General features: G+C 65.5%; 43 protein-coding genes and 1 tRNA gene (1 of these 44 cut by a window edge). 24 read left to right on the plus strand and 20 right to left on the minus strand.

Translation table 11 applies throughout. The features are described from left to right. Positions 1-286: the 5' end (the start) of a hypothetical protein gene (locus C449_RS12370; protein WP_006078361.1), read on the minus strand. It extends 716 nt beyond the left edge of the window; 286 of the gene's 1,002 nt are visible here — the first part of the coding sequence; the start codon lies at positions 284-286; its stop codon lies beyond the left edge, outside the window. After that, positions 279-476, minus strand: coding sequence for a DUF4177 domain-containing protein (locus C449_RS12375; protein WP_006078362.1), 198 nt, complete (start codon positions 474-476; stop codon positions 279-281). Before C449_RS12375 ends, C449_RS12370 begins: the two co-directional genes overlap by 8 nt. Positions 477-604: 128 nt before the next feature. Between C449_RS12375 and C449_RS12380 the strand changes: the two genes are divergently transcribed. Further along, positions 605-1,000, plus strand: coding sequence for a hypothetical protein (locus tag C449_RS12380; RefSeq protein WP_006078363.1), 396 nt, complete (start codon positions 605-607; stop codon positions 998-1,000). Positions 1,001-1,023: 23 nt separating this feature from the next. On the opposite strand, the gene C449_RS12385 is transcribed toward C449_RS12380, so the two are convergent. Then, positions 1,024-2,028: a hypothetical protein gene (locus C449_RS12385; RefSeq protein ID WP_394295353.1), complete on the minus strand. Its 1,005-nt coding sequence runs from the start codon at positions 2,026-2,028 to the stop codon at positions 1,024-1,026. Positions 2,029-2,063: 35 nt separating this feature from the next. After that, positions 2,064-2,303 carry a DUF4177 domain-containing protein gene (locus tag C449_RS12390; protein WP_049914157.1) on the minus strand — a complete coding sequence of 80 codons (240 nt, stop codon included), beginning with the start codon at positions 2,301-2,303 and terminating at the stop codon, positions 2,064-2,066. 122 nt (positions 2,304-2,425) lie between these two features. On the opposite strand from C449_RS12390, the gene C449_RS12395 reads away from it, so the two are divergent. The 3 genes from C449_RS12395 (at position 2,426) to C449_RS12405 (ending at position 4,461) form a co-directional block, all read left to right on the plus strand. Then, the gene (locus C449_RS12395) at positions 2,426-3,055 is read left to right on the plus strand and encodes a uracil-DNA glycosylase (RefSeq protein WP_006078366.1); all 630 of its coding nucleotides are present in this window, start codon (positions 2,426-2,428) and stop codon (positions 3,053-3,055) included. A 58-nt stretch (positions 3,056-3,113) separates the two neighbouring features. Continuing rightward, entirely contained in the window at positions 3,114-3,539 is a 426-nt protein-coding gene (locus tag C449_RS12400; RefSeq protein WP_049914163.1) for an HIT family protein, read from the plus strand. 70 nt (positions 3,540-3,609) lie between these two features. Further along, on the plus strand, positions 3,610-4,461 hold the full coding sequence (locus C449_RS12405) for a transcription initiation factor IIB (protein ID WP_006078368.1): 852 nt from the start codon (positions 3,610-3,612) through the stop codon (positions 4,459-4,461). Between the two features lie 27 nt (positions 4,462-4,488). On the opposite strand, the gene C449_RS12410 is transcribed toward C449_RS12405, so the two are convergent. Further along, complete coding sequence (locus C449_RS12410) at positions 4,489-6,585, minus strand: minichromosome maintenance protein MCM (protein WP_006078369.1); 2,097 nt, start codon at positions 6,583-6,585, stop codon at positions 4,489-4,491. Between the two features lie 82 nt (positions 6,586-6,667). Beyond that, positions 6,668-6,740: transfer RNA gene (locus tag C449_RS12415), tRNA-Pro, on the minus strand. Positions 6,741-6,821: 81 nt separating this feature from the next. Here C449_RS12415 and C449_RS12420 point away from each other — a divergent pair. Then, positions 6,822-7,100: a pro-sigmaK processing inhibitor BofA family protein gene (locus C449_RS12420; RefSeq protein WP_006078370.1), complete on the plus strand. Its 279-nt coding sequence runs from the start codon at positions 6,822-6,824 to the stop codon at positions 7,098-7,100. Positions 7,101-7,108: 8 nt separating this feature from the next. Here the strand turns inward: C449_RS12420 and C449_RS12425 are convergent, their stop codons facing one another. Beyond that, complete coding sequence (locus C449_RS12425; protein ID WP_006078371.1) at positions 7,109-9,169, minus strand: DEAD/DEAH box helicase; 2,061 nt, start codon at positions 9,167-9,169, stop codon at positions 7,109-7,111. A gap of 72 nt (positions 9,170-9,241) precedes the next feature. After that, the gene (locus tag C449_RS12430) at positions 9,242-9,739 is read right to left on the minus strand and encodes a cupin domain-containing protein (RefSeq protein ID WP_006078372.1); all 498 of its coding nucleotides are present in this window, start codon (positions 9,737-9,739) and stop codon (positions 9,242-9,244) included. 78 nt (positions 9,740-9,817) lie between these two features. Between C449_RS12430 and C449_RS12435 the strand changes: the two genes are divergently transcribed. Beyond that, complete coding sequence (locus C449_RS12435; RefSeq protein WP_006078373.1) at positions 9,818-10,996, plus strand: CBS domain-containing protein; 1,179 nt, start codon at positions 9,818-9,820, stop codon at positions 10,994-10,996. A 13-nt stretch (positions 10,997-11,009) separates the two neighbouring features. Here the strand turns inward: C449_RS12435 and C449_RS12440 are convergent, their stop codons facing one another. Together C449_RS12440 and C449_RS12445 are read right to left on the minus strand one after the other, a co-directional pair. After that, positions 11,010-11,732, minus strand: coding sequence for a competence/damage-inducible protein A (locus C449_RS12440; RefSeq protein ID WP_006078374.1), 723 nt, complete (start codon positions 11,730-11,732; stop codon positions 11,010-11,012). A gap of 88 nt (positions 11,733-11,820) precedes the next feature. After that, the gene (locus C449_RS12445; protein WP_006078375.1) at positions 11,821-12,483 is read right to left on the minus strand and encodes a hypothetical protein; all 663 of its coding nucleotides are present in this window, start codon (positions 12,481-12,483) and stop codon (positions 11,821-11,823) included. Positions 12,484-12,629: 146 nt separating this feature from the next. Here C449_RS12445 and C449_RS12450 point away from each other — a divergent pair, with 146 nt between their 5' ends. The 5 genes from C449_RS12450 to C449_RS12470 all read left to right on the plus strand — a co-directional run bounded on the left by C449_RS12450 (position 12,630) and on the right by C449_RS12470 (position 18,297). Next, entirely contained in the window at positions 12,630-13,214 is a 585-nt protein-coding gene (locus C449_RS12450) for a biotin transporter BioY (RefSeq protein WP_006078376.1), read from the plus strand. After that, complete coding sequence (locus C449_RS12455) at positions 13,211-13,981, plus strand: energy-coupling factor ABC transporter ATP-binding protein (RefSeq protein ID WP_006078377.1); 771 nt, start codon at positions 13,211-13,213, stop codon at positions 13,979-13,981. Before C449_RS12450 ends, C449_RS12455 begins: the two co-directional genes overlap by 4 nt. Beyond that, the gene (locus tag C449_RS12460; RefSeq protein ID WP_006078378.1) at positions 13,975-14,679 is read left to right on the plus strand and encodes an energy-coupling factor transporter transmembrane component T family protein; all 705 of its coding nucleotides are present in this window, start codon (positions 13,975-13,977) and stop codon (positions 14,677-14,679) included. Before C449_RS12455 ends, C449_RS12460 begins: the two co-directional genes overlap by 7 nt. A 179-nt stretch (positions 14,680-14,858) precedes the next feature. Further along, a complete protein-coding gene (locus tag C449_RS12465; RefSeq protein WP_006078379.1) occupies positions 14,859-17,030 on the plus strand; it encodes a heterodisulfide reductase-related iron-sulfur binding cluster in 2,172 nt (723 codons plus the stop codon). A 64-nt stretch (positions 17,031-17,094) separates the two neighbouring features. Then, on the plus strand, positions 17,095-18,297 hold the full coding sequence (locus C449_RS12470; protein WP_006078380.1) for a GNAT family N-acetyltransferase: 1,203 nt from the start codon (positions 17,095-17,097) through the stop codon (positions 18,295-18,297). Positions 18,298-18,651: 354 nt separating this feature from the next. Here the strand turns inward: C449_RS12470 and C449_RS12475 are convergent, their stop codons facing one another. Together C449_RS12475 and C449_RS12480 are read right to left on the minus strand one after the other, a co-directional pair. Beyond that, positions 18,652-19,200 carry a hypothetical protein gene (locus C449_RS12475; protein WP_006078381.1) on the minus strand — a complete coding sequence of 183 codons (549 nt, stop codon included), beginning with the start codon at positions 19,198-19,200 and terminating at the stop codon, positions 18,652-18,654. A 196-nt stretch (positions 19,201-19,396) separates the two neighbouring features. Further along, positions 19,397-20,185, minus strand: coding sequence for a hypothetical protein (locus tag C449_RS12480; protein WP_006078382.1), 789 nt, complete (start codon positions 20,183-20,185; stop codon positions 19,397-19,399). Between the two features lie 98 nt (positions 20,186-20,283). Between C449_RS12480 and C449_RS12485 the strand changes: the two genes are divergently transcribed. Both C449_RS12485 and C449_RS12490 read left to right on the plus strand, forming a co-directional pair. Then, positions 20,284-20,553 (plus strand): hypothetical protein, encoded by a 270-nt coding sequence (locus C449_RS12485; protein ID WP_006078383.1) that lies wholly within the window; start codon positions 20,284-20,286, stop codon positions 20,551-20,553. A gap of 260 nt (positions 20,554-20,813) precedes the next feature. Further along, positions 20,814-21,455, plus strand: coding sequence for a hypothetical protein (locus tag C449_RS12490; protein ID WP_006078384.1), 642 nt, complete (start codon positions 20,814-20,816; stop codon positions 21,453-21,455). A 99-nt stretch (positions 21,456-21,554) separates the two neighbouring features. Here C449_RS12490 and C449_RS12495 read toward each other — a convergent pair whose 3' ends face one another. Next, complete coding sequence (locus C449_RS12495; protein ID WP_006078385.1) at positions 21,555-22,082, minus strand: DedA family protein; 528 nt, start codon at positions 22,080-22,082, stop codon at positions 21,555-21,557. Between the two features lie 90 nt (positions 22,083-22,172). Between C449_RS12495 and hemB the strand changes: the two genes are divergently transcribed. The 3 genes from hemB (at position 22,173) to C449_RS12510 (ending at position 27,084) form a co-directional block, all read left to right on the plus strand. Then, positions 22,173-23,213: a porphobilinogen synthase gene (hemB, locus tag C449_RS12500; protein WP_006078386.1), complete on the plus strand. Its 1,041-nt coding sequence runs from the start codon at positions 22,173-22,175 to the stop codon at positions 23,211-23,213. A gap of 62 nt (positions 23,214-23,275) precedes the next feature. Further along, positions 23,276-25,057, plus strand: a complete 1,782-nt coding sequence (locus tag C449_RS12505) for an acyl-CoA dehydrogenase family protein (RefSeq protein WP_006078387.1) — start codon at positions 23,276-23,278, stop codon at positions 25,055-25,057. A 308-nt stretch (positions 25,058-25,365) separates the two neighbouring features. Next, positions 25,366-27,084, plus strand: coding sequence for an ammonium transporter (locus C449_RS12510; protein WP_006078388.1), 1,719 nt, complete (start codon positions 25,366-25,368; stop codon positions 27,082-27,084). A 253-nt stretch (positions 27,085-27,337) separates the two neighbouring features. Here C449_RS12510 and hemL read toward each other — a convergent pair whose 3' ends face one another. Further along, positions 27,338-28,678, minus strand: a complete 1,341-nt coding sequence (hemL, locus tag C449_RS12515) for a glutamate-1-semialdehyde 2,1-aminomutase (RefSeq protein ID WP_006078389.1) — start codon at positions 28,676-28,678, stop codon at positions 27,338-27,340. 309 nt (positions 28,679-28,987) lie between these two features. After that, a complete protein-coding gene (locus tag C449_RS12520; RefSeq protein WP_006078390.1) occupies positions 28,988-29,947 on the minus strand; it encodes a transcriptional regulator in 960 nt (319 codons plus the stop codon). Positions 29,948-30,092: 145 nt separating this feature from the next. Between C449_RS12520 and C449_RS12525 the strand changes: the two genes are divergently transcribed. Then, a complete protein-coding gene (locus C449_RS12525; protein ID WP_006078391.1) occupies positions 30,093-31,355 on the plus strand; it encodes a tRNA(Ile)(2)-agmatinylcytidine synthase in 1,263 nt (420 codons plus the stop codon). Positions 31,356-31,416: 61 nt separating this feature from the next. Further along, positions 31,417-32,196 (plus strand): sugar phosphate isomerase/epimerase family protein, encoded by a 780-nt coding sequence (locus tag C449_RS12530; RefSeq protein WP_006078392.1) that lies wholly within the window; start codon positions 31,417-31,419, stop codon positions 32,194-32,196. Between the two features lie 21 nt (positions 32,197-32,217). On the opposite strand, the gene C449_RS12535 is transcribed toward C449_RS12530, so the two are convergent. Continuing rightward, positions 32,218-33,363 carry a threonine synthase gene (locus C449_RS12535; protein WP_006078393.1) on the minus strand — a complete coding sequence of 382 codons (1,146 nt, stop codon included), beginning with the start codon at positions 33,361-33,363 and terminating at the stop codon, positions 32,218-32,220. 264 nt (positions 33,364-33,627) lie between these two features. After that, the gene (locus tag C449_RS12540; RefSeq protein WP_006078394.1) at positions 33,628-34,584 is read right to left on the minus strand and encodes a succinylglutamate desuccinylase/aspartoacylase family protein; all 957 of its coding nucleotides are present in this window, start codon (positions 34,582-34,584) and stop codon (positions 33,628-33,630) included. Positions 34,585-34,673: 89 nt separating this feature from the next. On the opposite strand from C449_RS12540, the gene C449_RS12545 reads away from it, so the two are divergent. Next, entirely contained in the window at positions 34,674-34,949 is a 276-nt protein-coding gene (locus C449_RS12545; RefSeq protein ID WP_049914161.1) for a DUF7536 family protein, read from the plus strand. Positions 34,950-35,071: 122 nt separating this feature from the next. Then, positions 35,072-35,266 (plus strand): hypothetical protein, encoded by a 195-nt coding sequence (locus tag C449_RS12550; RefSeq protein ID WP_241430115.1) that lies wholly within the window; start codon positions 35,072-35,074, stop codon positions 35,264-35,266. Here the strand turns inward: C449_RS12550 and C449_RS12555 are convergent, their stop codons facing one another. Both C449_RS12555 and C449_RS12560 read right to left on the minus strand, forming a co-directional pair. Then, positions 35,267-36,511, minus strand: coding sequence for a potassium channel family protein (locus C449_RS12555; protein WP_006078397.1), 1,245 nt, complete (start codon positions 36,509-36,511; stop codon positions 35,267-35,269). It lies immediately after the preceding gene. Positions 36,512-37,112: 601 nt separating this feature from the next. After that, complete coding sequence (locus C449_RS12560; protein ID WP_006078398.1) at positions 37,113-37,796, minus strand: TOBE domain-containing protein; 684 nt, start codon at positions 37,794-37,796, stop codon at positions 37,113-37,115. A gap of 124 nt (positions 37,797-37,920) precedes the next feature. Here C449_RS12560 and C449_RS12565 point away from each other — a divergent pair, with 124 nt between their 5' ends. From C449_RS12565 to C449_RS12575, 3 genes are read left to right on the plus strand one after another with little or no spacing between them, the layout of a single operon-like run. After that, positions 37,921-38,940 (plus strand): extracellular solute-binding protein, encoded by a 1,020-nt coding sequence (locus C449_RS12565; protein WP_006078399.1) that lies wholly within the window; start codon positions 37,921-37,923, stop codon positions 38,938-38,940. A gap of 1 nt (position 38,941) precedes the next feature. Further along, entirely contained in the window at positions 38,942-39,751 is an 810-nt protein-coding gene (locus C449_RS12570) for a molybdate ABC transporter permease subunit (protein WP_006078400.1), read from the plus strand. A gap of 1 nt (position 39,752) precedes the next feature. Next, complete coding sequence (locus C449_RS12575) at positions 39,753-40,811, plus strand: ABC transporter ATP-binding protein (RefSeq protein WP_006078401.1); 1,059 nt, start codon at positions 39,753-39,755, stop codon at positions 40,809-40,811. 90 nt (positions 40,812-40,901) lie between these two features. Here C449_RS12575 and C449_RS12580 read toward each other — a convergent pair whose 3' ends face one another. Beyond that, the gene (locus tag C449_RS12580) at positions 40,902-42,164 is read right to left on the minus strand and encodes a glycoside hydrolase family 26 protein (RefSeq protein WP_006078402.1); all 1,263 of its coding nucleotides are present in this window, start codon (positions 42,162-42,164) and stop codon (positions 40,902-40,904) included. Between the two features lie 48 nt (positions 42,165-42,212). Here C449_RS12580 and C449_RS18530 point away from each other — a divergent pair. Next, positions 42,213-42,498, plus strand: a 286-nt coding sequence (locus C449_RS18530; protein ID WP_006078403.1) for a hypothetical protein, incomplete at its 3' end; no start/stop codon positions are given.

The raw sequence follows: 42,498 nt of genomic DNA on the forward strand, positions 1-42,498 counted from the left end.
CTTGTGAGAGCACGAGCTGGTTGATCGAGACCACGAGTGTCGTACTCGTGATGATCGCACCGAGTAGTGCCGAAAACACCGTCTCGACCATATCGCTCGATTCCATCATCGATGCCAGCAAGAGTGGTTTGAATAGGCCGAACAGCATGAACGCGACGAAGACGACGAGCGCGAATCCCCCGACGACTGCCCACCGGTTCGCCTCGAGGAGCACCCAGAAGAGGGCCTTGTTCACGTCGGTCCGCTCGCGGAGGGTGTTGGCCGACGAGAGATCGTTCTCACTCATCGTACACAGGCCGTTTGAGCAGTAGCAGCTTCGTGCCACCTTTGTCGTAGTCGATCGTCGCCGTGAGCTCCCAGCCCTCCTCGCCGAGTTCGTTGAGCTGGTCGCTCGGGTCGATCGTCTCGCGCTTGGTCAACCCCTTCGGTGGTTCGAGCGTCTTGTACTCCCACTTCACCGGCCGATTGCCGACCATACGGTACGGACTGGTGGCGCTCAGTTAAGTGGGGGCCTTGCGCCCTGTCCGCAGGTTCTCGCCGACCATGTCGTCGTGAGCACTGCCGCAGGCAGAACCGTTTTTCTCACTCCCCGTGTCGGGTAGCTATGCCGAAAACATCGTGGCGACACGTTCTCGTGGCGGCGATGGTCGTCCTCGTATTCGCATTCGGCGGCTGTCTCACGCTCGAGCCATCGATCACGACCGAAACAAGCGATTCGAGCGTGTTCGACGGCCTCTCAGCGACGGAGCCGTGGACTGGTTCTGGTGTTCGGGTGAATGCGACGCTTCGTTCCACTGGGGATGCTGGCAACGTGACCCAAATCACCGTCATCAAGGCGAACGGACGATCGTTCCAAACGATACCTGTCGATCCCGGCCAAACGACGGTCATCTTCACGGTCCCCGCGAATCAGAACTCGTCGATCGTCGCGAGCAACACCGCCAACTCGACCACGATCGAGACGGTGAACGTAACCGCCGACGGGAACGAAGTCCTATGAACTCGCCGAGGCGGAGGATCGGACTATCGCTGTGAGTCCCGGAGGATCAACGGTTCGATCGCAAGCGTCCGCTTCGCGACGGTCACGATCCGCGAGACGTACGACGCGAACAAGAGGAACGGGGTCAACGTGACAGTAAACGCCGCGCCGATCAGGAACGTGATGTTTTCGATACCGAACGTCGCTCCCGAGGCTGTTCCGGGTTCGGCGACAGTAAGCATGATCCCCGCGACGGCGAGCGCTGGGATCGCGGCGTAGAGAATCAACTGTGAGAGTGTGACCAGTGCCCACTCGAAATAGAGGGTTTTGACGTGTTCGCGCGCCGGCCCGAACATCGACAGCGATGACTTCAACTCGTTGAGAAGGTCGTTTTCGGGCTGGCCGAGATCCTCTTCGTGGTCGTGGAGGAGGCGCTCGACCTGGTAGATCTTCCAGCCGTAGTTGTAGTTCAGGGCGGCGAACAGCACGTCGAACGTGCCGAACTTTGCGCCATCGAGCTGGTCGCGCACGGTTTCTGAGTTGCCGATCAGGCTTTCAGTAAACTCTTCAGTTTCCCACTGGAGCTGGTCGCTATCGATGTCGCTGAGGCCATCGCGCACCGCCTCGGCGCGGTCCTGTGACAGATCGACGAGGCCACGCAGGAACGCCGACGGGTCTGCGGGGCTTGGGGTACCGATCAACTCCTCAGTGTAATCCCGGAAGTCCATGGAGTTCTCCATCCGCTCGCGCTGTTCGCCGAGCGGGCCGTTTTCCTGGGAGAGCACGAGCTGACCGATGGTGACAACAAGCGTGGTGCCGGTGATGACTGCGCCAATCATCGTCGAGAACATCGTCTCGATCGTGTCGCCGGACTCCAGTTGGGGGACCAACGGCGGCGGGAGCACCGTCACTGCGACGACGAACACGACGAACATCGTAACCGCGAGAACACCGGTCACGACGAGGCGATTCGCGCTCAACAGGATCCAGAGTTTGAGCCGGCTCTCGCCAGCCCGCTCACGCATCGTGTTCGCCGTACTGACATCCATGTCAGTGTCGACGTTCGACTCGTCGATGTCGGTACTCACGACGAATCCTCGTCCGTAGCATCGTCTTCGTCCGACCGAGCAGGCCGCTCGAAGACGAGATACTTGGTTCCACCGCCAGTGTAGTCGATGGTTTCGACGAGTCGCCAACCTTCGGCAGCGAGTTCATTCATTTCTGCCTTCGGGTCCTCTGACTCCTTTCTGGTCTCGCCCCTCGGCGGTCGAAGGGTTTCGTACTCCCACAGCGTATCGGTCGACGCGGATCGATGAGAGCTCACAACACAAGTGCGGCTATCAGAGCCAAAAACCCTCGCTGGATCCATGCGTTCGCTCAGCACCGAGAGTTAGGGACCACGAGAGAGGGAGCAGACTCAAGCCCACGTCGACCAGTAGTCCGACCGTGTCCGAGTTCCCGAACCCGGAATCGAGGAACGCTCTCGTCGCCGACTGCCGGCGGTGTCCCGCACTCGTCGAGTCTCGTGCGTGCATTTCGTGGGGCAACGGCGCACTCGACGCCGATCTCGTCGTGGTCGGCGAAGCGCCCGGTGCCGGTACGCCGGAGGCCGACCGCTGGCAGGGCGGCAACTGGACCGGGATGGCCTACACCACGCGTCACTCCGGCCGGAAGATCAGGGAGCTGTTCGCCGACCTCGGCTACGACTCCGACGAGTGCTACTTCACGAACGGCGTCAAGTGTTTCCCCGAAGGTGAGGACGGCTCGAACCGCGAACCCACGGCCGAGGAACGCGCGAACTGCCGACCGTACCTCGAACGAGAGATCGAAGACGTCGAGCCACGGGCCGTGGTCGCGACCGGCAAACACGCGACAGAGAGCCTGCTGGCGACCGAAGACCGCGATCTCGACGGGTTCATCGACGCGGTGCTCGAACCCGTTTCACTCGCCAGTCTCGACACTACGCTGGTGCGGATACTTCATCCATCGTACCAGGAAGTCTGGGTGTCACGACTCGACTATACCCGCGAATCGTATCTCGACGCCATCGGGGAGACGCTCGCTGAGATCGACTGAGGCGCGAAAGACGATCACGGCAGAACGTTCTTGCCTCACCCGCGCGATGGATCAGACCATGTCCACCGACTGTCCGTTCTGCGGGATCATCGCCGGCGAGATCCCTGGCCGCATCGTCCACGAAACCGACACCGTGACCGCGTTCCTCGACGCGAACCCGCTCGCACCTGGCCACACGCTCGTGGTGCCGAACGACCACCACGAGCGCCTCGACGAGCTCCCCGAAGAGCTTGCAAGCGACGTCTTCGCCGCACTCCACCGGCTGACGCCAGCGATCGAGGCGGCGGTCGACGCCGATGCCACCACGGTGGCGTTCAACAACGGCTCGGCCGCCGGTCAGGAGGTGCCCCACGTCCACGGCCACGTAATCCCACGGTTCGAGGACGACGGCGGCGCGCCGATCCACGTCGTTGCCGGCGATCGACCCGACCTCGCCGACGACGATCTCGATCGGATCGCTGACGACGTTCGCGACGCTCAGTGACTGGCCACAGAACGCCTCGGAGAAACAAAACACAAATTCTTAAGTGTATAGAATGTAGTCAACTCTAGCTATGAAATCAAGCGGTAGCTGTCCGGAATGCAACGGGCAGCTAGTCGCTGTCGACGAGGAGACGGCCTGCGACGAGTGTGGTCTCGTCGTCGCGGCCGACGAGATCGACCGTGGCCCCGAGTGGCGGTCGTTCGAGCGCGAGACGCGCAAGCGAACCGGCGCACCGCTGACGCGCTCGCGTCACGACCGTGGCCTCTCGACCGAAATCGGTCGCTCGACCAGACTGACCGGACGGAAGCGCCGACTGTTCGCGCGGCTCCGCCGCCAGCACTCCCGTTCGCGGATCGCCTCGAAAGCCGAGCGCAACAAAGTGTATGCGTTCACCGAGATCAGACGTCAAGTGTGCGCGCTCGGGCTGTCGGACAGCGTCCGAGATCGGGCCTGCGTGCTGTTCGAGTCGGCCCAAGACGCCGACCTTCTCCGAGGGCGCTCGTTGGAGGGGTTCGCCGCCGCCACGATCTACGCGGTCTGTCGAACCGACGGCGTCTCACGCACGCTCGCGGAGATCGTTACGGTCGCGAAGGCGTCGCGAGACGAACTCACTGCAGCCTACGATGCCTTGAATCGCGACCTCGGTCTCCCAACGGGGCCAATCGATCCCACGGAGTATCTCGCGCGGTTCGCCAGCCAGCTCGGCCTCCCACACGGAGTCGAGGCGCGAGCGCGAGAACTCGTCGCCGAGGGTCGCGACCGCGGCCTCGTCAGCGGCCGGAATCCGAGCGGGGTGGCTGCGGCCTGTCTCTACACCGCGGCAACCGAAACCGGCCATGGCCTCACCCAGCAGGCGGCCGCCGAGGTCGCGGACGTGACGCCGGTGACGCTCCGGGCGACCTACCAAGAGCTACGCGCGTGATTCGGTCCGCGACTCACGCCGCCGGTCTCAGGTCGTCCGGAGATGATCGGTCTGCGGTTCGTACACCTCGCCCTGCCGTCGCAGTTTTTCGAGTTCGTGTTCGGCCTTCGAGCGCTCGGTTCCAGTCTCCTCGGCGCGGTCGAGCACCTCCTCGATCGGTGCGCCCGCGTCGTACTCCTCCTCGATCTCCGCGATCAGCGCCTTCACGTTCTTGATTCGGTCGCGCTGGGTCTTCGAGGTCCCGGTCTCGACGATGTCGGCGTCGAACTCGCCGGTTTCGGGATCGACGCCGATATCCTGGAGCTGGGTGCGGACGACCTCGATGACGCGTTCGGCGTCCTCCAGTTCGACCGTATCCGCGAGCCTGACCCGCGCCGACGCCTCCGCGAGCCGGACGAGCGCCTCCAGTTTCCGTGCCGTGACGGGGATCGGCGCGTCCTCGTCGGCCCCCTTCGATCGGAGGTCGACGTAGAAATCGCTGATCGCCTCTTTGGCCTCCTCGGTCATCGTCGGGAAGCAGTTGCGCTGGGCGTAGGCGACGTACTTCCGGAGGAGATCGGGCTCGATCGCGGGTGCGACCGTATCAGTAACCGCATCGACCTCCGATTGGGTGACGTTCGCCGCGGTCTGTTCGGTTCGCTGGGTGTTGAGCTCGCCCGCGTAGTTCGTCCGGAGGATGTGTTCGGCGAGCTCCCTGTCCCGGTCGGGGTCGGGATCGTCGGTGACGGTGAATATCAGGTCGAACCGCGAAATGAGGGCGGGTTCGAGGTCGATCTGCTCGCCGATCGACTCGTACTGGTCGAACCGTCCGTACTTGGGGTTCGCCGCACCCAGCAGCGAACACCGCGACTTGAGGGTGGCGTTGATCCCCGCTTTGCTGATGCTGATGGTCTGCTGTTCGAGCGCCTCGTGCATCGCCGACCGGTCGCCCGCCTCCATCTTGTCGAGTTCGTCAACCGCCGCGATGCCCTGATCGGCGAGCACCAATGCCCCTGCTTCGAGGGTCCACTGCTGGCCCTCGCCGAAGTCGTCCTGGACCGCGCTCGCCGTCAGCCCCGCCGAGCTGCTCCCCTTCCCCGAGGTGTACACCGATCGAGGCGCTATCTGTCGGATATATTGGAGGAGCTGGGACTTCCCAGTACCGGGATCACCGATCAAGAGCATATGCAGGTCACCACGGATCCGCGATCCGTCGGGGAGGTGTTTGGCGACGCCCGAAAAGAGCTGGAGCGTCATGGCGAGTTTGGCCTGCTCGTAGCCGTAGATCGAGGGCGCGATCGAGGCGATCATCTGGTCGTAGATGTCGTCGGCGGTCGAGAGGTCGACGATCGCGCGCTTGTCGGCCTCGTCGATGTCCATGTCCTCGAACTGCTCGTCCTCGATCTCGACCGACACGCCGTCCATGTACACGTCGAACATCGCCGTGGCCTCCCGGCCCGACTCCTGTTGGTCGAGGTGGAGCACGCCGGTCACGCGAACGTGGTCGCCAGCAGTCACCGCCCCGGTGATGTCGTCCTCGATGTGGACGTCGATGTCCTGAGGCGTCTCGCCGCCGCGCAGTCCCTCGGGACTCTCCTGGACCCGGATCTTCTGGGCATCGACGAACTCCGACTGGTCGAAGTTGATGTCGAAGGGGCCCTGGCGCTCACACCCCTGGCACTCGTGGGGTTCCTGGAAATCGCCACCCGTCTGTGGAATTCGAGAGAGCGTCCCGCAACGCTGGCACTCGAAGGCGGCCTCGGTGATCTTTGGACGGACATCGGTCGCCTTCTGGACTGTACCCTGTACTGAAAGGAGCTGTCCGCGGTGGCGCGCCCGGATCTCCCGGATCTCGGTGGTCTCCTGAAGTCCCCTGATCCGGACGTGTGCGCGCCCGAGGCCCACGTCCACAGGGAGGTCATACAGTCGAAGCGCCTCCTCGGCGTACTCCTGGAGCTGACCCGGTTGCGAGCGGTAGTCGTCCGCGAGATCCGAATCGAACCGATAGAGATCGTCCCAGTCGATGAACAGCGACCGCTGCTCGTTGGGGTACTGTCGGGCGAGTTCGCCGATCTCGTTCCGGTAGTAGTTGCGGTAGAACTCCTCGAAGTCGTCGATCAGTTCGGTGTTCTCCGCACGAGCCATCCTTGTTTCTGGATTGTTCGCTTCCGGGTAAGAACCTTCGCAACGTGGAGAGTGAAAGTGAACGTCGAACGTTCTCGAAGAGTGGGACCGCCCGGATTTGAACCGGGGTCACGGGCACCCAAGGCCCGAAGTATACCAGGCTAACCCACGGTCCCGCGTCTCCTCTACCGCCCGGTCGCGAATAAACCCTTCCGTTCGATCGCAGAAGGGATACGTCACGGCCGCGGAGTCGCGGTATGGTTACGGGAATCGAGATCGCGGCGCTCGCGCTCGCGGTCGTCTTCCTCCTCGGTGCGGCGCGGATCGTTCAGGCCGCCCGACCACTGTTGATCAACGCGGTGGTTGGTCTGCTGGTCTTCCTCGTCGCGGAGTGGCTCGGCGTCGGGGTTCAGATCGACTGGCTCACGCTCGTGATCGTCGCGATCGGCGGGCTACCGGGCGCGGTCCTCGTGGTCCTCCTTTCGGTGCTCGGGGTCGCGTTCGTCCCGGCGATCCTCGCAAGTCCGTTCGTCTGAATCCCGAACTACTCCTCCTCGTCGCGGAGCTCGACATCCGCCACCACATCGTAGGGATCAACCCCTTTCCGGATCCCGTCGAGCATCGTGAACGCCACACCGGGTTCGAGGAAGTGGCGCGTCACCGCGCGGCCGAGGGGTGTGGGTTCGAGACCGTCGATGAACCCGTAATCGAGCAGTTTGCCGACTGCGTGTTTCAACGGCACCTCGCCAACCATCCGGCCGGTGAGCCCCTTCGCGCCCCCGCCCGCCACGGTGATGTTCGCGAGGACCTCCTCCACCGCGCTGGTTTCGTCGTAGCGCATCGCAACCGGTTCCATCTCGCCTTTGAGAAGCTTGAAAGCGATCTCGTCCTCGGAGCCAGGCATGCTCGAATGGTAGCTCCCGTCGGGTTCGACGAGGACGTAGACCACGCCGCGGTCGTGATAGTCCGGCCGGCCCGCACGCCCGAGCATCTGGTGGAACTCCTGTACTGTCAGCCATTCGATCCCCATCGCCAGCGAGTCGAAGATCACCTGGGAGGCCGGGAAGTCGACGCCGGCCGCGAGCGCCGCCGTCGTCACGACCGCCGCGAGGTCCTGGTCGGCGAACTGGCGTTCGACCGCCTTCCGGCGCGAGTAATCGAGCCCGGCGTGATAGGGCGCGGCGTCGTACTCCAGCTTTCGGCTGAGTTCGTGACACCGCCGCCGGGAGTTGGTGAACACGATCGTCTGGCCGCGATACCCCTTCGAGGACTCGCGGTCGAACTCCCGGCGGACGAGCTTGTTCGCCACGCGGGCTTTCTCCTGGCTGTCGGCGAAGGTGACGTGGCGCTCGATCGGCACCGGTCGTTCCTCGAACTCCACGAGGTTCGCGTCGAGCCGCCCCGCCAGCCAGCGCGGGTTGCCGACCGTCGCCGAGAGGTAGAGCCACTGCGTTCCGGCTGTTCCGTCGCTGCGGTGACTGCTGCTGGCGCGACTCTCGCAGTAGCCTTTGAGCCTGGCGATCAGTCCGTCGAGACGGTGGCCCCGATCGTCGTCCTCCAAGGTATGGACCTCGTCGATCACCACCGTCCCGATGTCGCCGAGATCCTGGCCGACCCGGAGCGCGTGGTCGATCCCCTCGTAGGTGCCGACCACGATGTCGGCGTCGGGATCGAACCGCTCGCCGTCGCCCCGTACCCGGCTCGCTCCCACCCGGATGGTGACGTCGGCGAGGTGGCCGTACTCGTCGCTGAAGTCCTCGTATTTCTGGTTCGCGAGCGCCACGAGCGGCACGAGAAACAGCATTTTCCCCTCCCCACGGAGGAGTCGGTCGAGCCCGGCCATCTCGCCGATCAGCGTCTTTCCGGTAGCTGTGGCGCTCACCACCAGTTGATCGTCGCCGTCGAGCGCGCCGCCGTGGACCGCGAGGCTCTGCACCGGAAGGAGGGTCTCGAAGCGGTCGTCGAGCAGTTCCTGCATGCCGGGATGGAGATCGAGATCGCCCACCGGAACCGGGTCCACAGCTTCAGTAGTGGCGCTCATCTCGTCGAACTTCGTGAGGTCGGGATCGAGATGGCCCGAGAGCAGGTTCGTGACCCGGTCGAGATCCTGGACCTCGAGGAGCAGCTCTTCCAGCCGATCGCCCGCAGTCGCGCTCACGTCGTGGTGAGCGAGTTCGCGTTCGAGTTCGGTCCGCGCGCAGTCGGGACAGATGGTCTCGCCGTCGGCTTCGATCGCGGTTTCGCTCGTGATCGGCGAGTACCGCCCGGCCGACGCGCAGTACCGACAGGTTCTGACCGTTTTCGCGTCGAGCTGGTAGCCCGACAGCATCTCGGAGATCGCGTCGCGGTCGTGGCGACTCGTCTGTTCGGAAATCCGGATGCGACCGGCGCGGCGCGCGATCTCGACGAACTGGTCGGGACTGCGCGGCTCCTCGCCCGATCCCTCCTTGATCCGGAAGGCCGCGGGCCGCGGTCCGGCGTCGGTCGATCCGAGTTCGAGGCGCGCGCGAAAGAGTCGCGTCCCGTCGCGGATCGCGCTGACGAGATACTCGTCGCCGACGCCGTGGACGAACAGCGTCTCGACCCGCCCGACCTGCTGTGACACGCATGGAGGTATGAGAGAGAGGTATTTCAGTCGCTCGAACGATCGGCGTGACTCCGGTGGTCGGAGTCCACGCTACTCGACGAGTTCGATCGCGTCGTCACCGTTCGGCACCGCGCAGATGAACGCCCCTTCCTCGTCTCCCTCGTTGCGATACCAGTGGACCGTTCCTGCCGGGATCAACAGCGAGTCGCCGGCGCTCACGGTGTGTTCCTCGTCGTCGTCGACGGCTTCTGCTCGCGGGCCTTGCCCGCTCGCACGGCCCGAGGCACAGTGTGCCTCGCTGTCGCCGTCTTCCCGAGGCGTCTTCGACGCCTCGCTGATACCGACCACGTACTCCCCCTCCAGAACGTACTGCTCGTGTTCGACTTCGTTGGTGTGTTTCGGGACCTCGGCCCCGGGAGCGAGCGTGAACCGCCGGATGGCGAAGTTTGGCGCACCGCGAGCTTCGTCGACAAGCACGCCCTTTTCGAGGCCGTCGGCTGCATCGACGGGCTCGTACGCGACATCGTCGGCTCGTCGCACGACCGGCGACGGCTCGGATGACTGGGACGGTTCGGGTGACTCGCTCATGCGACCGCCACGATCGGCGCGGTCAAAAACGTTCGCGGGCGGGGGCGGGCTTAAGATGCCGCCAGCCCTACTCGGGGTATGCCCAGCTTTCGGATCGGCCGCATCGCCGGGATCCCCATCAAGGTCGGTCTGTCGTTCTTGCTCGTGCTCCCCCTGTTCGCGTGGCTCATCGCCGCCGACGTGAATCGGTGGACCGGCATCATGAACGACGTCGTGGGGGCAAACCTCCCAGTGGCGTCGCTGTCGGCGGGCTCGACGCCGCTCGTGCTCGGCAGCGTCGCCGCGATCGGGCTGTTCGTCGGGGTCGTGCTCCACGAGCTCGGCCACTCGCTCGTGGCGATGCGCTATGGCTACCCGATCGACTCGATCACGCTCTGGTTTCTTGGCGGGATCGCCCAGTTGACGGAGATGCCCGAGGACTGGCGACAGGAGTTCGCCGTCGCGGTCGCCGGGCCGATCGTGAGCATCGCGGTCGGTGCGGTGTCGTATCTCGGCTTCCTCGCACTCCCCGAGTCGTTCGGGGCCGCCCGATTCGTGCTCGCGTATCTCGCGCTGGCGAACGTCGTGCTCGCGGGGTTCAATCTCCTCCCCGGCTTCCCGATGGACGGCGGTCGCGTCCTGCGTGCGCTGCTCGCGCGCAATCGCACCCACGCTCGGGCGACGCAGCTCGCCGCCGAGGTCGGCAAGGGGTTCGCGTTCCTGCTCGGCCTCGCGGGGCTGCTCTCTGGCGGAATCGTGCTGATCGCGATCGCCTTTTTCATCTACATGAGTGCCGCCGGTGAGGCCCAGCAGGCCACCACGAAGGCCGCTCTGGAGGGGGTTGCAATCGAGCGGGTCATGACGCCTGCCAACGAGATCCACGCCGTCGCACCGGAGACCTCGGTCGCCGAACTGATCGATCGGATGCTGACCGAGCGCCACACCGGCTATCCCGTCCTCGACGATGGCAAGCTCGTCGGGCTGGTCACGCTGTCGGACGCCCGCGAAGTTCGGGAGGTCGAACGCGACGCCTATCGGGTCGAGGAGGTGATGACCCGCGAACTCACGACGATCCCAGCGGATGCCGACGCGATGACCGCGCTCTCGACGATGCAATCCGAAGGCGTCGGCCGACTCCCGGTCGTCGATCTCCGCGGGGAGTTCACCGGTCTCGTCTCCCGAACCGATCTGATGACCGCGCTGACGATCCTCCAGTCGAGCGAGAGCGCGGCGTCCACACCGGACACACCACGATCGGCCGACGAGACGGTCCGGTGAGCGCGATGGCCCCTCACTCCGTCGGCGTCGTCACCTCGACGCGGGCTTCGAGCCACTCCGCTGCTCTGTCGAGTTCGGTAGGGTCCTCGCCGGTGAGTTTGATCCGGTTGTGGCGGACTGCGGGATCGGGATAGCACCCGACGGCGACGTCGAACTGTTCGCCGGCGGCTTCGAGGTCGGCGACGAGATCGGCCTCCGGGGTCGCGGTGTGGAACGTCCGTGACTCGACATCGCCCCCGAACGAGTCCGCAACCGACTCGAACATCGCCTTCATCTCACCGGGAACGCCGGGGAGCACGTAGGTATTCTCGATCACGCAGCCCGGTGCGAGACCCGGCTCGTTCAGCAGCGGTCGACTTCCGTCAGGGATCGAGGCCTCGGCCTCGTGGTCGAGATCGATGTCGGGGAACTCCTCGCGAACCGCCTTGACCGTGGCCTCGACGTCGGCGAGCGCACGGTCGTCGGGCGCGAGCGGGCGGTCGAACGCCGCTGCAACCGCAGCCATCGTGACGTCGTCGGGCGTGCCACCGAGCCCACCCGTCACGATCACGGCGTCGAAACGCTCGGCGAACTCGCACACCTTCCGGGCGATCAGGTCGCGGTCGTCGGGCACCACGAGAACTCTCGCGACCGTCGCGCCACGATCAGTGAGCTGCCCCGCGAGCCACGTCGCGTTGGTGTTCTGGGTGTCGCCCGCGAGAAGCTCGTCGCCGACGGTGAGAAGCGCGACCTGCATTCGCCCGAACCGACGAGCCACGGACGGATAACCCGTTCGCGTGCGGCGCTCGGCTCACGATCCGGCACAGCCGGCAGCGGGGACAGGATCAAAAGGAGAGGTCGTTTTCCATCCCGTCGGTGGCGTCGTCGAGACCGTCGCGGGTGACGTCCTCGGTGAGCGAGGCGAGATCGGCGTCCGAAAGGATCTCGTCGAACTCCTCGCGGAAGCGGTCGCCGACGCGACGACGTTCGGCCTGGGTTTCGAGCACTCGGTGATAGCGCCGGACGGTCGATTCGGCGACGTCGAGAGCGTCGGCGATCTCGGCGATCGGCTCGTCGTTCGTGAGGCGGTCCCGGAGGTCGCCGAGGGCGAACGGAGCGTCGGTGTCGGCCTCGCGGACGAGATGAAGGTCCATCCGCACGCGGAAGACGTCGCGACGGGAGAGATCGAAGGTTTCGGGATCTGACGCATCGGAACTCGTCCCCTCGTCAGCGTCATCCTCGTCTACTGAATCCGCCGCACGTTCCGCGAGGGCGGCATCGCCCAACCCGTCGTAGAACCCCTCGACCAGATCGGCGAGCGCCGCATCCGGGAGATCGGTGTCGAAGTCGTAGCGCTCGCGCATCGAGGCCACGACCGCTTCGACGCGCTCGGCCGCCGACTCGTCGCGCGCGAGCGACCCGGGGGTGTCCTCCTGGCGCTCGGTGACCGTCGACTCGTCGGTAACGTCGACGAAGATATCACGGAGTTCTTCAGTTTTTTCGTCCATCGTCGCGCGAACGAAGCGTCTGACACCGATCCGTAAAAATCTGCCGGCGGTGTAAACGGCCCGTCGACCGACGAGGCTAAGAGAGTTGACGGCTGGAAGGACGTATCGATGACCGAACCACGCGACGATCGACGAGGGAGGGGACGATGAGCGCCGAAACCGGCGACGTGGAGCTCGTTGGCGACGCAGCCGCGAGCAACCTCGCGCGCGCAGCACTGTTCGCCGCCCTGATCGGCGCGTTCGCCTACGTCAGCTTCCCGAACCCCGTCTCACCCGCCCCGGTCACGCTCCAGGTGCTCGGCGTCTTTCTCGCGGGAATCCTGCTCGGCCCGGTGTGGGGTGGAGCGGCCTGCGGGCTCTACCTGCTCGCTGGCGCGCTCGGCGCACCGGTGTTCGCCGGCGGATCGGCGGGGCTCGGTGTCCTCGTCGGCCCGACCGCGGGCTACCTCTGGTCGTACCCGTTCGCGGCCGCCGCGATCGGCGTCGTCGTCCACGGCGGCACCTCGCTCGTCGATCCGAAATCGGTCGGCCTCGCCCGACTCGTCGGTGCGATGGTTCTCGGCGTAATCGTAATCTACACGTTCGGGGTGGTGGGGCTAATGGTGGTCCAAAATCTCGGTCCCGTCGAGGCGTTCGTTGGCGGTGCGGCCGCGTTCATCCCGGCCGAGGCGCTGAAGATCGCGGCCGGGGTGGGGATCGTCCGGAGCGACGCGATCGCCGCCACGGCATGATCGAGGTCCGCAATCTCGTCCATCGCTACAACGGCACCGGCGGATCGTCGAAATCGGGTCAGGAGTCCACCGCCGACCGGGACGACGCGACCGAAACGAAGCCACGACCGGCGGTCGACGGTGTCTCGCTCACCATCGACGATGGCTCGTTCGTCGTGCTCGCGGGGCCGAACGGTTCGGGAAAGACGACCCTTGTCCGGCAGTTCAACGGCCTGCTCGACCCCGATGCGGGTACCGTATCGGTGAACGGCCAGCCGGTCACGACGGACGTCGTGGCCGCACGAACCGCGGTCGCGATGACGTTCCAGGACCCGCGCGACGGGTTCGTGGCCGCGACCATCGGCGCAGATGTGGCGTTCGGGCCCGAAAACCTCGGTCTCGATAGGAATGAAATCGACCGTCGGGTGGCCGACGCGCTCGCAGCGGTGCGGCTGGACGACCGCGAGAACGAGCGCATCGACCGGCTGTCGGGCGGCGAGCGGGCGCGGGTCGCGATCGCTGGCGCGCTCGCGATGGCACCCGATCACCTCGTGCTCGACGAGCCGTTCGCGGGCCTCGACGAGCCAGCACGCCAGTCGGTGCTGGACAGAATCCGGGCGCTCCACGCCGACGGCACCGGGATCGTGGTCGTGACCCACGATCTCCGTGATCTCGTCGATCCCGCCGATCGCGTGCTCGTGATGAACGAGGGTCGGGTCGCGCTCGACGCACCGCCCGCTGCAGCGATCGGTCGCCTTCCGGACCTCGGCGTGCGCGCGCCGTGCTGAGCTACGAGCCGGGCGACTCGTTCGTCCACCGACTCGATCCGCGGGCGAAGCTCGCAGTGCAGGTCGGGTTCGCGCTCGCGGCGTTCGCTCACACCACGCCGCGCGGTCTCGTGATCCTGACCGCGCTCGCGGGGTGCGTCCTCGCGGCGGCGAGACTGTCGCCGATCGCCGCTCTTGCCGAGGCGCGCTACGCGCTCCCCTTCCTGCTCGCCGGGCCGGCGATCGCCGCCTTCACCCTGGGTCCGCCGTGGATCGCTCTCTCACAGGCGGTCGCGCCGGCGCTCGCGAGCTATCGCGTCCTGCTCGTGCTCGCCGTGAGCGTCGTCTACGTTCGGACGACGCGCGTGCGTGACTCGCGGGCGGCGATTCAGCGGCTCGTCCCCGGCCGTCCGGGTCGTTTCCTCGGCGTCGGCGTGGCGCTCGTCTTCCGCTTTCTCCCCGTACTGCTGGCCGATCTCTCGCGGACGCGCGCGGCGATGCGCGCGCGGCTCGGGAGCGAGCGTGGACTCATCGAACGAATGGGGATCGTTACGAGCGCAGGGATCCAGCGGGCGTTCGGGCGGGCCGATCGGCTGGGCGTGGCGCTCCGCGCCCGGTGTTTCGCGTGGAACCCGACCCTGCCGGCGCTCCGGTTCACGCGTCACGACCTGCCGGCGCTCGGTCTGGCTGCGGCGCTCGTCGGCTGGGCGTTCGTCTGAGCCGAGATCGACCACCCCACGTCCACGCTCGCGCCGCAAGGATTGAAACGGGGTCCCGTGGGGTGCCGGAGCGCACCGGTAGAAACGGGAAACTTGTTGTTGATTTCCAACCAACGTCGGCCCGATCGTCGACGGTGGACAAGACTTAACGCTGCCCGCCGGCTCTACGACGATAATCGATGACACTCGTGCTCCAGGCAGGTGAGACCGTCACCCGAGAGACGTTCTGGCTGATCGGTCCCGTCGGGAAGGCCCTGTTCTATTTCCTCACGGCGCTTGCAGTCACGGTCTTCCTGTATGGGGTCTACGAACGGTTCGCGCGGTACACCCGAGGAACCGAGGACGCTTTCTCGCGGCTCGACGACCTCCCGAATCGGATCGTGAGCGCCGCGAAGACCGTCATCACCAACGAGAACCAGTTCAATCGCGACCTCTACGGTGGGCTGATGCACGCCTTCATCATGTGGGGTTTCCTCACGCTTCTGATCGGCACCACCATTCTCGCGATCGACATGGACGGCTACCAGCTCGTCACAGGGCTGCTGGGCGAGACGCAGTCGTTCTTCGTCGGCGATTTCTACCTGTCCTACTCGCTCGTGATGGACGCGATGGGCTTTCTGTTCGTCATCGGGCTCGGAATGGCGATCTACCGGCGGTACGTCGTCCGGAACGAGCGGCTGTGGGGCAAACACACCAGCGTCGAAGACGGGCTGTTCGTCTGGACGCTCTTCCTCCTCGCTGCCGGCGGCTATCTCGTCGAAGGAGTGCGGATCCTCGCGACCGGCTTTCCCGAGTTCGAGACCGTGAGCTTCGTGGGCTGGTTCGTCGCGCTCGTCCTCCAGGGAATCGGCGTCTCCGAAGGGTTCGCGACCACGCTCTACCCGGCGGCGTGGTGGTCGCACTCGCTGCTCGCGCTCGGCTTCGTGGCGTGGGTGCCCTACGCCAAGCCGTTCCACATGCTGTCGAGTTTCGCCAACGTCGTCACGCGCGACGAGAAGGCCGGCACCCGGCTGCCCGGCGTCCCCGCCGACGCCGATCCCGACGAGATCGGCTTTACTGGGATCGAGGACATGTCGTGGCGACAGATGCTCGATCAGGACGCCTGCACCAAATGTGGCCGGTGTTCGTCGGTGTGTCCCGCGAAGGCGTCGGGCCGGCCGCTCGACCCGCGCGACGTGATCCTCGATCTCAAGAGCTACCGCGAGTCGGTGAACGCTGGCGGCGAAACCAAGGAAATCGTCGCCGACGGTGGCACGAGCGTGATCAATCCGCGCACGATGGAGTCGTGTATGTCCTGCATGGCCTGCATGGACGCCTGTCCCGTCGACATCGAGCACGTCCCGCAGTTCACCGAGATGAATCGCCGGCTCACCGAATCCGGCGAGATGGACGAGAACGTCCAGGAGACCATGATGGACATCTTCGGCCAGGGGAACTCGTTCGGGGACCCCGAGCGCAAACGTCCCGAGTGGACCGAAGAGCTCGACTTCGAGGTGCCCGACGCGCGCGATGAACCCGTCGAATACCTCTGGTACGTCGGTGACTACCCCTCCTACGACGAGCGAAACCGGCGAGTCGCCCGGTCGCTCGCCACCATCTTCGAGCACGCGGGCGTCGACTACGGCATCCTCTACGAGGACGAACAGAACGACGGCAACGACGTCCGGCGAGTGGGCGAGGAGGGGCTCTACGAGATGCTCGCCGAGGACAACGTCGACGCCTTCGAGAGCTGCGAGTTCGACACCATCGTCTGCACCGACCCGCACAGCTACAACACCTTCTCGAACGAGTACCCCGAACTCGACGGCGTGGAGTGGAATCAGGATGGGGAAATCGACGTCCACCACTACACGCAGGTCGTTCAGGAGCTCGCGGACAGCGGCGCGCTCGATCTCAGAGGCACCGAACTCGATCACACCGTCACCTACCACGATCCCTGCCACCTCGGTCGGATGAACGACGAGTACGAGGCCCCCCGAAATCTCGTCCGGCGCACGGGCTGTGACCTGAACGAGATGCCCAGGAATCGTGCGAACTCCTTCTGCTGTGGTGGCGGTGGCGGCGGGCTCTGGATGGACTTCGACGAGGAGCCAAAACCCAGCGAGGAACGCCTCCGCGAAGCCTTGGAGGACACCGACGCGGGGGCTGCGGTCGAGAAGTTCGTCGTCGCCTGCCCGATGTGCATGACGATGTACGAGGACGGCCGCAAGACGGGAAGCTTCGAGGACGAGATCGAGATCGTCGGGCTCTCGGAACTCCTTGCGGAGGCGATCGATGCGGGCGGGGCGGCAGGAGCAACGGCGGACGCAGACGCGGATGCAGAGACGGGCGCGGCTCCGGCGGACGATTGAGGCTGGTGACGGCGATCCACCGGACGGCCTGAAAGTATTTGCCGCGCGATGCCCCCGGATCGGTATGATCGAGTATCGTCCCATCCCCGAAGCGGCCGAAGAGCGCCATCGGGCGATCACGGGCTACGCGTTCGACGCCGGGTCGGGACCGTACGACCCGGATGAACCGATCGACGAACGACGTCAACGACGGTGGGCGTTCGGCGAGGATCGAGGGGTCTTCGACGGCGACGACCTCGTTGCTTGCGGGACCCACATCGAGTTCACCGTCCGACTGCGCGGCGAGTGGCTCCCGATGGCCGGTCTCTCGGGAGTGGCCTCGCCGCCGGACCGTCGACGTCAGGGGTTCGTCGGGGAACTCCTCGAAGCCTCGCTCCGGGAGTATCGCGATCGAGATTGGCCGATTGCCGCTCTCTGGCCGTTCAAACACGACTTCTACGCGCGCTACGGCTGGGCGACCGGTTGTCGGTATCGGACCGCGACCGTCGATCCCGCGGCGCTGTCGACGGTGCGATCCGCCGCGGCCGGCGAGTTCCGGCGGATCGAACCCGAGGAGTACGCCACCTTGGAACCGGTCTTCGAGGCGTGGCTCGACGGCGTGAACCTCGCGACCCGCCGGAGCGACGACTGGTGGCGCGATCGAGTGTTTCAGAGCGACGATACGGAGCGATACTGCTACGTGTGGCTCCGCGAGGACGAGCCACGGGGCTACCTGCTGTACCGGATCCGGAATGACGACGACGGCCGACGCCTAGTCGTCGACGAAATGGCGTCCGCCGACCACGAGGCGTATCTGAATCTCCTGCGCTTCTGCCACGATCACGACTCCCAGGTGAACACGGTCGAGCTGTACGGCCACGATCACGACCGTCTTCTGGACGTCGTCACCGACCGGGACGCGATCGAGGTCGAGATGGCTGCCGGCCAGATGGTTCGGATCGTCGACGTCCCGACAGCGCTCGAAGCCGTCCCGTACCCCGGTGTCGAGGACGCCACCGTCACCGTCGACGTCGACGATCCACACGCGCCGTGGAACGATGCGACGTTCGCGATTCGGGTCGAAGACAACGTGGCGTCCGTCGAACGCGTCGACGCCGAACCGGATGCGACGACCGACATCGGGACGCTCTCACAGCTCCTCGTCGGCTACTGCTCGGCCGAACATGCCAGAGTGGTCGGCGATCTCGACGTGGATACCTCAGGGACCGCCGACGTGCTGGATCGGCTGTTTCCCGAGCACGAGGTGTTCCTCCCGGAACAGTTCTGAGAGGTGCGCCAATCACGACCGTCTCACTCCACGCGCACTGATCGGACGTGGTCGACACCACCGATTCCGACGATGGGTGCTCACGTGAGATCGATCGACACCCAATATCGTGGCAACTGGTAACAAGAGCTAAGCAAGTCGGCCGACATAGTGGCTCGTGCAGGCGTGTTGCCTGTGCTACGCTCGGCCAACACGGGACCACCGAGCGTGGGAGCATACGCGAACCATGGGCCGGGGGAGGGCGACCGGCCCATTTTCATCGTTGAGTCCGGAGTCATTGATCCCATATTGAGATTCAGTACGGAGATGTCGAGAGCATCTACAGGCTGCACGTCTGAGTCTCCACAGAACGGATTAACTATCTGAAGAAGGGACTATCGTATGGGTACAATGCGGGTGTTCAGGGATCTTTACCTTTCCATGGTAATCTGCTTGCCCGTACGTTCGTTCGAGTCTATCGAGCATGACTTCCACCTCAGCCTCGTCTCCTGCTAACCTGATCGTGCAGGATGAGTCCTTATCCTCTTCGTCGGAATGAGGAATGAAGCAGCTCTCTTGCCCGTCTTCTTCCAATGCATGGAGAACAGCTTGATTGTAAAATCGACTAGCCTGCGTGCGCACCAGCCTTTCGTCCCACCCCTTCGCGAACACCCGATTGTCATGAGCGTGAGGGGATTTCCCCTGTGGAAGCTCCGTGGAAACAGCTTTGAACGACTCTTCTAGGCCGATCTGTCCCTCAAAGAACTCACTAAGGATATCTCGTAGAGACTCTGTTCGACCATTGCCTTCGAGGGCCTTCCCATGGATAGAGTCGGTGTCGACTAAGTCCAGAACTCTCCCTCTAAGATCTGGATTTTCGTCTACGGCATCTTGGATCTCATAGAAATTTTGTGCCCATCTCATACTACTGTTCTATCTGTCAATATGAAACTCAGTAATTTATATCTTGTGCTGAAATTTCATTCGATAGAGGCAGTGGCAGAGCCATCGCATCGAAATGGCTGTTGGCTATTAGTAGATCTCCGCTTTAGATCGCCAGGAGCGATCTCAGGAAACCACGCGCATCATCAGGTCGTTCGGCTTGATCAGAGCCAGGTCGTCAGTCCTCGTCGTTAGTCGAGTCGTCGGGACCGGGTTGCTCGGGTTCGGCCCAGCGGTCGTCGGGATCGACCGGCGCAAGCGCGTGCGATCGCTCGGCGTCGCTGTACGACCGATCGGCGAGCGCCAAGCTCCGGCGTCGCCACCGCTTGCTCAGCTCCGGCTCGCCCGTCGGGCCGACGCGCGCGCCGTGGACGGTGAAGTACCGGCCGTCGCGGCCCATCTTCTTGCCGTCGTAGGTGTGCTGGTCGAAGATCACGTCGAACGTGTCGCCGGGTTCGAGGTCATCGACCGGAAAGTCGTGGGCCGGCTCGCGGCCCGCTTCGCGCGCTGCGGCCCGTTCCTCGGCGACCCGCTCGAAGTACTCGTTGGCGTAGGTGGCCTCACGGGTCGAGGTGGCCCGGGCGGCGGCGAGCGCCGCGTGGATCCCGCAGAGTCGCCCCTCCCAGCCGTCGTCGTCCCAGCGTTCGGTCGCGAGTCGCTCGTAGCGATCGATAGTGAGGACGACGTCCGCGCCCGCTCGCAGGTCTTCGACGACGTAGAGCGCGAGCCGGTCCCAGAGGTTCCACGCGTATCCCGAGCGGACGAGTTCCCACGCCGCCCACGCCGCACACTCCTCGTCCGAGCGCCGCACAGCCTTCTGGAGCAGGCTCGTGACGTCGTATCGGTTGTACCCACCTTTGGTTTCGTGCTCGCCGAGTTCGTCACCGAAATCGTTGGTCGCGTGCTCGTCCGGATCGCGCGTGTCGGCCTCGCTGCCGCCGAGCGTGGCCTGTTTCCCGTCGCCCATGACCGTAGCGGAGGCACGGCGCACACATGTGCGTACCCATCCGAAGCTGTCACGTGCAGTAGATTGAAGGTACTCCCCGTTCGAACACAACTATTCAGATGGCGGACGACGTGCTCATCGCGGCCGATCATCCGTGTCCGGACTGCGGCTCGACCACGGCGACCGACCGCGAAACCGAGGAGTACGTGCTCGAAGACGGCACCCAGCGTCGCATGACGTTCTGTACGGCGTGTGCCACCGAGGACAGCGACGGCACGCTTCGGTACGAAGTCATCGCCGAGGAGTTCGTTCGCACTGAGATCGGCCGAGCGATGTGCGACGACTCACGGACCGGACAGTCCGCTGCCGACCGCACTGACGGACGGTAGCGCTGGCCGTCGGCGAACGATCGCGGTCGAAAGGCGTCCGGTCGATCGTTTGGACCCCACACGCACAGACAGCAACGGCTACGCCGAGACTGTTACCGAGGTTCAAGTGAGGGGTTCGTCCACGACAGACGGAGAGCGAACAGCACGTCGAGAGTAAGTCATATGATAACGCCCGACATATCTTGCAAAGGGCGTTCTTTCAACAAGAATCTAGATGACTAGCCCTGAGAGATACAACCTCAGAAGAGTTGTTGAGATGTATGACGGAAAGCGACGATAGCGGCAATCGAATCGATCGGCGTGGACTGCTCCGACGGATCGGGGCGCTCGGCGTCACCGGTGTGGTCGGGGTCGGTGGGTTCCAGTTCTTCGCAACGGAGCCGGTCTTTGCGCTCGAAAAGGAGACGTTCACGGCAGCCGACGTGAGCATCGACTCGGCGGACGGGACGATCGACGACATCTGGTTCCAGCCCGAACTCACCTACTCGTGGGGCGACCTCGACTCGTCGCCACACACGCTGAAGTTTACCCTCTCGACGGAGGGCCCCGATGGCGGGTACTTCGAGAAGGTCGGCAGCGAGTCCAAGTACAACGAGGCGCTGGAGGACGGGAAATCGGCATCGGGTAGCTATGATTTCCAGAACGAACTCAGCCTGATCGAGAACACGTCGTGGTACAAATCCGCCTTCAGTGCCGATGGAGACGGTGAGAGCAAGGTGGTCGATCTGACGGTCCAAGTGAAAGCCGAGCTCGCCACGAACGACGGAACCACCCACACGGACACCAAGGAAGCCCCGTTCAGCATCAACGTCACCAATAGACAGGTGAAGTTCGGCAACCAAGGGGGAAGTGGCTCCGGCAGCGGCGGCGTCGGCGGGATCGCCGGCACTGGCGGTAACTGATCGCGTTCGGCGAGGTCGTTGTCACCGCCGTGAATCGTTTCGATCGACTGGATCATCGCGAGGTTTCCGGGCTCTGAAACGATCTGCGCCCGAACTGCCTCAGAACGCGATTTCGATCACGCCGAGCGCGATCGCCGCGAGCGCCGTCTCGAACACCACCGTACCGGCAGCCGAGAGGACGACGAACGTCCGGGTCCGCATCTCGGCGAACCCAGCGGGGACGGTGAGCATCCCCCGGGTAAAGAGAAGGGCGTTGCTCACCGGAACGACGATCGGGCCCCAGCGGTCGAACCAGCCGTCGAAGGTGGCGAGGCGCTCGTCGCTCACCCGGAACCACCGCTTTTCGAGGAGCCACTCCCGGCCGCCGCGCTTCGCGAGCACGAACAGCGCGACCTGGCCGATCGTCGCGCCGATCACCGCGACACCGATGATGGCGGCGACGTCCGTCACTGTGCTCCCCATGAGGCCGATCGAGACCGGGACGATCGCCTCGCTCGGCATGAAGTACATCAGCATGGCTCCTTCGAGCACGAACACACAGAGGAGGGCGAGTAGCGCGTACTCCGAGTCGAGCAGGTCCCGGAGGGTAGCGGGCATCTCCGCGATCTGGAGGACCGGAGCGGACATCGGCAGGGAGTTTGCCGGTAGCTCCTAAATCGTTTGCGTCACGCGTCGCTCACGAGAAGAGGTTTTGACGCTCGCGACCCCAGTCGGGGTATGGATCTCACCCGCCGCCCGCGACGGCTCCGCCGCGACGGGCTCCGCGATCTCGTCAGCGAGACCACCCTGGCGGCGAGCGACCTGATCGCGCCGGTGTTCGTCGACGCCACCACGGAGGAGCGCATTCCGATCGAGTCGATGCCGGGCCACGAGCGCGTTCCCGTAAACGAGGCGGCTACGCGCGTCGAGGAGATCGCCGCAACGGGCGTCGAGAGCGTCATCGTCTTCGGCATCCCCGAGTCGAAGGACGCCCGCGGCACGCGCGCGTGGGCCGACGACGGCGTGGTCCAGCGCGCGCTCCGACGGATCACCGACGAAACCGATGTCTTCTGCATCACCGACGTCTGCCTCTGCGAGTACACCGATCACGGCCACTGCGGAGTACTCGCGGATGAGGCACGAGATCGGTGGGAGGACGGCCGTGCGGAGGCCGACGGCGGTGCGGCGGGGCTGCACGCACATCGCGAAACGGGGCTGACGGTCGACAACGACGCGACGCTCGACCTCCTCGGGAAGACCGCGACGAGCCACGCCGCCGCGGGCGCAGATATGGTCGCGCCGAGCAGCGCGACCGACGGGATGGTGGGCGCGATCCGGGCAGCGCTCGACGACGTGGAGCACACGGACGTACCAATCATGAGCTACGCCGCGAAGTACGAGAGCGCCTTCTACGGGCCGTTCCGCGACGCGGCCGACGGCGCGCCCGCCTTCGGTGATCGCCGCCACTACCAGATGGACCCCGCGAACGCCGACGAAGCCCTTCGAGAAGTGGATCTCGACGTCGATCAGGGGGCTGACGTGCTGATGGTCAAGCCCGCGCTACCCTACCTCGACGTCGTCAGCGCGGTCGACGATCGGACCGACCACCCCGTGGCGGCGTACAACGTCTCTGGGGAGTACGCGATGCTCCACGCCGCCGCCGAGAAGGGCTGGCTCGATCTCGACGCTGTGGCTCACGAGTCGCTGCTCTCGATCAAGCGCGCCGGCGCGGATCTAATTCTGACGTACTTCGCCGAGGACGTCGCCAAGCAGCTCTGAACCCAGTGCGGGCCGACCGCGGCGGACCGAGCAGTTATGCCGCGAGCGACGATTGGGACGGTATGACACGCGAGGCCATCGACTACGGGCAATGGGAGGCTGGCCGCGACGTGAACTACTGGGAACTCGATCGCACGCTCCAGTACGAGGCGCGACGGACGTACCCGGACGAGGAGTTCGCGTGGGCCGAACCCCGGCTGGAAGCGTTCGGCGATGTCGTCGGCTCTACCGTCGCCGACAACGCCGACCGGATCGACCGCCACGGCCCGGAACTCCACACCTACGACGAGCACGGCGAGATCCGCAACGAAGTCGAGTACCATCCCAAACAGCACGAGAACGAGCGGATCGCCTATGGGGAATTTGGGCTGACCCACGACGCCTTCCATGCGCCACCAGGCCGCGACGCTCCCCTCGGACTCACGCACACCCTGACCCAGCAGGCGCTGCTCTCGTACGCCGACCCGGGGTTCGTCTGTCCGGTGTCGATGACAACCGGCGTCGCGCTCGTGCTCGACGCGTTCGACGACGGGAGTCTCGACGGCTACTTCGAGCGCCTCACCAGCCGCGACGCCGACGAGCACATCGAGGGCGCGATGTTCCTCACCGAGAAACAGGGCGGCAGCGATGTCGGCGCGAACGAGACGATTGCCGAGGAGGCCCCTGATGGCAGCTACCGCCTCACCGGCGAGAAGTGGTTCTGCTCGAACATCGACGCCGAGGGCGCGCTCGCGCTGGCCCGCCGGCCCGACGCGCCCGACGGGACCGCGGGGCTCTCGCTGTTTTTGGTCCCGCACACCAAATCCGATGGAACGGTCAACGACGCCCTGTTTCGCCGGCTGAAGGACAAGCTCGGGACGATCTCGGTCCCCACCGGGGAGATCGAGTTCCGGGGCGCGGAGGCGTATCTGGTCGGCGAGCCCGAGAACGGGTTCCGACAGATGACCGAGATGCTCAACTTCGAACGCCTCTCGAACGCCAGCGCCGCGGTCGGGATCATGGGCCGCGCGCTGCTCGAATCGAAGGTTCAGGCCGCGAACCGCGAGGCGTTCGGGGAGGTCATTCAGGAGTATCCGCTGATGCGCCGCGACCTCGTCGACATGACCGTCGACTACGAGGCCGCCGCCGCGTTCACTTTCGACGGCGCACGCATGCTCGACCGCTACCGGCGCGAGGGACGGGAGACCGAGGCCGGCGAGCGGGCGTTCAAACTCGTGCGCGCGCTCGTGCCGGTGGCGAAGCACGTCACCGCTCGGATGGCGGTCGAGACCGCCTCGTACGCCGGCGAGGTGCTCGGCGGCAACGGCTACGTCCGGTCGTTCGTCACGCCGCGCCTGCTCCGAGACGCCCAGGTTCTCCCGATCTGGGAGGGCACATCGAACGTGCTCTCGCTCGATCTGCTCCGGGCGCTCGACCGCGAGGACGCCCACGAGGCGCTCCTGCCCGCGATCCGCGCCAACCTCGACGCGGCCGAACATCCCTGCCTCGACGAGCCGACCGCGGCGATCAAGGACGCGTTCGCCGGCCTCCAGAAGGCGCTGGTCCACCTCGCCGAGGCTGACGGGGAGTACGCCCAGCTGCAGGCGAAGGAGCTCGCGAACTACGTCTTCGACGTCTACACCGCCGCGCTCCTCGTCAGGGAGGCCCAAGACCGGATCGACAGCGCGGACGACGCCCGGAAGGCCCTGATTGCAAAGCGGTTCGTCGATACCCGCCTTCGCGAGTCCGATACACGTGGCATCACCGATGACGACCGATTCTCGATCGAACAGTTCGACGCGGTCGTGCGATACGCCCCTGTCGAGCCGGCGACACTCGCCGAACCCGCGTCGGCCGACGACTGATCGTCGTCGAACTCGGGCGCGAACGCCGTCCTCGCGCAATACCTGCCGGAACCAAAATCGACGAACGTTCGATTTTTATCCGAAACTACGCCGCTTTCGGACGGAATACAGCCTTATACAGATAATACTGTACCGCAAATCGGACATATCCATGCCAATGCCGTCGAAAATATACAAATGTCAACCCAACAGTTATATGATCGCACTTCCTGCGTCCCCAGCGTGAAACGGATGACGAATACGGTCGAAAAATACGAAAACATCGACAGTTACGTAGAAATAGCGGAAGGAATCTTCGAGGTGGGAGAATGATTGGGGGTGCGATGATTCCGCTCCAGGCGGGCGGGATGGAAGCGGTCGTCGAGAGCGTCAACCTCGTGTGGGTGCTCACGGTCACGTTCCTGATCTTCTTCATGCACGCGGGGTTCGCCATGTTGGAGGCGGGCCAGGTCCGCGCGAAGAACGTCGCCAACCAGCTCACGAAGAACATGCTGACGTGGTCGATCGGCGTCGTAGCGTTCTTCCTCGTGGGCGCGGGCGTCTCGTCGGTCGTCGGCGGGCTCACGAGCGGCAGCGGGGCCGCGCTCGCCGACCTGACCGCGGTCTGGAGCGGCGACTCGGCCGCGTGGGTGAGCTGGCTGTTCGGCGCGGTCTTTGCGATGACCGCCGCCACCATCGTGAGCGGCGCGGTCGCGGGGCGGTGCAAGCTCCGGGCGTACGTCGGCTACACGATCCTGCTCGCGGCGATCATCTACCCGGTGGTCACGGGCTTCACGTGGGCCGGTGGCTTTCTCGCCGACGTTCTCGGCGTGGGCTTTCACGACTTCGCCGGCGGGATGATCGTCCACGGGATGGGCGGGATCGCGGGCCTGACGGCGGCGTGGGTGCTCGGCCCGCGAATCGGTCGCTACGGGACGGACGGCTCGGTGAACGTGATCCCCGGCCACTCGATGTCGTTCGCGGTGCTCGGCACGCTGATCCTCTGCTTCGGGTGGTACGGGTTCAACGTCGGCACCGCGGCCGCGCCGCTCGCGATGACCGATGGTGCGGCCGAACTCGGCTCGTTCAGCTACGTTGGTCGGGTCGCGCTCACGACCACGCTCGGCATGGCCGCGGGCGCGATCGGGGCCGCCGGAGCCTCGTTCGCGAAGAACCGGAAGGTCGACACGCTGTACGTCGCCAACGGGATGCTCGCCGGACTGGTCTCGATCACTTCGATCACCGACGCGATCGTCTGGCCTGGTGCACTGGTCGTCGGCCTGCTCGCGGGCATCCAGCTCCCGCTGGTCTTCGAGTTCGTCGAGAAGCGCCTCCGGATCGACGACGTCTGTGCGGTGTTCCCGGTCCACGGCTCGGCGGGCATACTCGGCGCGCTCGCCTTCCCGTTCGTCGCGGTCGACGGGTTCGCGGTCGACGTGCTCGCTGCCCAGGTCATCGGCGTCGCCGTGATCGCGGGCTGGACGATCGTCGCGACCGCTGCGGTGTTCGGCGCGCTGAAGGCGGTCGGCCAGGCGCGCGTCACGCCCGAACACGAACGCGACGGGCTCGACAGCGCGGAACACGGCGTCGATACCTACCCCGAGTTCGGCCTCGGCGATTCGGGTGGGCCGGTCGCCGACGGTGGCGCAGTCTACGCGGCCGCCGACGAGGAGGTCCGGACCGATGGAGGGCTTCCGAACGACGGCGGCATCAAGATGGTCACGGCCGTCGTCCGGCCGGACAAACTCGGTGCGGTGAAAAGCGCGCTCGCGGAGGTCGGCGCGCCCTCGCTCACGGTGACGAACGTCTCCGGGCGGGGCAGCCAGCCCGTGAAGAAGGGCCAGTGGCGCGGCGAGGAGTACACCGTCGACCTCCATCAGAAGGTCAAAGTCGAGTGCGTGGTAGCCGATATCGCCGCCGACGACGTGGTCGAAGCGATCGTCGAGCGCGCCGCGACCGGCCAGCCGGGCGACGGCAAGGTGTTCGTCACGCCGATCGAGGACGCCGCCCAGATCCGGACTGGGACTCGGGGACGGGAGGCTGTCTAACGCCCACTTTTTTACAGAGAGTCCTCCCTCGCGCTCGCTGCGCTCGCGCTCAGTCGAACCCCCTCCAAAAACCTGGACTAAAAACACCCGCTCGCTCACTTCGTTCGCTCGCGGTGGGATCGCTGGCACGTTCCGCAACCGCAGCCGCACCGCCGAAGCCCTCGGCCACTCGCTACGCTCGTGGCCTCGCCCTTCATCCGCCAGGCCCGCTCCACTACCCCCGGCGCTCACTCCAACCACCAGAGCGTATCACTCACTCGAAGTAAGCTTTGTACGCTTCGAGGGTTTCCTCGACGTCCTCGTCAGTATGAGCGTGGCTAACGAACTGGGATTCCAGCTGGTTCGCGGTCAGGAAGATCCCGTCGTCGAGCATCGCGGGCCGGAACAGCCGCTCCCAGCGCTCGGTCTCGCTTTGCTCGACATCCGCGCCAGTTTTGGGACAGCGGTCGAATCGGTCACAGTCAGGGTCCTGACGACAGCCGGCCCCGCACTCCGGACCAGGGGCGGCGGCGTCGCCGCGGGTGAACACGAGTTTGAACATGCTGTCGGTGCCGAGAACGGTGTAGCCAGGCGCGCGATCTTCGGTGATCTCGGTCAATCCTTGCCGAAGTTTCTCACCGAGCCGGTTCACGTGATCGTAGACGTCGTTTTCGGCAGCGTAGCGCAGGGTTTCGAGTCCGGCGGCCATCGCGACCGGGTGGCCCGAGAACGTGCCCGACTGGAACACGTCGCCAGCGGGCGTGAACGACTCGACGATCTCGGCGGGGCCACCGATCGCGCCCGCCGGGAACCCACCGCCGACGATCTTCGCAAAGGTGGTGAGGTCGGGCGTCACGCCGAGCTTTCCCTGGGCGCACTGGAGTCCACCGACTCGAAAGCCCGTCATCACCTCGTCGAAGATCAGGAGCGCGCCGGACTCGTCGCACAGCTCGCGCAGGCGCTCGTGATAGCCCTCGACCGGGAGCACGCCCGCGGTGTTCCCGAGGAGGGGTTCGGTCAGCACACCCGCGATCTCGTCGCCATGGGCCTCGAAAATCGCCTCGATGGCCTCCGTGTCGTTGAACGGAACAGGAATAGTGTGTTCGGCGAACGACTGCGGAACACCAGGTGAGGACGGACGCGGATCGTCTGGCGATCCCTCGACCAGCGTGGACTCCTGCGCGCCGTGATACCCGCCCTGCATCACGACGATCTTCTCGCGGCCGGTGTACCCGCGGGCGAGTCGAACGGCGGAGACGGTGGCTTCGGTCCCGCTGTTGACGAACCGGCACATCTCGACGCTTGGCACGTGGCGGGCGACGAACTCCGCGAGTTCGACCTCGATCTCGGTGGGTGCGCCGTACATCGGTCCCTCGCTCAGCGTCGACTGGACCGCCGCCCGGACCGACTCGGGCAGATCGTGGCCGAGCAGCAGCGGCCCGTAGCCCATCACGTAGTCGATATAGCGGTTGCCGTCGGCGTCGATGACGTGGGCACCGTCGCCGCGCTCGATGAACGCCGGGTAGGGGCGGGTCGCCCGCACTGAAGAATTCACGCCGCCAGGGAGCACGTCGAGCGCGCGGTCGTAGAGATCGCGCGAGGTCGAGCGGTTCATGCGCCGGATTGGGGTGTCGGGCTGAAAGACGTTACTGAGCGACGGTGGCGGTGCGGCCGGCGGCCGCGGAGCGGCAGCGGTCGCGGGGCGGTTCCTGGCGGATGAAGGGCGAAACCCGCTTCGCGGGTCGAGGGCTTCGGCGGTGCTGTTGGGAGATAGTCGTGGAGAACGGCAGCGTCTGCGCGAACGCAGTGAGCACGGTTCACCGCGAGTGCCGAAGGCACGAGCGGCCGTTTTTGGTCCGGATTTTTGGCCGGGGTTGAGCGCGAGCGGAGCGAGCGCGAGGCCTCGGTGAAAAAAGGTGGGTGTTTAGGCGGAGGATTTCGCGCGTTCGCGGATCAGATCACGGAGGGCGTCGGGATCGTCGATCGCCGCGATCTCCTCGTGTTCGATCAGCGCGGTGTCGTCGACGGCGTCACGCGAGGCGTCGTCGACGACGTACACCGAGCGGGTGCGGGTCACCGTGCCGAGCGAACTCATGATCCGGGCGCGTTTCTCCGCGGTTCGCGTGAAGGCGGAGTGACCAGTCAGCACGTTCTCGGCTCCACCGTCGTCCTCGCTGACGGCTTTAAATGGCGCACGGGTCGTCGGATGGACGTCGAAGCCGACCCGCGTCAGCACCGCGACGAGGCCCTCGTCGTCGGTTTCGGGGGCGTCGGTCGCATCGGTCGAATCCTCCTCTGTGATCTCGTCCGCGCCGTCGAGCACGTCGACCGGGTTCGCGAGCGGCGCGTCGAGGAGGTCTTCCATTCGTGCGGCGACCTCGACCGAGGCGTTCATTCCGTCCTCGTACTTCGAGACCGTGCGCCGTGAAACACCCAGTTCGTCGGCAAGCCGCCCGAGGCTCCAGTCGCGATCCTCGCGCTCGTCGGCGAGCACCTCGCCGTCGATGTTGACGTAGAGCCCGCCGGGTGCAGCGTAGATCATCGGCGGGACCTGCTCGACGAACAGATCGAGGGCGGTGTCGGGACTGAGCACGGGCACGCCGTGGCGGAGATACATCACGCCCGGTTTCAGTTCCTCGTCCCGCGTCCGGAGTCCGATGACCAGTGGCGTCGCATTGAGGAAGCTGCCGAGTCGGCGCATCTCGATCCCGGTGGTGCCGTCGAACGCGTCGATGTTGCCGAGGATCTTCACGAGGAGGAGCTCGTCACCGCGACGCGCGGCGACATCGAAGCTCTTCGGGCGGACCGCACACCGGTCGCTGACGAGGAACCCCGCGTCCTCCAGCATCGCGGTCACGTTGCCGACCAGTGCGGACCGTGACATGGGTGTACGTAAGTAGCGCCACGTATATAGTGGTTGTGCCGTCGCTATATCCCTCTCTTCCGGCGATTACTGCCACGCTCGTCGGTAGATTTATATATGAGATTCGAGCCGGAACGTGGTTGTCCGGCGAACGCGTGGGACGGATGTGACGGTCATCGGTATCGACGACACCGACTCGCGCGAGCGGGGGATGTGTACGACGTATCTCGCCGCGCGAGTGGCAGCACGTATTCGTGAGGAGGGTGGTGCCGTCGATCGCCAGATGCTGGTCAGACTGAACCCCGCGATCGAGCACAAGACGCGAGGGAACGCGGCACTTGCGGTCCATACAGACCTCTCGCCCGACCGGGCGCTCGCCATTGCCCGCGAGGCGGTCGAAGCGCTGGCGGCGACCGACGATCCACGGACGAACCCGGGAGTCGTGGTCGCGCCCGACGAAGCGGTGCCGGAGTCGGTGATGGGGTTCTCCCGTCGAGCCGTCCGCGAGCGCCTCACGCTCGACGAGGCACGCCAACTGATCGAGACCAGGGAGTATCGCCACGCCGGCTGGAAGGAATCGAGAGGACTGATCGGCGCACTCGCCGCAGTTGGGTCGTGGGCGGCGTTCGACGAGTGGACCTACGAGTATATCGCCTATCGCGAGGCTCACAGGAGAGGGACGCCGCGCGAGGTCGATCACGAATCGGTGTTCGCGGCCGCCGACCGGGGGTATCCGGCGGCGTGGGACACCGTCGATCACGGCGAGGACAGTTCAGTATGCGTTCCCCACGCACCAGGACCGATCCTCTACGGTATCCGGGGCGACGATCCCGACGTCGTCCGTGCCGTCGCCGACCGGATCGAGAGCGAACCGGTCGAGCGCACAGGGATCTTCGTCACGAATCAGGGCACCGATGCCCATCTCCGCGAGGGAAGCATGGGCGAACTCCGCGACGGGCGGTCCTACCGGGTTTCGGGAACGGTTTCGACGCAGCCTGAGACCAAGCGGGGCGGACACGTCTTCTTCGACCTCGAAAACGGCGACGCGGCGCTCGCGTGTGCCGCGTTCGAGCCGACGAAGCGGTTCCGCGAGCGCGTTCGCGCGCTCCGTGTCGGGGATCGACTCACCGTCTGCGGTGAGGTTTCGGATAGCACCCTCAAACTCGAGAAGTTCGCCGTCCGCGACCTCGTGGAAACCGAACTTACGGTACCGTTGTGTCCGGACTGCGGACGGTCGATGGAGAGTGCGGGTCGCGACCAGGGATATCGGTGTCGGGACTGCGGAACGGGCGAGCCGGGAAAGGTCGAGCGCACGATCGAGCGCGACCTCGAACTCGGTTGGTACGAGGTACCGCCGTGCGCACGCCGCCACATCGCGAAACCGCTGGTCCGGGGCGGGTTCGACGCGCCGACTCACCCCGAGCGGTGACGGAAAGGCTCTCTTATCACACCCCGAGAGCGGTTAAGAAGGAGCGTCACGTAGACACGGTATGAACGCGATCCGTCGGGGCTTCGTCACCCAGGTCGGGATGGGGTACGAGGAAGCGTTCGAGCACGCCGAGGCGTTCGGGCTCGACTACGTCGAAGTAATGATGGACGGGACACACGAGCGCACCGCGCTCGCCGACGAAACCGATCGGGTGCTCGCGCTCGCGGACGAGCGTGGTCTCGATCTCGCGGTGCATCTCCCCTTCCGACTCGACATCGCCTCGCCGTTCGAGCACGTCCGCGAGGGCGCGCTCCGCGAACTCCTCGCGGCGATCGAGACCGCCATCGAATGCGGGGCGGAGAAAGGTGTGGTTCACGCGAGCACCGACGCGTGGCCGCCGGCGTGGGAGAACGATTCCCTCCACGGAAACCTGTTCTCGTCGATCCGCGACCTCGACGCGTTCGGGCGCGATCGTGACTTCGAGCTCTGTGTCGAGAACGTCGCCGGCGACTTCTTTCCTGCCGCATCGTTCCCACGACTGTTCGACGAAACCGACGCGAGCATGACGTTCGACACCGGCCACGCACGAATGAACGGCATGGATTCGGCGGCGATGGCCGAGTTCCTCGACGAACACGGCGATCGGGTGGGCCACCTCCATCTGAACGACACCCGGATGCCGAAGGACGAACACCTGCCGTTCGGGGCGGGCACCATCGATTTCGATCGGTTGTTCGAGCCGCTGCGCGACGGCTGGACCGGCACGCTCTCGCTCGAAGCGTTTACCGACGACTGGGGTTACATCGAGACCAGCGTGGACCGGCTCGACGACCTGCTCTGAGGTCGGCGGTCGATAGCCGCGTTACGCGTTCGATCCCGCCCCCGTCAGCGGAACGACTACATGATCGGTGTCGGCCACGATCCCGCGCTCGCGGTATTTGCGGAGGGCAGCCGGTGCGACCGCACACGTCGGCTCGACGTCGAACCCCGCTCGACCGAGTCGCTCGTGTTCCTCGCGCGTGGTTTCGGTGTCGATCGCGATGGCGTCGCCGCCGGTGGTCTGAATCGCGTCGACGATCGCCTTGATTCGGACGGGGTCGCGAATCTGGATGCCGTCGGCGAGATCGTTCTGGTCGTCGGAATCGTTGGCGTCGTTGCGTTCGGCGCGGCCGTCGAGCCTGTCGACGACCGGTGCGTAGCCAGCGGCCTGGGCACCGAGCAGTCGGGGTATCTCGTCGATCCAGCCGGCCGTGTGGAGTGCGCGGAACCCGCGGTACGCGCCCAGAAAGAGGGTGCCGTGGCCGAGCGGACAGACGACCGCCTCCGGCACCTGCCAGTCGCACTGGGCGGCGAGTTCGAGCGCGAACGTCGCGGTGCCGGCGAAGAAGGCGGGATTCCAGGCGTGACTCGCGTACCAGCCCGCACCGTCCCCGACGGCCTCGATCGCGGCCGCTGTGACGTCCGCCCTCGTCCCTTCGATTCGCACTACGTCGGCCCCCGTGCGCTCGATCGCCCGGAGTTTCGCCGATTTGGCGTCGGCAGGGACGTAGATCGTGGCGTCGAGTCCCGCACGGGCGGCGTAGGTCGCGATCGCGGTGCCGGCGTTGCCCGAGGAGTCCTCGATCACGCGGTCGGCCCCACACTCGATCGCGCGTGCGATCGTCGTCGCCGCGCCGCGATCCTTGAAACTACCCGTCGGCGAGACGTACTCGAGTTTGAACGTCGCGTCCCAGTCGAGCGCATCGCCAGCCGATGGCCGGCTTTCCGAGGGACGTTGTCCCTCGCTATCAACGATCGGGGCCCAACCCGCACCGAGAGCCACCGCTCGTTCAACGGGCAGGAAGTCCGCGAACGCCCAGAGTCCGTCGCGAGTGTCGAGATCGGCGAACGCGGGTGCGGGGCCGTCCGGCAGCGGTTGGGTGGCGAAATCGAGCGGCTGGCCGCACTCGCAGCACCAGCGGTCAGCGTAGGTGTTGCCGCAGGCAGGGCAGCGGAGATCGGCGGACATGGTTGGGAAAGCGGGCGCGGCGAACCAGTAGGTGACGGTTGCGGGGCGGTGGCGGTGCGGTCCTGGCGTCCTGCGGTCGCTCTGCGACCACAGGGCTCAGGAGAGCAAGCTCTCCTGGCGGATGAAGGGCGAGGCCCGTGGAGCGGGCCGAGGGCTTCGGCGGTGCTGTGCGGTGGGCGGTTGCGGAGAGCGCCAGCGATCCCACCGTGAACGAGGCCGCAGGCCGAGTGAGCGGGTGTTTTTAGTCCAGGTTTTTGGAAGGGGTTAGTAGTGATCGATGTCGGTTCCGACCGAGCAGACGTACTCGCCGGTAGCGACCTGTGGCAGCCGGCGGGTTCGCCAGAACACGCCGTCGGCATCGGCGGTGGTCTCGGCTTTCACCGTCCCGAACGCGTCGGTGACGTGAAAGAGTCTGTCTCCCTGCTCGACGCTGTCGCCGAGCTCGGGCGCGAAGTCGACGAGGCCACCGGCGGGCGCACCGTACTGTTCGAACCCGGTCGCACGGACCTGGTCGTCGGGGTCGACATCACCATCGAGGAACCCGTACGCCGTGAGCACGTTGAAGATCCCCTCGACGCCGATCGCGACGCTCTCGGGATCGAGTCCGACCGCACCGCCGAGCTCGGGATCGATGGTCGGGACACCTTCGTCGGGGGCGGCACGGGCGAGCTGGCCGTCGGGACCCTTCTGATCGAGGACGTGGCCGCAGTCGAAGGTTTTGGCGAGTTCGAGACACTCGCTGTGGAGGTGGTGGCGCGGACCACATCGGACTCTGGTCTCGTGGATCATCCGACTCGTCGAGCCCTGGTGGAGATCGAGCACGAGGTCAGCGCCGGTGGCGGCCTCGAACGCGGCGGCGGCGATGCGTTCGGAGGAGGAGCCGTGCTCGTCGCCCGGAAAGGCCCGATTGAGCTTGGTGTCGTCGATCGGGTTGCGGTGTTCGGCCACCTGGAAGGCGTGGAGGTTGACGATCCCGACGATCAAAACTGTGCCGGCGAGGTCGTCGGGATCGAGCTGCGGAACCAGCGATCGAACGACGCCGACGCCGTTGAGTTCGTCGCCGTCGCTCGCGGCCTGAATGTAGAGCGTATCGCCCTCGGCTGCGCCGTTGACGACACAGACCGGCAGTCCCAGCGGGCTCCCGTCGCGGGTCTCGCCGACCGACAGCCGCCCGGTGTCGATCTCACCGGGAGCCGCGTTCGCGGTTCCGAGGCTCGTCATCGTTCGATGACGACCGCCGAACGTTCTTGAGGCGTTCGATATCCGTGTCGAATCAACGGGAATTTGGGGTCGCGAGTCGTAGTGAGTGCGTGTCGAACGACGCTCCGGAGCGCCCACCCAGCGCGGAGTTCGCCGCGGCACTGTCGGTCCCGCGCAACGCGAAGATCGGGGTCGCGGCCGGCGTCGCGGTCGCGGTCCTCGCCTACGCCTATCGGGTACTCGAACTCGCGGGGCCAGCGGCCGACACGCGCGGGTCACCTCTCCTCTTTGCCGTTCTCGCCGTGACGCTCGCGTTCGGCAGCGCGGCACTCGTGACGGTGGCGCTGACCTTAGTATCCGCCTACCGACTCGCCCGGGAGCGATAACCACCACGACGACGCGAATACGGCCAACGCCTGCGTATACTCGGCATCGATCCGTCCTCACAATAGTCAACGAAAGCGTCATGTGTCGGTTTCTTTTCAGCCCGTGGAGCGAACGACGAAGTATGCCGGAGCCGATACTGTTCGGGCTGGTAGCCGTCGGTCTCCTCAGTGGCAGCCTCGTTCACACCCTCGTCGACTGGCGATCAGTGCTTCCGTTCGTCGGTGATCCGGACGGAGATGACGACGATGCGGACGACGATGACCACGATACGGACGATCGGGACGATCCGGACGAGGACAACGAGGATCGGGACTGATTACGGTGCCGCGCCGGCGAGCGCCCGGAGTCGTTCGGCCGCCGTCTGCGGCCCCTTCGCGAGCAGCACGTCCCCGGCAGCGAGTTCGGTGTCCGGACCGGGCGACACGACCCAGTCGTCCCGCAGTTCGGTCACTGACTCGTCGGTCACCGATTCGACGGTGACGGCCTCACGGGTCGCCCGCCGGACCGCGATCACACCCATGCCGGTCTCGGTCCGAACCATCCGACCGCCGAGCGTCGCGCCGTCGAGATCGCTGTCGGGCGCGACAGTCAGTCGGACGATGACCTCGTCGGATTCCTTGACGGCCTCCGCGATCACCGGATGCGAGCCGAGTCCTCGGAGCACGCCCTCGCTGATCTCGACCGCGGCATCCGAGATGACCTCGGTGCTCCGGGCGAGGTGGACGAGTCCACGAAGTGACACCGGATCATCGATCTTCGCGGCCGCTTGCAGCGTCCACGCCTCGAAACGAGACTGGAGCTGGTCGACCTCGGCCTCCAGACTCACTACCTCGCGCGCGAGATCCTCACTGTCGAACAGCACCGCGCCGTAGGCGAGATCGACCCCGAGTTCGCTCATGTTTTTCATCAGTACCACCGAATCCATCGCCCGATCGAGGTCCGCAATGGTGGGCTCGGGGGCCTCGGGCGGCGTGTAGTGCTCGCCGGTGGTACTCCGATAGACGCCCGCGACCCCTTCCTCGGGCCCACGAAAGAACACGGCGTCGTCCGGGCGGAGATGCGTCTCGCGATCGGGGTTCATCAGCCACTCGTCGCCGCGCCGGATCGCGATCGCACGCACGCCGGTCTCGCTTTCGAGATCGATCTCCCCGAGGGTCGCGTCGGCAAAGCGCGCGTCGGGTGCGACGCGGGCGCGAACCAGCGTCTCGACCGCCGCGGGGAGCGCGGCAGCCATTGCGGGCGGCAACCCGATGTCCTCAACGACGACTTTCGCGATATCGCCGGTCGCGTCGCTAATCTTCTCGGCCGCCCCCACGATCCCGAGTACAGGTGCGAGCGCTTCGGCGTCGTCGGTGCTCCGGGCGGCCATCAGCAGGCTCATCCGCGTCCGGAGCTGGAGCACGTCCATTTCGGCTTCGAGTTCGAGAACGGCCTCCGCGACCGCATCGCTCCGCAGCAGGACGGCGGAGTACGAGAGGTCGATCATCAGCTCCGCGATGTCTTTCATCTCCGCGAGGAGCTGTTTGACGCTCCGAGGCTCGTACCCAACCGCCCGTGTCATATCGTGAGATTCGTCCAAGCCGACAAAAGGGTTCGTGCGTCGCGGCCGATCGGGTCCGGCCATCCTCCAATCGATCCAGGAAACGCTCAGCCCGACGGATTTTCCATATAGTGCTTTGGGATTTATTGAGTGGTTCTATCGTTCTATCCGAGGATGTAGCGAAATCACCGCCCACGCAGTGATCGAGATGGATAGCGCCGTCAAATGCCAGTGGCTACCGTGGCTAGCAGTTAGCTTTGAAAGATTCACCATATAGGCCGCTGGGCTCCGGGTCGAGGTAAAGTCTTATCGCGCAGTCATAGACATCTCCCAAACCGATTCGGTGCCGGCCATACGTTTGCTGGCAGGATTCTTGCCGTTGGAATAGTGAGCTATCTTCGATGAGAAGTCACGTTCACAACTGGGCAGCTCACCGAAATCGATCCCAGGGACGGTATCAAGCTGTGAGATCACGACGGTCACGTTCCAATAAACCACATCCCACGATAGTAATTCGGTCGTCGATTCGTGGATCAGCAATCGATCCGATGCGTTGACTCTAGCGAAAACGGTCGAAAGAGGCGGCTTCAGTCTGGTTTGAGAAGAACAGCTATCACGCAGGTCAGTCGGCGGCCGTCGCGCGGGTCGCCGTCGCCTTGAACGACGTGACGACCGAATCGCCGGTCACGAGGTCGAGTGCCGCGAGCGCGTCGTGGGTCACGAGCACGGCCAGCGACTCCCTAGCTCCGATATCAACACCGACGCGAACGATCGTCTCACCGTGGTCGAGGTCGACCACAGTACCGCGAAATCGGTTGCGTGCGCTCATCTCGCCCGTTTCTGGAATGTCGTCCGGTGCGTGGAGCGTGACGGCGTCGGCCCGCAGCGTCACCTGAACTCGTTCGGAAGCCTCGGGAGCCAGCGCGCGCACCGTTCCGGCAGCCGTCTCGACGGTCGCCAGCTCGCCGTCCCGGTCGACGATCCGTCCGCGGAGAACAGTCTCCTCGACCGTCGCAGTGCCGGTGTACGCCGTTTGGAGCCGATCGAAGCGTGCGATCAGGTCGTGTGCAGCGTCGGTGAGTTCGCTGCCGCCTCCGCCGACCCCGCCGCGCTGGCGCTCGACGAGTTCGCCGAACTCGTCTTCGAGGACCGTGATTCGCTTGTGAGCGCGTGAGAACGACCGTCCGAGCGCGTCGGCAGCCGCGTTGAGTGACCGGTGTTCGTCGACGGCGCGCAGCAGTGCCGCATCCGCCGCCTCGAACGACGCCCCGTCGGTCTGCAGCCGTGCCTCGAACCCCGCGTCCATACTCCTCCCTCGTGATCCGCGAGCAAGAGCTTTATGTCCAGGTCGCAATAACGGAGTTGTGTCCACGTCGGAACAACGCTCGCAGAGGTGTTCGCGGCGAGCGTTCCTCGGGAGCGTCGGAGCGATGGGGTTCACCGGAGTGGCCGGCTGTGTCGGGAGCGGTCGCGAAAGCGGCGGTGGTGGCACGTCCGCATCGATCGCGATCCTCTCGGCGGGGAGCTTGCAGAACGCACTGGCGAACGGTCTCAAACCCACAGTCGATGTCCCAGTAACGATCGAATCGCACGGTTCGACGACCGTGGCCCGCATGATCGCCGAAGGCAAGCGCGACCCCGACATCGTGAGCGTCGCCGACGTGGCGCTGTTCGACGAGCCGCTTTCCCCGTCGTGGCACTCGGTGTTCACGAGCAACGCCGTCGTGCTCGCGTACAATCCGAACACGGAGGGCGGCCAACGCCTTGCCGACGCGGGAAGAGAACGCTGGTACGAGCCGCTGGCAAAGGGAGCGATCGATCTCGGACGTACCGACCCGAAACAGGACCCACTGGGCTATCGGACACTGTTCGCCCTCGAACTCGCCTCGCGGTACTACGACGACGCGTCAAACCTCAAAGACAGGATACTCGAGAACGACCAGCTCTATCCCGAGACCGCGCTGATCAGCCAGTTCGAGACCGGCTCGATCGACGCCGCGATCGCCTACCGCAGCATGGCCGTCGAACGCGGGTACGAGTACATCGACCTCCCCAACGAGATCGACCTCAGCAACCCACAGTACGACGAGGAGTGGTACTCGACGGTCTCGTACAGCCTCCCGAGCGGACAGGAGATTCAGGGTGGCCCCATCAGCTACGGGTCGACCATCCGCAGGATGAGCGACGCTGCCCTAGAGGTGTTCGACGCCCACACAACCGGCAGCTATCTCGACGAACACGGCTTCCTCCGGCGCGAACAGTTCCCGACGTTCGAGGGAGCGGTCCCCGAGCGCGTCACGAGGGCGGTCGGTCGGACGAGCGGAGCCAGCGCGAGCGCGAACCAACCCGACAATCGATCGGGCGCGACTCAGTCGGTGAACCAGTCACGGCAGCGCACAGCACCAGTGAAACTGTCCTCCGCGGTGTCGGATATCACGGTCTTGCACTGAGATGGCGACGAGCTCTACAGAATCAGAGACGGCAACGCCGACGGTCGATTGGCTCACCGTTGCGCTGGTGCTCGGCGGTGTCCTCTGTCTCTACTACCTCGCACCGCTGGTGTCGCTGTTGCTGTCGGTTCCCATCGGGGAGATCGTCGGCCGAATGGGCGATCCGACGGTGGTGAACGCGGCGACCACCTCGCTGCTGTCGGCCTCGATCAGCGCGGTCATCGCGACGGTGTTCGGGCTGCCGCTCGCGTACTGGCTCGCCCGGAGCGAGGCGCGGTGGACGAACGCGGTGCTCGCGGTCGTGATCCTGCCGCTGGTGCTCCCACCGACGGTGAGCGGGATCGTCCTGCTGACCGTGTTCGGACCGAACGCGCCGATCGGCGCGGCCGCGAGCGCCGCCGGATTCCCGCTCACGCGGTCGCTCGCCGGGGTGGTGCTCGCCCAGACGTTCGTCGCCTCGCCGTTCGTGGTGGTGACGGCGAAGGCGGCCTTCGAGAGCGTCGATCGAACCCTCGAACACGCCTCGCGCTCGCTCGGGAAGAGTCAGTGGACGACCGCTCGCCGGGTGACGCTGCCGCTCGCCGCGCCGGGCATCCTCGCCGGGGTTACGCTCGCGTTCGCGCGTGCGATGGGGGAGTTCGGTGCGACCATGATGCTGGCGTACTACCCACGGACGATGCCGGTCCAGATCTGGGTCTCGTTCGTCTCGCTCGGCCTGGATGGGGCCTACCCAGTTGCAATCATCCTCGTCGTCATCGCAGTCGCGGCGCTCGTGATCCTCAACACCGTCGCGGCGAACCCCTGGGACTGAAATGCTCGCTATCGACGGCCTCACGAAGTCCTACGGCGCGTTCGATCTCGGACCGATCGATCTCGCGGTCGACGAGGAGGTGCTCGCGGTGCTCGGGCCGTCGGGATGTGGGAAAACGACGCTGCTTGCGGCGATCGCCGGCGTCACCGACACCGACGCCGGGACGATCACGTTGAACGGCAGGGATCTCACCGACCGCGCACCCGAGGATCGCGGGACGGTGCTCGTGTTTCAGGACGGGGCGCTCTTCCCGCATATGACCGCCCGAGAGAACGTCGCGTACGCCGCGGCGTCCACAGGAAAAATCGACGAACTCGCCGCCACACTCGAGATCGGCGACGTGCTCGATCAGCGGGCAGCGACGCTTTCGGGGGGCGAGCGCCAGCGGGTCGCGCTCGCGCGCTCGCTTGCCGCCGACCCCTCGGCACTGTTGCTCGACGAGCCGCTCGCCAATCTCGACGCCCCGATCAAGCGCCGGCTCCGCGACGAACTCCGGCCGCTGCTGTCGTCGCTTTCGATCCCGGTCGTGTACGTCACTCACGACCAGCACGAGGCGACGGCGATCGGCGACCGACTCGCCGTCGTGAACGACGGCGTGATACAGCAACTCGACACGCCAAGCGAGGTGTTCGCCCGGCCCGCGACGCCGTTCGTCGCGTCCTTCACCGGCAGCACCAACCTGTTCCAGGCACGGGTCGCGGAGGAAGAGGGAAATCCCGTTCTCGAATGGGCCGACCATCGGTTCGACGTTGCCGACGACGAGTACCCGGTCGGCGTGGACATCTGGTTCTGCATCCGTCCCGAGTACGTCACGGTGGTCGACGATCTCGCCGTCGAAGGGCGGAACAATCTGGATGGACACGTACGGCGTCGGGTGTTCGAGGGCGACGGCTACCGCATCGATGTCACGCCGGAAGGCGCAGACGACGTGCTCCAAGTCACGCTGTCGCCGCCGGACTACGACTGGCTGGACCTCGACGACCGCGATCGAGTTCGGCTATCGCTGCCGCAGGACGCGATTCACATCGTCGGCGAGTGCGACCGGACCGACGCCGACTGAATTTCGGAGGGTGGTAGAATCAGGCACGTTCGTCAAAGAGACAGCTCTCGGTAGGACGGAAACCGAGAGGTACGCGAAGCGGTGTTTCGCTCAGAATTCGCCGGCGAACTCGGCGTCGGTCAGCAGGGGCGGGTAGTCGGTCAGCGCACCCAGGAAGTCGTCGCCGGAAACAGTCCGATTGTAGGCGGCGTACGCGGCGTACTCCGTGCCCGAGACCGACGCCTGTTCGGTGCCGCGTTCGCTGCCGAACACCGCCCAGTCGGCCTCGTCGGCCCCAGCCTTGTCGACGTTGAACCAGCAGGTCATCTTGATATCGTTCGCGGCGACGTACTCGTAGGCCGCCTCGATCCAGTCGGCTTTTCGCGCGGGTCGGTACTCGCCGTCGCCTTCCGAGCCCGTGAACGAACTCGACGCGAACTCGGTCAGCGCCACCGGCTTGTCGGTCAGTTCGCGCAGCCGTCCGAGTATCGGATCGAACAGTTCCTGGGGGGTACGCCAGCTCGAATACGACTGACTCCCGCCGAAGTTGAACCCGTCGAGGCCGACCCAGTCGGTGTACTCGTCGCCCGGGTAGTACCGTTCCATCCGAATCCCGCCGACCTCGTCGGCGTTGACCGCCCAAACCCACTGAATGTTCGTCGCGTCGAGATCGGTCGTCCCGAACGCGTCGTACAGCCGCCGCCACATCTCGACGTACTCTTCGGGTGTTCCGGCTGCGGGGTTCTCGCCGCCGGTGGCGTTCGTGGTTCGGGAGCCGTTCTGGACAGGGGTGACGGTCGAATCGATGCGACTCGACTCGACCGCGCTCCACGGGAACCAGTCGCCGTTCATCTCGTGGGCGGGTCGGAAGTAAAAGCGCCGTCCACGTGTCCGTTCGCCGTACGGCCGGGCCCACGCATCGAGCAGCGTCGCCCACGACGACAGGTGGTCGTCGTGTTCGCCTGCGGCGATCTCACGCTCGACGGTCTCGCTCGTCTGCTGTTTTTCCTGTGCGAACGGCTGCCACGTGATCATCGGAACGTGGCCCGCGTTCCAGATGTCGGTCAGCGGGCCCTCGACGAACCCCTGCTTCGCGCCGTCGGGGATCAGCCCGTCGACGAACACGACCGCGACCGCGGGCGGCCGGTCGAGCCACTCCGTGTACAGTTCGAGGTTCGCGATCGCGTCCTCGCGGTTCGGCCCGCCGGGATACATCCCGGTGAGCGCCGTTCCCGCACGGGTTGCTGGCGGTTCGGGCGTCGGCGTGAGCTCCGGCGTCGGCGTTTCGGCAACCGGGTTGAGCTGTGCCGCACAGCCGCTCGTCCCGACAGCGCCGACCAGCCCGATCGATCGAAGAAACGTCCGGCGGTTCATCGGCTGTGGTGGGAGGGGGTGACGGTTCGATCGCCGGATGGCCGATCGATGATCGTCGAGAGGGGTGTCTGGATGGCGGACATCGGTGGGTTCGGGGACGGTTGGACGGGAGAGCGTCGGTTACCGTTCGTCTCGGAGTGGACGACGGATATACGTACTGGATTCGACGGGGGCGTGGCCGTCAGGGGTCACGATCGAGCCGATTTCGCCTCGAATCGTGTCCGTGATCCGTTGAAAGCGGTTCTGGACGACGGTTCGTCAGTCGAGGCGTGCGATCTGGTTGAGCGCGTAGACGACTCGGAGGATCTCGGCGGCATCGCCCTGATCGTAGACG

It is taken from the genome of Halococcus saccharolyticus DSM 5350 (assembly GCF_000336915.1).
GTDB lineage: Archaea > Halobacteriota > Halobacteria > Halobacteriales > Halococcaceae > Halococcus > Halococcus saccharolyticus.

Bases quoted from the DNA above. Each gene is read 5' to 3' on its own strand.
- hemB (WP_006078386.1), top strand. From the start codon at position 22,173: ATGGATCTCACCCGCCGCCCGCGACGGCTCCGCCGCGACGGGCTCCGC.
- C449_RS12565 (WP_006078399.1), top strand. From the start codon at position 37,921: ATGGGGTTCACCGGAGTGGCCGGCTGTGTCGGGAGCGGTCGCGAAAGC.
- C449_RS12445 (WP_006078375.1), bottom strand. From the start codon at position 12,483: ATGGACGAAAAAACTGAAGAACTCCGTGATATCTTCGTCGACGTTACC.
- C449_RS12495 (WP_006078385.1), bottom strand. From the start codon at position 22,082: ATGTCCGCTCCGGTCCTCCAGATCGCGGAGATGCCCGCTACCCTCCGG.
- C449_RS12530 (WP_006078392.1), top strand. From the start codon at position 31,417: ATGAACGCGATCCGTCGGGGCTTCGTCACCCAGGTCGGGATGGGGTAC.
- C449_RS12430 (WP_006078372.1), bottom strand. From the start codon at position 9,739: ATGAGCGAGTCACCCGAACCGTCCCAGTCATCCGAGCCGTCGCCGGTC.
- C449_RS12555 (WP_006078397.1), bottom strand. From the start codon at position 36,511: ATGACACGGGCGGTTGGGTACGAGCCTCGGAGCGTCAAACAGCTCCTC.
- C449_RS12420 (WP_006078370.1), top strand. From the start codon at position 6,822: ATGGTTACGGGAATCGAGATCGCGGCGCTCGCGCTCGCGGTCGTCTTC.
- C449_RS12490 (WP_006078384.1), top strand. From the start codon at position 20,814: ATGACGGAAAGCGACGATAGCGGCAATCGAATCGATCGGCGTGGACTG.
- C449_RS12435 (WP_006078373.1), top strand. From the start codon at position 9,818: ATGCCCAGCTTTCGGATCGGCCGCATCGCCGGGATCCCCATCAAGGTC.
- C449_RS12440 (WP_006078374.1), bottom strand. From the start codon at position 11,732: ATGCAGGTCGCGCTTCTCACCGTCGGCGACGAGCTTCTCGCGGGCGAC.
- C449_RS12510 (WP_006078388.1), top strand. From the start codon at position 25,366: ATGATTGGGGGTGCGATGATTCCGCTCCAGGCGGGCGGGATGGAAGCG.
- C449_RS12570 (WP_006078400.1), top strand. From the start codon at position 38,942: ATGGCGACGAGCTCTACAGAATCAGAGACGGCAACGCCGACGGTCGAT.
- C449_RS12385 (WP_394295353.1), bottom strand. From the start codon at position 2,028: ATGGATGTCAGTACGGCGAACACGATGCGTGAGCGGGCTGGCGAGAGC.
- C449_RS12380 (WP_006078363.1), top strand. From the start codon at position 605: ATGCCGAAAACATCGTGGCGACACGTTCTCGTGGCGGCGATGGTCGTC.
- C449_RS12485 (WP_006078383.1), top strand. From the start codon at position 20,284: ATGGCGGACGACGTGCTCATCGCGGCCGATCATCCGTGTCCGGACTGC.
- C449_RS12455 (WP_006078377.1), top strand. From the start codon at position 13,211: ATGATCGAGGTCCGCAATCTCGTCCATCGCTACAACGGCACCGGCGGA.
- C449_RS12410 (WP_006078369.1), bottom strand. From the start codon at position 6,585: ATGGCTCGTGCGGAGAACACCGAACTGATCGACGACTTCGAGGAGTTC.
- C449_RS12575 (WP_006078401.1), top strand. From the start codon at position 39,753: ATGCTCGCTATCGACGGCCTCACGAAGTCCTACGGCGCGTTCGATCTC.
- C449_RS12520 (WP_006078390.1), bottom strand. From the start codon at position 29,947: ATGTCACGGTCCGCACTGGTCGGCAACGTGACCGCGATGCTGGAGGAC.
- C449_RS12375 (WP_006078362.1), bottom strand. From the start codon at position 476: ATGGTCGGCAATCGGCCGGTGAAGTGGGAGTACAAGACGCTCGAACCA.
- C449_RS12480 (WP_006078382.1), bottom strand. From the start codon at position 20,185: ATGGGCGACGGGAAACAGGCCACGCTCGGCGGCAGCGAGGCCGACACG.
- C449_RS12540 (WP_006078394.1), bottom strand. From the start codon at position 34,584: ATGACGAGCCTCGGAACCGCGAACGCGGCTCCCGGTGAGATCGACACC.
- C449_RS12405 (WP_006078368.1), top strand. From the start codon at position 3,610: ATGAAATCAAGCGGTAGCTGTCCGGAATGCAACGGGCAGCTAGTCGCT.
- C449_RS12505 (WP_006078387.1), top strand. From the start codon at position 23,276: ATGACACGCGAGGCCATCGACTACGGGCAATGGGAGGCTGGCCGCGAC.
- C449_RS12560 (WP_006078398.1), bottom strand. From the start codon at position 37,796: ATGGACGCGGGGTTCGAGGCACGGCTGCAGACCGACGGGGCGTCGTTC.
- C449_RS12550 (WP_241430115.1), top strand. From the start codon at position 35,072: ATGCCGGAGCCGATACTGTTCGGGCTGGTAGCCGTCGGTCTCCTCAGT.
- C449_RS12400 (WP_049914163.1), top strand. From the start codon at position 3,114: ATGTCCACCGACTGTCCGTTCTGCGGGATCATCGCCGGCGAGATCCCT.
- C449_RS12450 (WP_006078376.1), top strand. From the start codon at position 12,630: ATGAGCGCCGAAACCGGCGACGTGGAGCTCGTTGGCGACGCAGCCGCG.
- C449_RS12475 (WP_006078381.1), bottom strand. From the start codon at position 19,200: ATGAGATGGGCACAAAATTTCTATGAGATCCAAGATGCCGTAGACGAA.
- C449_RS12465 (WP_006078379.1), top strand. From the start codon at position 14,859: ATGACACTCGTGCTCCAGGCAGGTGAGACCGTCACCCGAGAGACGTTC.
- C449_RS12470 (WP_006078380.1), top strand. From the start codon at position 17,095: ATGATCGAGTATCGTCCCATCCCCGAAGCGGCCGAAGAGCGCCATCGG.
- C449_RS12580 (WP_006078402.1), bottom strand. From the start codon at position 42,164: ATGAACCGCCGGACGTTTCTTCGATCGATCGGGCTGGTCGGCGCTGTC.
- C449_RS12535 (WP_006078393.1), bottom strand. From the start codon at position 33,363: ATGTCCGCCGATCTCCGCTGCCCTGCCTGCGGCAACACCTACGCTGAC.
- hemL (WP_006078389.1), bottom strand. From the start codon at position 28,678: ATGAACCGCTCGACCTCGCGCGATCTCTACGACCGCGCGCTCGACGTG.